Genomic DNA, 56674 nt, shown 5'->3' with positions numbered 1-56674 from the left:
CCTGCGCGATCATGGTCTTGCCCAGCCCCAGATACGCGCCGATGACCTGCGGATCTTTGTCGAGCGCCGCGTTGTAGCGCTCGATCGCTGCCTCATAGCGGCCCTGCTCGCGCTCGATGTCGCCCTGGCCGATCAGCGCCAGCGTATAGTTGTTGTTGGCGAGTTCGAGCGCGCGCTGCTCGGCCTTTGCCGCCGCGTCGTACTGCTGCTGCGCGAGATAGGCCGTAGCCAGGCCGTGCTGCGCCTCGTGCGAGGTGGGCGCGAGCTGAAGCGCTTTTTTGAAGCTGGCCTCGGCAGCCTCGGCATTTCCGGCCTCCAGCAGCGCCTCGCCAAGCTGGCGGTAGACCTGTGGATCGTCGCTTTCCAGAGCCACGGCGGCGCGAAACTGCTCAACGGCGGCGGCTGGCTGTCCAAGCTGGTGAGCGTAGAGCTTGCCCAGCAGAATGTGCGCGCTGCCGCGCTGCGGCTCCAGCTCCAGCGCCCGCTGTAGCTCGGCCTCCGCGAGCTCCGGCTGATTGCGCGCGATGGCTAGCTCAGCCAGGGCCTCATGCACCTCCGCTGAGGGCGGCGACGCGCCCTGTGCGCGCTGAAGCACAGTCTCCGCCTCGTCGAGCTTGCCGTTGTTACGGTAGAGCGCCGCCAGCACCACCAGCGCGTCGGGATCGTCGGCGTTGGCCTGCGGCAGCAGCACCGCCTCGGCCTCGGCGGTCTTATCCTGGGCACGCAGCACGCGCGCCAGATCGAGGACATGCTCGGTCTTCCACGGTCGCTGCTCGGCCAGCCAGCGATAGTGCTGCTCCGCGTCGGCCCAGTGCTGATCCTGCTCATCCATCTCCGCCAGCCGCTCGCGCGCCGGGAAGAACTGCGGGCTGATCGTCAGCGCCCTATTCAGCTCGTCGCGGGCCTCGACGCGCTTGTTTTCGTCCAGCAGCAGTTGCGCCAGGCCGTAGTGTGCTTCGGGCCGCGCCTTCACCAGGCTCGTCTCCGGCGCGTCCTGGGCCAGCTTCAGCGTCGCCTCCCACTCGGTTCGCGCGCGGCGCGGATTCTGGCTCAGATACGCCGCCCGTCCCTGCTGGTAGTGGTAATCGTACTGGAGGCTGAGACTCGGCTCCTGCCTGAGCGCCGCCGTGCCGGTAGCTATCGCCTCCTGAAGCGGCGTGCGCCGCCGCTGGATCGTATCGACCATCCGGCGAAACAGGCTGCGCTGCTGCCTCGCCAGCACGCGGCCCTGCTCGATCTGGATCAGCATAAGCTGGTAGCGACGATTGAGTAGCTCCTGCTCCAGACGCGCGGCCTGTGCCTCTGAGAGCTGCTGCATCGCCCGGCGACCATCGACGCCGTACGCATTCGCCTGCCGCAGATAGGTATTGCGCAGCGCCACGATCTCGGCGATGCCGGTTTCAGCCTGCCTGCGCAGCTCGGCCAGACGCTCGACGGAGAGGCTGGGCGCTCCTTCTAGCTCCCACTCCAGCGCTCCGGTCGCGGTTAGCTCCGGCGTCAGCGCCAGCATACTTTGCTCCGTAAGCGCCGGGCCGTTGTCTGCATCGCGGACGAGCACAGCGCGCAAGGTTGTGCGCGCCTCGTCGAGCCGCCCGCTGCGGCGGTAGGCCTCGCCCAGGGTGGCGGCGATCGGCGTCGAGTTTGGCAGATCATGGATCGCGCTTCTGAGATCGGGCAGCGCCTCGGCGGGCCTGCCCTCGTCGAGTAGCAGACGGCCCATGTTGGCATGGGCCTGCGCCAGATTGGGCGCTGCGGCGAGCGCCTGAAGCAGAGCCACCCGCGCCGAATCAAGCTGCTGCTGGTCGAGGCGAAGCGCGCCGAGGTTATTCCAGTGCTCTGGCCGACTCGCCGAATCCAGCGCGTCCTGGGCCTCCTTCTCGGCAGCGGGCAGCATCCCTTGCGCCCAGTACGTGATCGCCCGGATCATCGCGGGCAGCTCAGGACGCAGCATATCGCCGTACTTCGAGCGCAGATCGTCAAAGATCGCGGCGGCTTTGTCGGCATCGCCCCGCCCGAAGTGGTTGAGTCCGTCGAGCAGCGGCGGCAGCACCGCCGCTCCGTTCAGATCGCGCAGCGCCAGATCGTAGTCGGTCGGCAGGACAAAATGCCCGTCGTAGCCCTGCCACGTCGCCGGAACGAACGGCTCGGTCGGCTGCCACAGCAGGCGCGGCCTGAGGCTGGCCTGAGTCGCCGTGCCGCCTTCGGCTACCTCGCCCCAGATGATCGCGTCGATATTGCCGGAGCGCGCGACCTGCTGCGCCTGGTCGGTGGAGGTGATCGGCTGGCTGAGCAGCGCCAGGTCCATCTCCGTGGCAACCCGATCGCGCAGCTCGCCGACCAGTTGCTCGGCGACGATCGCGCCCTGGCGCTGGTCCTCGCCCGTCGCTCCGAACGGCGCGACGCGCACGACGAACGTGCCGCCCGACACGTTCGAGCCGCTGCTGAGCAGGCCAAGGTTCGACAGCACCAGCAGCAGGCCAAGCACGCCAACGACGGCCACCAGCGCGGTGCCGCGCCGTCCAGGGGCCGCCGCCGGAATACGCCGCCGAGGACGACCGTTCAGATCTTGGACTCGCGGCATGTTCCCCGTTCGACGGTTCATATGGTCCAGCCGATCAAGCTAAAAACAGCGGTAGCGCGAAGGATCAGCGGAGTCATCTGCGCGGCTCAGACTGGCGTGCCGCTGTCAAGCGGCGGTATTCGCTCGTTGAGCCGCAGCAGTTGGGCGGCACAAGCCCGGTAATATTCCGGTGGAAACGGATCGGCGATGAACGCATACGCGCCGCAGTGCCAGGCGCGCGGCTCGTCCTCTGCGTTGGGCGAGACGATGATCAGCGGCAGCGCGGGCTTCGTCTCACGCAGCGCCACGGCCAGCGCCCAGTTGCGCGGCTCCGCCACGTTCAGCGTCACCAGATCCGGCAGGTGATCCAGAATATCATTCTGCGGCGGCACGTCCATCAGCCAGAGGCAGCGGCACCTGCCGTCTTCCAGCATTGGCTGGAGTGCATCGGCCAGCAGCGGATCGGGGCTGACGACCACGATCAGCAGGGGTTGTCCACGGCGCTCCTCATCCGGCGCGATCGGCACGTCGTGAAAGCGCTCGTTGATCGCGTAGGTGCTGCCGGTCAGCTTCTTGGCGTAGCTTTTCATCTCCGTCGCCACCGAGGATACCTCGTCGAAGGTGCTGAACGAGCGCGACTCGTTGGTGACGACGCCGATCGAGACGCTGACGATCGGGAAGCGACGCGGCATGCCGAAGCGATCGACGCCGCGCAGGTAGCCGCGCTGTGCGTCGGCAGGATCGTAAAAGGCCTGCACATCGCGGTCGAACTTGGCGATCAGCTCGTTGCAGACCTGCTCCACCAGCTCTAGCGTTGTGATCGCGATAAAATCATCGCCGCCGATATGCCCGATAAAGATCTGCTCAACGCCATACTTCGCCTGTAGGTCGCGCAGAATATCCGCCAGCAGCTTGATCACCCGGTCGCCGCGCGCGAAGCCGTAGGCATCGTTGAGCGCTTTGAAGTTATCGAAGTCGATATACATCAGCGCGAACAGCTCTTGCGCCTGGATGCGCCGCTCGACCTCCTCGGCGATCACTTTGTTGCCGGGCAGCGCGGTCAGCGGATTGATCAGCGGAATGCGCGCCTGCCGCCGCAGGTTGGCCTTGATCCGCGCGACCAGCGCGTCGGGGTCGAACGGCTTCGGGATATGGTCGTCGGCACCGCTCTCGAAGCCGATCACCACATCGTTGGAGGTGGTGCGCGCCGTCAGCAGCAGCATCGGCAGGTGGCTGGTGCGGGTATCGTTGCGCAGCTGGCGGATCGCCTCCAGCCCGTCCATCACCGGCATCATCACATCGATCAGCAGCAGATCGGGCTGCTGCGAGGTCGCGGCGCGCACCAGCGCCTCGCCGCTTGGCACCGCGATCACATCGAAGTCGTGCTCTTCAAGAATCGCTTCAAGCAGGCTCCGCAAGCTGGGATCGTCGTCGGCAATGAGGATGCGCTCAGCCATGGTATCGGCGGCTCCACAAACTCATGCACACCTGCGCCGCTCAAACAGTGCCATCAAGTGCCCGACTTCATCGGTAGGATTGAGCCCATCGTTGTTGAGCACATAGGCATCGTGTGGCTGCAAGGTGTTTTGTTTGTCGAGCGTGTCACGGCGTTGCAGATCGCGCAGGACCGTCTCGTAGTCGACGTCACGGCCCCGACGTTGCAGCTCCTCGAACCGACGCCGGGCGCGCTCCTCCGGCGTTGCCAGCAGAAAAACTTTGAAGTCGGCGTCGGGCATGACCACGCTGCCAATGTCGCGCCCGACCATGACCACACGCCCCTGCCGCCCGATCGCGCGCTGCTGCTCGCGGAGCGCGGTGCGCACCTCAGGATACGCCGAGACGACCGAAACATGGCGCTCGACCTGCGCGCCGCGCAGGTGCCAGGTAATATCCTCACTGTCGGCGCGCACGGTGTACTGCCGTCCGTCGTCGACGGTGGGCGCTTCGACCGCCAGCGTAAGGCTATAGGCTAGCTCGGCCAGCGCGCGGGGATCGTCCGTGGAAACGTTGCGCTGGAGTGCGATGTAGGTGAGCGCCCGGTAGAGCACTCCGGTATCAAAATAGGTATAGCCCAACTGCAGCGCAAGCAGCGCTCCAAGCGTGCTCTTGCCCGAAGCAGCCGGGCCATCGATCGTGATGACAGACGGTTTACACATGGTATGCCTACTCAAGGCCGGTCCTCTCTTGGCGAAATATTGTAGCATGGTGCTTAATCCATTCGCAAGCAGAGGGTATCACCCCCTATGCATCTGCGGCTTGTGCTGCTAGCTTTCAGCCCTGTGCCTGAACTCGGTGATTGCGTGCTATCGGCAGCTCCGTCAAGGATGCACGTGCAGTTTTCTGGTACCTAGCAAGCTGTGTGCCGCATGTTTGCGGGCGGAGAACAAGGGGGAGAACCGAGAACCGGGTGCCATGCGGGTGCCAGACCCAAAGGGTACCCCGGCATGGGCACCCGGCCCGGGGTGAGAGCCTGAACGCGAAACCCAGTTGCCCGAATATGCTCCCTGATGCCGAGTGCAACCCACGAATCGATCGCGGCGTCATAGTGCGCGGTGCGGGGTACAACAGTATGGATGTGTGTGCTACACAAACGTCGATGCCCCGCCGATCACTGCTGGTAACAGACGGTAACACTTTTTGCGATCTTTCTAGCGCTGTTTTGGTTGAAACTATAAGATAGTGCCGCAGCGCCGATCAGAACCGACGATGCAGCGCTGCCGGCTAACACAAACAGGCACAATCAGCGCGGCTCATGGCAGACAAGAACTCGCGCCTGCCGCTGTGCTCCGCTACAGTATGCTCATTGGAGTCGCAAGCGTATGATCAAGCAGTTACAACGGATAGCTCCAGTGCTGATGGTGGCACTTGCGTTAAGCGCGTGTGCAGGTGGTCCACCGGCCAATCCTGCCGACTCTGAGACAACGACCGTCCGGCGCGGCGATCTTAAGGTAACGGTCAGCAGCAGCGGCACGGTGCAGCCGTTACAGTCTGCCGATCTGACCTTTGGCGTGACCGGCGTGGGCACGGTCGAGAAGATCTTTGTGACGGAAGGCCAGTCGGTCAAGCAGGGCCAGGAGCTGGCAGCGCTCGATCCGCGCGATCTGGAGCAGCAGGTGTTGCAGGCGGAGGCTAATCTCAAGAGCGCTCAGGCGCGGCTGGAGCAGGCCAGGAGCGGCAATGCCACGGAGCAAGATCTGGCCGCGCAGCAGGCGGCTGTAGCAGCCGCCAACGCGCAGCTCGACAAAGCCCGCACCGGCAATGCGACCAAAGCCGATATTGCCGGCGCCGAGGCCGCCGTCCGCAACGCGCAGGCGGGCCTGACCCGCGCGCGGACGGGCAACATCACACCCGCCGACATCGCGAACGCCGAGGCCGCCGTGCGCGCCGCCGAGGCCGGGCTGCAACGCGCGCGGACGGGCAACATCACGCCCGCCGACATCGCGAACGCCGAAGCCGCCGTGCGCGCCGCCGAGGCACAGCTTGCGGCAGCCCAGCGCGGCCCATCGCCCGATCAGGTCAGCGCGGCCCAGGCGCGGCTCACGCAGGCGCAGCAGAGCTACCAGAAAACGGCGGCGGCGACCTCGGCCAATAAGTCGTCGGCGCAGCAGAGCATGGAGCAGGCGGCGGATGCCGTGCGGCTGGCCCAGAATACCTACAGCAGCGCCTACTGGGACAATCAGCAGGCGCAGAGCGGCATCGATCCCAAGACCGGACAGCCTTTTAGCACCAGCGCCGCCGAGGATCTCGCCAAACAGCAGTACGCCGAGGTGCTGCAAACCGCCGAGCTGCAACTGCGGCAGGCCGAGTCGCGGCTGGAGCAGGCCAGGATCGCCTATGACAACGCCAGGCAGCAAGAGATCAACGATGTTGCCACCGCACAGGCGCAGGTTGACGACGCGCAGACGCAGCTCAACGAGCTGCTGAAAGGTCCCAAGGATACATCGGTCGCGCAGGCGCAGGCGCAGCTCGATCAGGCGCGGGCACAGTTGCAGAAGCTCAGGCAGGGCGGCAGCGCGGCAGATGTGGCATCGGCCCAGGCGCAGCTCGATCAGGCGCGGGCACAGTTGCAGAAGCTCAGGCAGGGCGGGACCGCCGCCGATATTGCCGCCGCACGCGCCCAGGTGGATCAGGCCCAGGCGCAGGCGCAGAAGCTCAGGCAGGGCGGCAGCGCTGCCGACATCGCGGCGGCTCAGGCGCAGGTGGATCAGGCCCAGGCGCAGCTCGATAAGCTGTCGGCGGGCGCGTCGGTTTCGGATGTCAGCATCGCCGAGGCCGGAGTCAGCCAGGCGCAGGCGCAGTTGAACGCCGCCAAGCTGAGCCGCGACAAGGCGGTGCTGCGCGCGCCCTTCGACGGCGTTATCACCACGGTGAATATCTCGATCGGCGATAGCGCCACGACGACCGGAGCGAGCGGCGCGCCGATGACGGTTGTGGACGATAGCAAGCTCTATCTCGATGTCAACGTCAGCGAGCGGGATGTCGCTCAGCTCCGCAAAGGCCAGGCGGCGCAGGTGGTGATCGATGCGCTCGGCACCGGGATCATCACCGGCACGGTCAGCTATATCGCGCCAGCCGCTACGGTGGTCCAGAATGTGACGACCTACCGAGTGCGGGTCGATCTGCCGAAGCAGAATGAGGCGATCCGCGTGGGCATGAACGCCTCGGTCGAGATCGCGACGCTGGAGCAGAAGAGCGTGCTGATCATTCCGGCCAGCGCTATTCGCAGCGTCGGCACTAGGCGCTTCGTGCGGCTCAAGCAGGGCACCGGCTTCGTGGACCGTGAGATTCGCGTCGGGCTGAGCAACGACATCGAGGCGGAAGTGATCGACGGCCTGAGGGAAGGCGACCAGATAGCCGTGCTCGGCTCGGCTCCGACGGCCCAGCAGTAGGGCACAACGTAGCAAAGCGAGCGAGATATGGCACGAACTGAACAATTACGGCGTCTGCCGCGCGTGGGCGGGTTTCTTCCGTCGCTTGGCGTCTGGGAGAGCGTGCGCATCGCGCTGGAAAGTCTGCGCTCGAATAAGCTGCGGACCTTTCTGACGATGCTGGGCATCATCATCGGCGTGTGGTCGGTGGTTTCGCTGATCTCGATCGGCAACGGCGCGCAAAAGGCGATCACCGATCAGGTCGAGGGCATCGGCACCAATCTGCTGTCGGTCAATCCCGGCCAGCCACGGCGCGGCATCGACACAACCTCCAATGAGCTGACGCTCGAAGACGCCGAGGCGATTCGCCGCTCGGTGCCCGAAATCCAGTATGTCACACCGCTCTTCCAGGGCTCGGCCAAGATCGTCGGCGGCGATGTCAGCCGCGACGTTCAGGTGACGGGCGCGACCGAGGAGTACGCGATCGTGCGTAATCTCAAGATCGCGCGCGGCCAGTTTATCACCGAGCAGATGGACGAGGCGGCGCGTAATGTGGTGGTGCTCGGCGCGACGCTGGCGGAGGAGATCTTCGGCACGCTCGATCCGATCGGCGAGACGGTGCGGCTCAAGGGCCAGGCGATGAAGGTGGTGGGCGTGCTGGAGAAGAGCGGCGGCCTGAGCAACGAGGACTCGATGGTCTACGTGCCGCTCAACACCGGCTATCGCATCCTCTTCGGCGGTCGCGCGACGACCTCGGCCAGCTATCAGGTGTCGGGCATTCTGCTCCAGGTGCGAACCGCGGAGGAGGTCGATCTGGCGCAGCGCAAGACCGAGCAGCTTATGCGGCGGCGGCATGCGCTCTCCGACGACGGCGAGGAAGATGATTTTACGGTCTTCAGCCAGGCGTCGCTGCTCTCGACCTTCAACACGGTGACGACGACGCTCACGGTCTTTCTGGGCGCGATTGCAGGCATCTCGCTCTTCGTCGGCGGCATCGGCGTGATGAACATTATGCTCGTCTCGGTGACGGAGCGCACCAAAGAGATCGGCCTGCGCAAGGCGGTCGGAGCTAAGCGGCGCGATATTCTGCGCCAATTTCTGATCGAGGCGCTGGTAATGAGCATCCTCGGCGGCATGATCGGCCTGGGCCTGGGCTATGCCACGGCCAGCCTGATCGGCTACTTCTTCGCCGAGTATATCACGCCGATCGTGACGCCCGGCGCGGTGGTGCTGGCCGTCGGCTTCTCGGCGGCGGTCGGCCTCTTCTTCGGGATCTACCCGGCGCTGCGCGCGGCGCGGCTCAATCCGATCCAGGCGCTGAGGTACGAGTGACGGGGATGAACGAGCAAAGCGGGTGCCCTCTGGGCACACCAAGAACCACACAAAGGAACAAAGCACGGGCGCTATGCGGGTGCCATGCCGGGGTACCCTTTGGGTCCGGCACCCGGCCTGGGGTGAGGGCCTGAACGTGAAACTTGGAACCCGAAACTAAGGAGTGCAGCACGATGGCGCTGATCGACCTCCGCGATCTGACGAAAGTGTACAAAATGGGCGATGTCGAAGTGCATGCGCTCCAGGGGATTTCGCTGACGATCAACGAAGGCGAGCTGGTGGCGATCATGGGGCCGTCCGGCTCCGGCAAATCGACCCTGATGAACATCATCGGTTGCCTCGATCAGCCGAGCGGCGGCACCTACCTGCTGGATGGCGTCGATGTCGGCAAGCTCAACGATAACCAATTGGCCGAGATCCGCAACCAGAAGCTCGGCTTCGTCTTCCAGCAGTACATGCTGTTGCAGCGTCGCTCCGCGCTGCGCAATGTCGAGCTGCCGACGCTTTACGGCGATGGCCGTAATCGGCGCGAGCGAGCCGAGGCGGCGCTGAAGCTGGTGGGCATGGGTGATCGTATGCATCACAAGCCCAACGAGCTATCGGGCGGGCAGCAGCAGCGCGTGGCGATCGCGCGGGCGCTGGTGAGCAATCCGCGAATTATCCTGGCCGACGAGCCGACCGGCGCGCTCGATACCAGGACCGGCGAGGAGATCATGGGTATTTTCACGCGGCTGAACGAGGAGCAGGGCATTACGGTGATCCTGGTGACGCACGAGGCCGACATCGCGGCTTATGCCCGCCGTGTGATTCATGTCCGCGACGGCCTGATCGGCCTGGATGAGACGAATCCGCATCCGATTCATCACCGCAGCGATATGCAGCAGATTGTCGCCACAAGCTAGCCGCAACCAGCAAACCAAGATCTCACGCACCACCGGCTGCGCTCACGGCGTATGCCGGTGGTGCTGGTATGTAGCTTGCTTACAAACGCCGACATTCTGGCTAAGGTTTGGAAGGATGGAGCGATGCAACTGGCGGATAAAGTAGCGCTGATCACCGGAGCGGGCTCCGGGATCGGCAAGGCGGCGGCGCTCCTGCTGGCGCGGCAGGGCGCGAAGATCGCGGCGCTGGGACATACCGAGGACGAGCTGCAAGCGACGGTCGATCAGATCAAGCAGAGCGACGGCGAGGCGATGCCGCTCGTAGCCGACATCTCGCAGCCGGAGCAGATGCAGCGGGCGGTGCAGCAGATCGTCGAGCGCTGGGGCCGCATCGACATCGTGTTTGCCAACGCGGGGATCAACGGCGTGTGGGCACCGCTGGAGGAGCTTGAGCCCGACGAGTGGGATCGGACGATCGACACGAATCTCAAAGGCACGTTTTTGACGGTCAAGTACGCCGTGCCCTACCTGAAAAAGCAGGGCGGCTCGGTGATCGTCACGTCGTCGGTGAACGGCACGCGCATCTTCAGCAATACCGGCGCGACGGCCTACTCGTGTACCAAAGCGGCGCAGGTAGCCTTTACCAAGATGATAGCGGTGGAGCTGGCGCCGCATAAGGTGCGCGTCAACGTGATCTGCCCCGGCGCGATCGAGACGAATATCGATCAAAGCACGGAGCAGCGCGACATCGAATCGATTCGGCCAAAGATCGAGATCGAAGAGGGCGGGCAGCTTTTGACTGGCGGAGAGCCCGGCACGTCGGAGGAGGTGGCCGATCTGGTGCTGTTTCTCGCCTCCGATGCCTCAAAGCATATCACCGGCACCGAGCTATGGATCGACGGCGGCGAGTCGCTGGTTCGCGGCTAGCCGGCACACGATAACACCAGGGGCACGGCACCGCCGTGTCCCCACCAACAATCTTGATTTTAGAACAGATCGCCGGAGTAGAGCTGGCGCTCAAGCCGATCGGCGAACTGCGCCACCTCGCGCAGGATCAGCAACACTTCCTCGGCCTGCGCGGTATGCAGCAGTTGGCAGGCGATCACCGCGAGCATGTTGCCCAGCAGCGCCGCGCGGCAGTAGATCGGCTCGCTATTGGCGCGCAGCAGGCTCCACGGCTCGATGCCCCGCCGCGCCTCGCCGATCGTCGAGACAAACACAATGATAGGCCGTCCGTCGTCGTCGTTGCGGATCGAGGCGCTGACTTCTTGTTGCCGTCCTGCGAGCAGCGGCACGATCAGGCGGTAGATGCCGCGCTCAAAGCTGATCGGCGTGCCCAGGTACGCGGCTAGCTCGCGCATCAGGCGATCGAATGGTAGCTGTGACATAGGCTGAAGAACACAGGCCGTCAGGCCGGAACGAAAGAATAAAGAACAAGAGAACAAGGGGCCGTGAGGCCGGGGGTGAGGGCCTGCCCAAGCACAAAGAACAAAGAACACGGCAGGTGAAAGTGCCTGCTGTTCTTTGTTCTTTGTGAGCCTGTTTGTTTAAATCCCCGACGCTTTGCGCAGCGCGTCTACCTTATCGATTCGCTCCCAGGGCGCGTCGATGTCGTCGCGGCCAAAGTGACCGTAGGCAGCCGTGCTGCGGTAGATCGGGCGGCGCAGGTCCAGGTCGCGGATGATCGCGCCGGGACGCAGATCGAAGTGCTCGTTGATCAGGCGTTGGAGCACCTCGTCGGCGACCTTGCCCGTGCCGAAGGTTTCGACGCTGATCGAGAGCGGCCTGGCAACGCCGATCGCGTACGAAAGCTGCACCTCGAAGCGGTCGGCCAGGCCCGCCGCGACGATGTTCTTGGCAACGTAGCGCGCCGCGTAGGCCGCCGAGCGGTCGACCTTCGTCGGATCTTTGCCGGAGAACGCGCCGCCGCCGTGCCGCGCGATGCCGCCGTAGCTATCGACGATAATCTTGCGTCCGGTCAGGCCCGCGTCGCCCATCGGCCCGCCCACTACGAAGCGCCCGGTCGGGTTGACGAAGTACTTGGTCTTCTCGTCGAGCAGATCCTCAGGAATAACCGCCTTGATGATATGCTCGATCACGTCGTGGCGGATCTGCTCCTGCGACACGCCCGCGTCGTGCTGCGTGGACACCAGCACCGTATCGACGCGCTTGGGCACGCCATAGGCATACTCGATCGTCACCTGCGCCTTGCCGTCGGGCCGCAGGTAGCCGATCTGGCCCGACTTGCGCGCCTCCGACAGGCGGCGGGTCAGCCGATGCGCCAGCGCGATCGTCAGCGGCATCAGCTCCGGCGACTCGTTGCAGGCGAAGCCGAACATCATGCCCTGGTCGCCCGCGCCGACCGCCTCGACCTCGGCCTCGGTCATCTCGCCCGACTTGGCCTCAAGCGCCTTGTCGACGCCGAGCGCGATGTCGGCGGACTGTCCGTGCAGCGCGACCATCACGCCGCAGGTATGAGCGTCGAAGCCGTAGTCGCTGTGGGTATAGCCGATCTCGGTGATCACCCGCCGCACGACATCCTGCACCTCGACATAGCCCTCGGTCGTCACCTCGCCGAGCACCACCACCAGGCCGGTCGTCGTCGCCGTCTCGCATGCGACCCGCGAGCGCGGATCTTGGGCCAGCAGCGCGTCCAGAATCGCGTCAGAAATCTGATCGCAGATTTTATCGGGATGCCCCTCAGTGACCGACTCGGAGGTCAGAAAAAGCTGTGGAGCATCAGTAAACGTAGTTCCCATCACTCATTTCCTTAGTATCTTTTAAAACTCTTGGTTGGCTGCTTCCTGAAACGCGGCGATAATGATCGCGCCATAGAAGACCGCGATTGCGATAAAGAACAACAGGATCAGCGCGCCGCTGATGATCGCCACCCAGGAATAGGTGCGCGTACGGTTCGGATCGACGGCCTGATCGGCACCGCGCAGCCCGATAATGCCTCCCACCAGCGCAAAGATCGGCAGGATACAGCTAAAGCCGGGAATGCAGCTTGTCGCCAACAGTCCCGCTCCGGCGACCATCGCGATAAAGGCCATCATATCTTTTTGATTGCCGACGTAGCGGGCGGGCAGGTTCGATGATGCCGGCGGGACAGTGTATGAGGGCGGCTCGTTGTAGGGCTGCATGCAGGTACTCCTTGGGTCGGTAGATGGGCACCAGGAGCCGAAATCGGCTGATTCCGCGCCTGGCACCCACGCGCTCGACGATGCTTAGGTGCCTTCTTCCCACGAGTTCAGGTAGTGCTCCTGCTCAGCGGTCAGCGTATCGATCTGAACACCCATCGCGGCCAGCTTCAGCGCGGCGATCTCGCGATCGACCTCTTCGGGCAGCGCGTAGACCCTGGGCTCAAGCTTGCCCCTGTTGCGCAGCAGGAACTCCGAGGCGAGCGCCTGATTGGCGAAGCTCATATCCATCACCGCCGAAGGATGGCCCTCAGCCGATGCCAGGTTGATCAGGCGGCCCTCGCCCAGCAGGTTGATGCGGCGGCCATCGGGCATGATGTACTGATCGATGTAGGCGCGCGGCTGGCGCTTCTCGACCGCAGTTTTCTCCAGATCGGGAATGTTGATCTCGACGTTGAAGTGGCCGGAGTTGGCGATGATCGCGCCGTCTTTCATCACGGCGAAGTCTTCGCCGTCCAGCACGTGGATGTCGCCTGTGGCGGTGATAAAGATGTCGCCGACCCGTGCGGCCTCGATCATCGGCATCACGCGGTAGCCGTCCATCGCCGCCTCAAGCGCCTTGACCGGATCGATCTCGGTGACGACTACGTCGGCGCCAAGGCCCTTGGCGCGCATCGCAATGCCCTTGGAGCACCAGCCGTAGCCGCCGACGACCACGGTCTTACCGGCGATCAGAACGTTGGTCGCGCGGATCACGCCGTCGAGCGTGCTCTGGCCGGTGCCGTAGCGGTTGTCGAAAAGATGCTTGGTCAGCGAGTCGTTCACGGCGACGACCGGGAAGCTCAGCACGCCGTCTTTCGCCATCGCCTTCAAGCGAATCACACCGGTCGTCGTCTCCTCGGTCGAGCCGACCAGATTGCTCAGCAGGTCGCGGCGCTCCTTGAGCATGCCTGTCACCAGATCCGCGCCGTCGTCCATCGTGATCTGCGGATTGTGATCGAGCGCGGCCTTGATATGCTGGTAGTAGGTCGCGTTGTCCTCGCCCTTGATCGCATAGACCGGGATCTCATCGTAGCTCACCAGCGCCGCCGCCACGTCGTCCTGCGTCGAGAGCGGGTTGGACGCCACCAGCACCAGATCGGCACCGCCCGCCGCCAGCGTGCGCGCCAGGTTGGCCGTCTCCGAGGTAACATGCAGACAGGCGGATATTTTCAGCCCTTCCAGCGGGCGCTCCTTCTCGAACCGATCGCGGATCAGCTTCAGCACCGGCATCTCCTGCGCCGCCCACTCGATCCGCTGCCGTCCAATCTCGGCCAGGCCAAGATCTTTTACGTCATAATTCGCCATCTTGTGTCATCTCTCCTTATGGATATACCACACTGTGTACATTGAGTATCCAGAATCACGCGATCCTGGGCATTGGACTTAAGCCGTGACCGGAGTCTCATCGAGCAGCGACTCGACCTCCTCAGAGCTGCCGAAGTTCTCGCGGTAGCGCTCGACGAACTCGGCGATGGTGTAGCTGTGCTGCTGCGTTCCGGCGTGCTCGATCGCATAGACCGCGCTCAGCGCCGCCATGCGCCCGACGACGGGCCACGAGAATCCTCGAACCATACCTTTGACAAAGCCCGCGCGGAAGGCATCGCCCGCGCCGGTCGGATCGACGACCTGCCGCGCCCTGGCCGCCGGGATCTCGAACTCTTCGCCCTCGACGGTCAGCAGCGCCCCGGCCTCGCCTCTGGTCATGATCGTGATCGGCACGCAGCGGCGCAACTGCTCCTCGGTGATGCGCAGCTTCTCGGCCATCATGCCGAACTCGTAGTCATTGCCGGTCAGGATCTTCGCCCCTCGGAAGCCCGCCTCCAGCTCCTCGGCGGTCATGCGCGGTGCCTGCATCGATGGATCGTACAGGTAGGGAATGCCAAGCGCGGTACATTCCGTCGCGTAGCGGTTCATCGCCGCCGGGTCGTTGGGCGCGATAATCACCAGATCGGCCTCGGCGTGCTCGCTGTCGTGGAACGAGATCGACGCGGCATGCGCCATCGCACCGGCGTAGAACGCCGTGATCTGGTTATCCTGAAGATCGGTGTTGATGAAGCACGACGCCGTAAACTCGCCCGCGATCTCGCGGATGCCGCTGGTGTCGATGCCGCGCGAATCCAGCCAGGCACGATACTCGGCGAAATCCTCGCCGACGGTGCCCACCACGGTCGGGCGCTCGCGCAGCAGCGCCAGGTTATAGGCGATGTTGGGCGCGGTGCCGCCACGTAGCCGCTTGAGCGAGTCGACCAGGAACGACACGCTCAAGATGTGCATCTTATCGGGCAAGATATGATCTTTGAACTGCCCCGGAAAGACCATGATATAGTCGTAGGCGATCGACCCGGTGACGATGATCTGCACGGTTACTCCCTCTTCAAGCACCAAACGCCGCAGCCTGAGAAGATGCGCGCCCCTGGTACTTGCTAATCTACTCCGTATGACTGTCGAATCAGCGACGATAGCTCTGCGGTCAGCGCCAGCGCACGCTCGGCGTCGGCGGTTTCAAGATAGGCCAGTGTGTCCTCAGGCATAATCACCGATGCGCCCACCACATCGGCGGTTGATACTCCCACGCTTTGCAGCGCGCGCAGCCACGCTTCAAAGCGCGCGGCCAGCCGCCCCACCGTCGCGCTGCGCAGCCCCTCAGCCGTGGCCGGTACGATGCCCCAGGCAAGCGCCGTTTTCTTCGCGAGAAGCTGGGCGATACACGGCCCGATCGTCTCGATCTGCTCCGGCTGCGGCAAGGGCAGGCCCAGGATATCGATCTGCCAGTGCTCAGGCAGCAGCAGAGTCGCCTCGGCCTGGCCGATCCAGAGCGCTCGCGGCATCTGGTAGCCGAGCGCCTGATCGAGCGCCTCCAGCAGCACGTCGGATGGCTGCGCGCAAAACGTCGACTCGCCCACGTTCAGGTACGGCTCGTAGAGCCAGACGATCGCAGCTTTGTCGGTGCGCTCAAGCGCGCTCTGGAGCCATAAGCGCCGTAAGAACAGATGCTTCGCCAGTCCGTCGAGCAGCTCAGCCTCATTGATGATCGGCTCGGCTTGATCGTCGACGATGATCTGTGCCAGGCTGACCGGGCCGTGTACCAGCCCAAACAGCGCCTGCGCCCGCCGCAGCGCGGCCTCAATATGCATCATGCGCGGCAGCGCCGCAAGCTCTAGTGCCTGAGCGCCCGTGGTGCCACGCAGATAGGCGGCGTAGAGCTTATCCAGCCCGGCCCGCGCCTGCTCCCGGTCGAGCCTGATGTCGGCATGGTTGATCGTAATGCCCGCAAAGCCCTCGGCAGCCAGCGCTATTGGCGACTCTCCTTCACCGACCAGCAGCGGCAGCGCCGGTAGCTCTGGCATGTGCTGGGTGACGGCGTTCCACGCTTTTGTCTCGTCAGCGTATGGCAGCGGTCCTAGATGAAGTGGCTGACATTTTGGCCGAAATGGCAGGGGCATAGCGAACCCAAGCACCTAGCTGTCGGCAGCCCCGGCTGACTCGATCGGCTGCCGGTCGCCTTCCGCCGCTGGCTGCTCCATCACCCATCGTAGGTTGTGCTCGAACGGCGGCTCGACAATCCCGCGCTCCGTAATAATCGCGGTGATCAGATCGTGCGGCGTCACATCGAAGGCGGGATGCGCCGCCTGGACGCCTACCGGCGCGAGTAGCTGGCCCGCCAGATGGATTACCTCGCTCGGATCGCGCTGCTCGATCGGGATGTCGTCGCCGCTGGCGAGGCTCATGTCGATCGTCGAGGTGGGCGCGGCGACGTAAAACGGAATGCCATGCGCTTTCGCCAGCACCGCCACGCTATACGTGCCGATCTTGTTGGCGACATCGCCGTTGGCGACGATCCGGTCAGCGCCGACGATGATGCAGGTGATCGCGCCCTGGCGCATGAAGTAGCCAGCCATGTTGTCGGTGATCAACGTCTGGGGAATGCCAGCCTCTTGCAGCTCCCAGGTCGTCAGCCGCGCGCCTTGCAGAAACGGTCGCGTCTCGTCGACGAAGACATGGACGCGCTTGCCCTGGCTGTGGGCGGTCTTAATCGGCGCGAGCGCGGTGCCGTAGCCCGCCGTCGCCAGACCGCCCGCGTTGCAGTGCGTGAGCACCTGCGCGCCGTCGGGCAGCAGATGCGCGCCCCAGTCGCCGATGGCGTAGCACATCGCCTCGTCTTCGTCGCGGATCGCGTGGGCCTCGGCAAGCAGGCGCTCACCGATCGAGGCGATTGGAGTATTCGGGCGCAGCGCGTGCGCCAGCGCCAGCATCCGGTCGGTTGCCCAGCGCAGGTTCACGGCGGTTGGCCGCGCGGCGTCGAGCGTGGCTTTGGCTGCGGTCAGCGCGGCCAGCAGCTCGGCGGGATCGTCGGTAGCACATGACTGGGCGGCCAGGACCATGCCATAGGCTGCGGTGATGCCGATCGCGGGAGCGCCCCGCACGATCATCCCGCGAATCGCCTCCGCGACAGCCTCGACTGTCGTGCAACGTACCGTCTCGCGCGTGTGTGGCAGCCTGGTCTGATCGATCAGGCAGACCGCGCCGGGTTCCCACCATACCGTTCGCATTGCGTTACCCACAAAAAAAGCCGCTCGTCACGAGAGGCTAGATCAACAATCCCTCTCATCTTTCGGCACAGCTCAGCCATGCCGCAGGATTTGGCACCTTCTGCGTGATGGAGCGCTACCTGCCAGCGTTCGACAGGCGACGCGCCTTCCGTTCAGGGTTGCCGGGCTTCATCGGGCCAGTCCCTCCGCCCCTCGCGATGAGTCGCGTTATGTATTTATCGAACGGCGATTATAGCATAAGCCTCAGGGTGCCGCAACCACCGATGACGATTGTGCCCATGCGCGAGTAGCTGCGGGTGGAGCGGCAGACCCGGCCTTCGGCGCTGATGGACATGAAGTATACTAACCGTAGTGAACCTCTGATGTATGACGGAGATCGCGCGATGAACTTTACGATCGAGATTGAACAGGAAGAGGATGGGCGGATCATTGCCGAGGTGCCGGATCTGCCTGGTGTTCTGGCATATGGGCAATCACGGGATGAGGCGATTGCTTGTGCTTAAGCGCTCGCGCTCCGCGTCCTGGCAGATCGTCTCGAACACGGCGAAGTAGTGCTACCCTCGATGTCAACCACGGTCATACATCGCTTAACTCTACCATCCTCATCCTCATCAATGCATGAGCGACCCTGATCATCTCACGGCGCTCAGCCTACGCGCAGCCCCTCAAGCATCCGCCGCAGCGTCGGCACCGGATCGCCGCCGGTCGTCGCGTCAACTCTGACCCACAGCTCATAGATCCGGCTGCCGACCGGGATCAGCGCGTGCTGCGCGTACCAGACCGTCTCGCCTGCCAGGGGCTTGAAGCGGTCGCGGCGCAGCGTATAGACCCGCCCCGCGCCGAGCGGCGTCTCGATGGGCCGCATATCGACGATCGCGCTTTGGTTGGGCAGCACCGCGAGGTACGGGTCTGGCTCCGACGCGATGAGGCCCAGAATCTCGACGCCGCCCGCGAAATACTCAGGCTCGCCCGTTCCGAGATCGGCGAGATCCGAGCGTTCCTGATCGAAGAATTGGACGGACGCCGCTGGCTCGCCTGAGACGCCCCACTCCGTCGGGATGCTCAGCGAGTAGCCGCCCGCCTCGTTGGTGTAGGTCTGCCACGCGCCGCCGGTATCCGCCGAGGCCATCGCCGTGGCAACGGTCGCGGTTGGCTGTGGGGCGGGCGTGAGCGTGGGGCTGACGCCGGATGTTGGCGAGATCGTCGGTGATTGGCTGGTTGCTGCGGGCGTCCTGGTGTTCGTCACTGTTTGACGGGCCGAGCCGCAGCCGACGAGCAGCAGGCAGACGATGAGCAGGCTGAGTAGACGTTGTGGCATGGCGGGCTCCTCATGCTAGCAGCGACACGATTCACGTAATGACCATTCATCAAGCGCTGTTGCCCTGAAATATACACAAAATGATCTGCCTGTCCAATCCTACGCCTGGCCCTCCTGTGAGATCGAGGAGTCTGATCTCAGACCAACGTAGAACAATCGGCGGTTGACAAGCCGGCGCTGGCTCTGTACAATCGTGGCTATAACAGCGAAGAACAGGAAGAGTAGGCATTGCGCACGCTGATAGAGAAGGTGGGCCACCGGCTGGAAGCCCGCCGCAGCAGCAGACACCGAACGTCGCCTGGGAGCTGAACGAGCGAAGCCAGTAGCTCGTTTCGGGTGCGCCCGTTACCGCGCCAATGAGTGAGCGAGCTATTGCGCCTGTCCGCGATGCCTCGCTAATCAAGGTGGTACCGCGTGAGCTTCGCCTCTCGTCCTTGGCTGGACGAGGGGTTTTTTGTGATGCGGAAACGGAGGTGGTCGTCGTGGACGACGATGGCGTTGTCGTCGCCGGACGAGTATGTAGCGCCTAGCGCAGAATCACGCTTCTGCTCTGTGCGCTGCATACTCGGTGGTTCGCCCGAAATGGAATGACGATCAACTGATTGGGAGTAGAGCAATGTCAACGACAAACGATACACGCGCCTGGCTTAAGCAGGCCGATCTCTCGAAAGCCTACGAGGCGCAGCAGATCGAGCGCGACATCTACCGCTGGTGGGAAAGTTCCGGCTACTTCAAGCCGCGCGCGACCGACGAGAATCGCGGACGGCCTCCGTTCGTGATCTCGCTGCCGCCGCCCAACGTGACCGGCGTCCTGCACACCGGCCACGCGATGATGGCGACACTTGAGGACATTATGATCCGCTGGCACCGCATGCTGGGCGACGAGACGCTCTGGGTGCCCGGCACCGACCATGCCGGAATCGCGACACAGGCCGTGGTGGAGAAGCACCTGGCAAGCCAGGGCATCTCGCGCCACGATCTGGGCCGCGAGCGCTTTGTGGATGAGGTCTGGTCCTGGGCCAACAGCAAGCACGATCGGATTGCGGACCAGATGCGCGGTATGGGATCGAGCTGCGATTGGGAGCGCGAGCGCTTCACGCTCGACGAGGGCCTGTCGCGGGCGGTGCGCGTGGCCTTCAAGCGGCTCTACGACGACGGCCTGATCTACCGGGCCGAGCGGCTGGTGAACTGGTGCCCTAAAGACCACACGGTGATCTCCGATCTTGAGGTGGAGCACGAGGAGCGCCAGAGCCACCTGTGGCATATCCGCTACAAGCTGGCCCAGGAGGACGATAGCGACTGGCGGATCGGCGCTGCGGCGGACGGCGGCGCGCGCTGGATCACCGTGGCGACGACGCGGCCCGAAACGCTGCTCGGCGATACCGCCGTGGCCGTGCATCCCGAAGACGAGCGCTACGCCGGGCTGATCGGCGGCGAGGCGCTGCTGCCCGCGCTGGGACGGCGCATCCCGATCATCGCCGATGCGAGCGTGGATCGCTCGTTCGGCACGGGCGCGGTGAAGATCACGCCCGCCCACGATCCGAACGATTACGAGATGGGTAAGCGCCACAATCTGTCGTTCATCAACATCATGAACCGCGACGTGACGATCAACGAGCAGGGCGGGCCGTACGCCGGGATGGATCGCTACGCCGCGCGCAAGCAGCTAGTAGCCGATCTTGAGGCGGCGGGCAACCTCGAAAAGATCGAGCCGCACACGCTGAACATGGGTACCTGCTCGCGCTGCGACACCGTGATCGAGCCGCTGCTCAGCCTGCAATGGTGGGTGAAGATGGAGCCGCTGGCGCAGCCCGCGCTGGCTGCCGTGCGCGAGGGTCGGATCAAGATCGTGCCGGAGTTCTACGAGCGTGTGTACTTCCACTGGCTGGAAAACATCCGCGACTGGGCGATCTCGCGGCAGCTCTGGTGGGGGCATCGCATCCCGGTGTGGTACTGCGAGAGCTGCCAGGGTCTTACGGTGGAGGTGGACGATCCAAGCGCGTGCGCGCAGTGCGGCAGCGCGTCGATCCGCCAGGATGAGGACGTGCTTGACACGTGGTTCTCCTCGGCGCTGTGGCCCTTCTCGACGCTGGGCTGGCCGGAGCAGACCGACGATTTCAAGCGCTACTATCCGACGAGCGTGCTGGAAACCGGCTACGATATTCTCTTCTTCTGGGTGGCGCGCATGATCTTCATGGGCCTGTACCTGACCGAGCAGGAGCCGTTCCATACGGTGTATCTGCACGGCCTGGTGCGCGACGAGCTCAACCGTAAGATCTCGAAGTCGCTGGGGAACGCGCCCGACCCGCTGAAGATTATCGAGCAGTACGGCACCGACGCGCTGCGCTTCACCCTGGCGACATCGAGCGCGCCCGGCCAGGACTTCTCGCTCCAGCCGACGCGGCTTGAGTCGGCGCGCAACTTCGCCAACAAGCTTTGGAACATCACGCGCTTCACGGTGAGCAAGCTGGGCGAGTTTCATGCCACGCGCCAGGGCGGGATCGATCTCGCCGCCGCCTGCGATCTGTCGCTGGCCGATCGCTGGATCATCTCGCGCTACAACCGGCTCTGCGCCGATGCAAACCGGCTGATGCAGGCGTACAACTTCGGCGAGGCCGGGCGGCAGATCGAAACGTTTCTGTGGGACGATTTCGCCGACTGGTATATCGAGAGCGCCAAGGTGCAGCTTGAGGGCGACGAGCGGCGACAGGCATCGACGCGCGAGGTGCTCTACACGGTGCTGGAAGGCGCGCTACGGCTGCTGCATCCGTTCATGCCCTACGTGACCGAGGCCGCCTGGCAGCATCTCACCGATGGCGCTGCCAACCGGCCCGAAGCGCTGATCATCGCGCCGTATCCACAGGCCGAGACGGCGGCAATCGACGAGGGCGCCGCGCGCGACTGGGAGCAGGTGCAGGAGATTGTGCGCGGCATTCGCAACATCCGCAACGAGACGGGCGTGGAGCCGGGCCGCTGGATCGAGGCGATCATCGTGGACGGCCAGCGCACTGCGGCGCTCGATGCGCAGCGTCCGATCATCAGTCGGCTGGCGCGCGTGGCACCCGATAAGCTTCAGGTGACGGCGAGCCTGGCCGAGCAGCCGCAGAACGCGGCGACCCTGGTGGCGGGCAGCGCGGAGGTGTATCTGCCGCTGGCCGGGATGGTCGATCTGGCCGAGGAGCGCGCCCGGCTGGGCAAAGAGCTTGAGCGCGTGGAGGCCGACATCCAGCGGCGGGCCGCGAAGCTCTCCAACGAAAGCTTCGTCAGCCGCGCGCCTGCCGCCGTGGTGCAGCGCGAGCGCGACGGGCTGGCCGAGGCGCAGGCGACCGCCGCGAAGCTCCGCGAGCGCATCGCCGGGCTGGGGTAACGCCTAGGAAACAAGGGAACAAGGGAACAAGGAGGTTAAGCCTTTGTTCTCTTGTTCCTTTGCTCTTCCCCGGTTTGTCCTACCTCACCTGCCTCAGCGCATCGCGCAGCCGTGGCAGCCCGCTGGCGATCTCCTGGCGCGAGACAGCGCCCACCGAGATGCGGAACCAGCCGTTTTGCTCCTTGAAGCCGAACGCGCCGAAGGGCACCACGCCAAAGCCCGCACTGTCAAGCACGAAGCGGCGGATGTCGTCGTTGGTGGTGAACGTCTCGCCGTCGACCGAGCGCCCGATCAGATCGAGCTGCGCCGAAAGGTAGATCGCGCCTTCGGGAGCCATACAATCGACCGGCAGGCCCTCGGCCCGCATGGTCTGAAAGCCCTCGTAGAGCGCGTTGAGCCGCGCCTGAACCTCGGTCTTCATCTGCCCGTGGTACTCGTGGATCGCCTCGACATCGTTGAGCAGCTCCGCAGTGGCAAGCTGGACCGGCTTGGGTGCCCACGCGCCGATGTGCGCGATAATATCCTTGAGCGGCGCGGCGACGACCGGCGGCGCGATCGTCCAGCCAACCCGCAGGCCGGTCGCGGCAAAGCCTTTCGAGATCCCGTCGACCAGGATCGTGTAGTTGATCATCTCCGGCGCGACCTCAGGTGGCGTGTAGTGGTGCGCATCGCCGAAGGTCAGCATCCAGTAGATCTGATCGAAAAGCAGATAGAGCGCTGGACGCTCCTGCTCGACGCGGCGAGCGTTCTCCTCAAGCACCAGCTCGCAGATAGCGCGCAGCCGCTCCGGCTCGATCACGGTGCCGGTGGGATTGAGCGGGCTGTTGAGGCAGATCAGCCGCGCCGCGCCGATATGCGGAGCGAGCGCCTCTGCCGTCGGCAGGAAACCTTCCTCGCGCCGCGTCTCGATCTCGATGGGAGTCGCGCCGACCAGATGGCTGTAGTGGTTGTTGTTCCACGACGGCATCGGGTAGATCACTGTATCGCCGGGGTTGAGCAGCGCGCGATAGGTGGCATAGATCCCTGGACGCCCGCCGCTCTGCACCACGATCGACGAGAGCGGATAGGACAGACCCAGCTCGCGGGCGTAGAGATGCTGGATCGCTTGCCGCAGCTCAAGCACGCCATCCGACGGCGGGTAGTTGGTCTGCCCGGCCTGGAGCGCGCTAATCGAGGCTTCGGTGAGCGCCTGGGGCACCGGAAACTCTTTCGGGCTGAAATCGCCAACGGTCAGATTGAGCACGGGCTTTCCGGCAGCCTGCATCGCCCGAATATCGGCGGAAATTTTTAGAATCTCCGAGCCGACGAGTCCCGCCGCGACTTCGGAAAGATCACGCGGTGATGCATGCTGATTGTTCTCGAAGTAGCTTGCTGCATCGACCATTGGACGGTTGATTGTTGCCATAGCCTCATCCTTTGAATGTGTGAAGTGACCGCATGAACAGTCCACACACGTTGTGGAACCATCGGCGATGACGGAATAGCGCTAAGGGTATAGCAGCCAGCGCCATCCGTCAATGTTCGCAGATTCAAGGATGGTCCCAGGTGTAAGAGACACATGTAGTATGCCGCAGAACCGGACGTTTTGTTACGATCAAGTGTCGTTTATGTGCCGCGCGCGATAAGTTTAAAATGATGAATATGCTACAATAGGCACTATGCATCATGGTGAATCGCCCGCGCTCCCTGTGGCTGGACATCCACCACTTGGTGACTCAACGTTCATGCCTGTGCATGCGCGCCTGTTTCGCTGGTTGGTTGGTGCTGTCGGCCTGCTGTCGATGGTATTCCTCATTCCCTGGATCGATCTATCTGCCCTGCCTTATCTGATCTTTCTGGCTACAATTGGCGTGGCCGCCGAGCTACTGCTGACGATTCGCTTTAGCCCACAGCGCGCGCTCTCGTTGGGCGCGACGTTTACCTTCGCCGTTTTCCTGATCTTTGGTGCGGCTCCGGCGGCGCTGGTTCAGGTCGTAAGCTGGATCTTGAGCCAATTATCCCAGATTTTCTATCCACGGATGCGCACGCCAAGCCGTATTTTCATCATCTTCAACGCCGGTCAGATCGCGCTCTGCGGCGTGAGCGCCGGTCTGATCATTTGGCTGCTCCTGGGCAGGCCGCTGAATCAGCCGCCAAGCGATCCTGTGACGGCGCTGCTGATCTATGCGCTGACCTACCTGCTGATCAACGTCCTGCTCACGACGGTCGCTACCTGGCTCCGCTTCGGCTGGACTGAAGTGTACCAGCAGCTCTGGCCGAATGTCAGCCTGTGGACGATGCTGAGCTTCATCATCTGTATTCCCCTCGCCATGGTCGTCGCCAGCTTCCGCAGCGGCGCCGTCGGCTTTGTGCTGGATGTGCTGCTGATGTTCGGCGTGCTGGCCGTTGTCAGCTACATTGTGCGCATCACGCTGCGGCTTCAGGCGGCCAACCGCGAGCTGAAGGTGCTCAACGAGATCAGCCATAACCTGGCGGGCTCCCTGGTGCTGGACGACCTGTTTCCCTCGATCTATCGCAGCGTGCAGCAAGTCATGCCCGCCGATGTCTTTCTGATCGGTCTGGTCAACGACGAGTATACCGAGATCGAGGTGCCGTTTCTGATCGAGCAGGACGAGCTGCTGGCTCCGCGCACGTTCCCGCTGGAGGCGACGATCGCCGACCAGGTATTGCGGAGCGGGCACTCGGTCTTTATGTCCGACCTCAAAGTCACCGACCAGCACGTGCGCTTCGGGCGCGTCGATAAGCATTCGGCGGCGGTGATCTTCGTGCCGCTGTACGTCGGCGATCAGGTGATCGGCGTGATGTCGGCGCAGAGCTACCTGCCGAACGCGTACACGGCGCGTCAGCTTGAGCTGCTAACCTCGATTAGCCAGATCGCCGCTGTGGCGATCAATAACGCCCGGCTCTTCGCCCGCGAGAAAGAAGTGCTGCGCAGCCGCGAGGAGTTTGTATCGCTGGTGGCGCATGAGCTGAAGAATCCGCTGGCGGCGCTGCTGGGCCACTCGCAGCTTTTAGAGCGGCGCGTGCGTCAGGCGGACGAGAAGCTGCGCCGTCCCGTGGGCGTGATTCAGGAACAGGGCGAGCGCATGAACCGGCTGGTCGAGGACCTGCTGGATCTTTCGAGGGCCGACTCGGGCAGGCTCACGCTGCACATGCAGCGGATTGATCTGGCGTCGCTGGTTCGTAACGTCGTCGATCAGCAGAGCGTTTTGACCACGCGCCACGGCCTGGTGGTCGAGTGCCAGGAGCCGCTGTCGCTGATCGACGGCGATGTGCTGCGGCTGACGCAGGTGTTGCAAAATTTGCTGAGCAACGCGATCAAATACTCGCCGCACGGCGGCACGATCACCGTCAGGCTCTCGGTTCGCACCAGCGACGATGCGCGATGGCCGCGCCGCATCCGCAGGCAGATCAAAACAGCGCGCTCCTGGGTGCTCGTGCAGGTTGTCGACCAAGGCATCGGCATTCCTCCCGATCAAATTGGCCGCATCTTCGACCGCTTCTATCGCGCGCGGAATACCGTACAGGCCGATGTGACAGGCACGGGCCTGGGGTTGAGCGTGTGTGATGGCATGATCAAAGCGCATGGCGGCGTGATCTGGGCCGAGTCCAAGTGGGAGAACGGATCGACATTTTCGTTTGCCCTGCCCGTGCCGTCGGCGGAGTAGCATCGATCGAACACCGGCTATGAGCGTCGATCCGGCTTCCAGGGCCTGGCATGTAACCTGCTTCCGAGCCTGCTGTGATGGCTGTATATCGCCAATCGATCGTGCTATTGCAGGAGGAGAAGACATGAGACGAAGGCTTATCTCGCTGGTACTGGCGCTGATGCTTGGGCTTGGCCTGCTTACAGGCTGCGGCGCTGAGGCAGGCGAAGGAATCGAAGGTGGCGATGGAATCAATCCGGGTCTGGCACAGCCAGGCGAGGGCGGCGAAGGATTTGAAGGCGGCGAGGGCGGCGAGGGCGGCGATTAGCGCCGAGCTATCGAGCCAGCTAGACATAAACGAGGGGTCGACGCGATTGCGTCGACCCCTGCTGCGCGCTGATCTCAGGTATCCCGCCGGGTTATCTAGGCGGTGATCAGGCTTTCGTCCTTGTGCTTCTCGCCCTCCTCGATCAGCATGATCGGAATGCCGTCTTCGATCGGGTAGCGATAGCCGTTGCGCCGATTGACGAGCCACTCTTTGCCGTCGGCATCCGTCATGAGCTCAACCGGCCCTTTGTCGACGGGACAGGCCAGGATCTCCAATAGCTCCTTGCTGATCGTGCGTTTCGCGCCGGGAGCCGTGCCGTTGCCGCTCAAGTTGCCCACGGGCGCAAGATCAAAGGCGCTATCTTCCTGGTACTGGCGGTACAGGCGTACGATCGCGTAGCCTAGCCCGGCCAATAGACCAAGTCCAAGTAATCGCCGAAAGGTTTTCATCATTCCTCCTGCATCGAATGCGAATCTCTGGTAGCGCTGCGAGCGTCCTGGGCGGTGTCGGCGAGATCGGCGAGGCTCGCGCGCTTGGCTGCATAGATAAAGACTTGAATTTTTGCGACATCCTTCACGCCGCCGCTTTCGACGCCGCTGCTCACGTCAACCACGTTGGGCTGGACGCGCCGAACGGCAGCCGCGACGTTTTCAGGCGTTAGACCGCCTGCCAGCCAGGTTGGGCGCTGGCGGGCAATTGCCGCCGCCTGCTCCCAGTCGCCGGTAACGCCCGCGCCGCCGAACGATCCCGCTACATGGGCGTCGATCAGCAGCGGCGCTACCTGCCCGGAGTCGCCTGTCTGAGCCAGCCAACCGGCCTCGCTGGGATGCCGATCGAAGCGGATCGCTTTGATCACCGGCCTGCTGATCGCAGCGGCAAGCGCCACCTCTTCATGGCCGCTAAGCTGCGCCCAATCCAGGCCAACCTCGTCGGCGATACGGTTGATCGTCTCGGGCTGCTCGTTGACGAACACGCCGACAAGACCGACGACCTTGCCTGTCTCGTCTGCCGCCGCGCGAACGGCAGCGACGATCTTACGCGCTTGCAGGAGGCTGATGCGCCGCTTGCTTGGCGCAAAGACCAGCCCAACGAAATCGGCACCAGCGGCTACTGCGGCCCGACCATGCTCAGGCGTCATGATGCCGCATATTTTCACGTCGACAGTCATCGGATACTAAACGTTCCCCGCAGCGCTGGCGCTACTCGTTAGCGCTCTCGGCCTCGCCAGCGGTCGCCTCGTCTCCGGTCGCGGTCGTCTTTTTGCGACGGCTGCGACGCTTTTTGGTGCCGTTGGTCGCCTTGCGCGCATCGTCGGTATCGGCTGCGCCATCCGGCTGATCGGCACTGGCCGTCACAGGCTCGGCTGGCGCTTCGCTCGAAGGTGCCGCCGGTTGAGCCGCTTCTGCCGCCGCGCTCGCCGGTTTCTTGCGGCGATTGCGGCGCGGCTTGGCCGCAGGCTCTTCGGTCTTCTGCTGCGCGGGCTGCTCGCTCTCGTCTTCGGCGGGCTGGGGCGCGCGGCTCTCGGCGGCCAGCGGCTCGATCGTCTCCGGCGCGGGAGCAGCGGTGGTTTCGGCGGCTGGCTCCGCTGATGCCTCGGCTGCCTGCGCTTGCTTGCTATAAGTCCGCGCCCGGCGTCGGCGTGGCGCGGCGGCGGCAGCCCCGGCCTCCTGAACCAGGCCCGCTGCGCTTTCAACGACGGGCGCTTCCGCCGCCGTCTGACCGGCTGCTTCGGCGCGCGGCTGTGTTTCGGCTGTCTCGGTTTGCGGCTGCTCGCTGTAGAAATTGTCGCGGGCAATACGGTACTGCGAGCTTAGCCGGTAGTAGGCTTTCGCGCCGCGCCCGGTGCGCTGGAGCATGCCCCGGTTGATCGCCTGCTTGACCAGCTCTTTCAGCTCGTTGTTGGTGAGATCGATGATCTCCTGGTTACGCAGGCCGCGCAGCGCGCTGAAGATCTCGGCAAAGCGAACCGGATCGGTGAACTGCGACATCGAGCCCCGGAAGATCTGCCACTCGCGCTCGCCGAAGCTTGGCCGCGTGGTCTGCTCCTGGGCCGGAGCCTCGGCTACCGGTACTTCTTCCTCGATCGGCGCGACAACGGGCTGCGGCTCGGCCTCGACTGGCTCGACGACGCCGGGAATCTCCACGACCTCCGGCACGATATACGGATGCTCAACGACATCGAGCATCTCCGGAGCCTCAGGCGCGAGCAGCGCTTCCTCTAGCTCCAGCTCGCTCTCCAGCTCGCGCTCGGCCTGCTGCGAGGCAAGATCCTCGGCGAACTGGCTGACGCGCATCGGATCTTCGCCCGGCAGGAAGACCTCTGTCACCGTGCCGTTGGTGAAGATCTGCACCTTGCCCTGCCGCTCCGCCTCCTTGACGAAGTCCTTGAACTTCGAGAACGGACGACCGCTGGAGTCCTTGACTTTCGACTCGTTGAAGCCGCTGTCAAGCTCACGCATCAGCACCTTGAGCGATCCCAGGTTGCTGACGAAGCCACGCTGACGCGCCAGCTGGATCGCATCGACGAGCGTGTCGTAGACGGAGCGCTGTGGCGCTGGTGCCTCGACCTCAGGCGCGGGCGCGGGGCGCTCGGTCTTTTCGCGCTCGCGCCTGGCCTCGACCTTGCCGTTGCCGTCGCCGCGCTCCCGCTCGCGCTCGGCACGCTCGGTCTTTTCGCGCTCGCGGCGCTCGGCCTTGGCCTGCTGCTGCTCCTGACGCTGCTGCTCCTGGCGCTGCTGGGGCGACTTGAGATCGGCGATCTGCTCGTAGAAGAGAAATTCGTCGGCGCTCTGAGCCAGGTGCGCGCTAGCAGCGCCGCCAATACCGATGATCACGACCTCTTTGCCGTGCTGCCGGATCGCATTGACCAGCGGGATAAAATCCCGATCGCCGGTGACAAGCACGAATTTGTCAAGGTGAGTCTGCGTGTAGAGCGTGCGCATCACGTCGATGCAGAGGTGAATATCGACGCTGTTCTTAATCGGGCGGCCCGTGCGGCCTACCTCGCGATCGTAGTAGTAGGTGGGGACGTACATCGGCTCGACGCCGTTGGCAAATAGGGCCGAGGTGACACGTGGGTAGCGGTACCAGTCGGCGTAGGCGCGGGCGATAACGATGCGACCGTAGTCTTCGCAGCGGTCCATGATCATCTCAAAGTTCGGCGTCGCGTCGAACTTCTCGCGCACGGAGACATAGACGTTTTCAAAATCCACAAAAACGGCTACGTCTGAGCGGGTTTTTGGTCTCTCCATAAATCAATTCTTCTCCAACGGATTGTACGATACAGGACTCTGGAAAAGCATCTTATCGAGAGCAGCAAGATGCTTTGCTGATGAAGCCACATACGGCAGATACGGGCACGTTCTACGTGTTCAAGAACAATCCTGTATCGTACAATCTGCCACATGTGCAAAACTTAGGGCGCGACAGGCGCGCCGATCGCGTACAACAGCAGCACAAGCGCGGGCGCAGTTGCGATTGCTGGGATGAGGTTGGCAACCCGGATGCGCTTGAGCTCCAGGAGCAATAACCCGATTCCCAGCATCAGAATTCCGCCTGCTGCCGTCATTTCGTCCAACATGACGCTCCCCAGCGGTAGCGTTGTTCCTCCAGCAAGAATCGTTCGCTCGCTCACCAGCCCTGTCGCGCTCTCTCCCAAGACCCGTGCCAGGAGCGTGATGCCGCCCTGAACGACAAAAATGGTGAGCGTTGATAAGCCGACGCCCCAGCCAAGCGCCGAGGCTAATGTCAGCGATGCGATCATGTCGAGCAGCGATTTGATCGCGATAAGCTGGTAATCGCCCCGCAGCCCATCCTGGATCGATCCCAGGATCGTGATCGGCCCAACACAGAAGATCAGGCTGGCAGTGACAAAGGCCGTTGCCACGCTTGTCTGGCGCTTAAGCCGTGACTCCGGATCGCGCGGATCGCCGTTGTCCTGCGCGAACGTGTCGAGCTGCTGCGTTGGTCGCGTGCGACGTGCCACAAGCGCCTCGACGCGGCGGCCAACGTGGTCAAGCGCGGCATCGATCTGCCACCATTCGCCGAGCATTCCGCCGATCAGCACGCCGCCGAGCGTCAGCAAGATGTTGTGCGTGCTCGCCGTCATGTGCAGGCCCAGCACCAGCGTCACGATTCCGGTCACTGCCATAGCCGTCTCGCGAAAGCGCTCCGGCAGCCGATTGCCGATGAGGACACCAAGCAGCGTTCCAAGAGCGACTGTAGCAACATTGATCAACGTTCCGACAGGCAGGATCACGCTGTAGTAGGCTCCTCCGGCGCTTCTCCGGTCAGTTCGCGAATTTTAGCGGCAATATTCGGTGCCGTCACAATCGCTTCGCCTACAAGTATAGCATCCGCACCCCAGGCCCGCAAACGCGCGCAATCTTCGCTGCCCCGGATTCCGCTTTCGCTGACCAGGATCGGGCGGCTGGTGGACGGTAGCGCGGCCAGGAGTCGCTCGGTGGTGGTGAGGCTGACCTCGAAGGTGTGCAGGTTGCGATTGTTCACGCCGACGATCGACGCGCCCAGCGCCAGCGCTCGCTCCAGCTCGTGCTCGTCATGCACTTCGACCAGCGCCTCCATCCCCAGCGCCTCGGTGAGATCCAGCAGCGCGCGCAGCCGCCCGTCGTCCAGCGCCGCCACGATCAGCAGGAGCGCGTCGGCTCCGTAGGCTCGCGCCTCGTATACCTGATACGGCTCCAAAATGAAATCTTTTCGTAATAGTGGGACGTACACCGCCCCGGCTTCGGCATCCGACCCAGGCCGCCCATCTTCCGGGGGGTCGGGCTGCATGGCCCGGATCGTCTTGAGATACTGGAGGCTGCCGCCGAAGAAGCGGACATCGGTGAGCACCGACAGCGCATCCGCGCCGCTCGCGATGTACGTCTGCGCCAGCTTGATCGGGTCGAAGTTCGGGGCGAGCACGCCTTTCGATGGGCTTTTCTGCTTGACCTCGGCGATCAAGCTCAGCCGGTGGCGGCGCAGAACTGCGCCAAACGATCGTGGTGGGAGCGCCGCCTGAGCACGCTCCTGGATCTCGGCCAGCGGCACCTTCAGATGTTGTCGGGCGACCTCTTCGCGCTTATGGGCAAGAATCCGGTCAAGATACGTTGCTTCGCTCATGCGTTATCCTGATACAGTCAAGCTAATCCTGGCTACGCGACTCGGAGAATGTCGGTCGCATTATAGCGGGTCGCGCGCCGATCCGCTCAGCGTATAGACCATAATGTATCATATTGACAGGGCCGTAGCTTGGCCCTAGACTCGGCACGTTGACAACAGGAGCATCATCTATGGCAAATGTCAAGCTGGAAGAGCTGATCCGCAACGTGCCGGATTTTCCCATTCCCGGCGTGCAGTTCAAGGATATTACGACGCTGCTGCGCGAGGGCGCTGCTTTTCAGACCGTGATCGAGCAGATCGTCGAGCGGTTCCAGAATGAGCGCGTCGATATTGTGGCGGGCGTTGAGTCGCGCGGCTTTATCTTCTCCGCGCCGGTCGCCTACAAGCTCGGCGCGGGGCTGGTGCCGATCCGCAAGCCGGGCAAGCTCCCCGCCCAGACGGTCGAAGTGGCCTACTCGCTTGAGTACGGCACCAACGTTTTGCAGATGCACGCCGACGCATTCGAGCCGGGCGCGCGCGTGCTGATCGTCGATGACCTCCTGGCAACGGGCGGCACCGTCGCGGCGGCAGTGGAGCTGGTGCGTCATCTGGGCGGCGAGATCGTCGGGCTGGCCTTTGTGATCGAGCTGCTCTTTCTGGAAGGTCGCAGGCAGCTTGGCGACTATCCAATCCACTCGCTGGTCCAGTATTAGCGGCTGGGCTGGCCTACCACGGACACGACGATACCCGGCGGAGCGGGCGAAGATTGACATAGCGCTCAAGCACAGCGAGTTTCTAGTGGTCTGGTACTTGCACTGGCCGGATCGACACGGTATTATGTAGAGAGCGCGGTATTCCCACGCTCCTGTTATGAGGAGGTATCGTACATGGCAACGATTCCGCTCGTTGACACCAATACTCTGGTAACACTCACGCCGACAGCCGCAGAAAAACTGCAGGGCCTGATGAAAGAAAAGCAGCTCGAAAATCATGCGCTGCGCGTCTTCGTCGCTGGCGGTGGCTGCTCTGGCCTTCAATATGGCATGACGTTCGACGATGAGACGCATCCCGGCGATGCCGAGTTTGAGGTCAGCGGCCTGAAAGTTCGCGTCGACCCGATGAGCGCGCGCTATATTCAGGGCGCGAACATCGATTATCAGGATTCGCTGATGGGCGGCGGGTTTAAGATCGATAATCCCAACGCTGTCGCGTCCTGCGGCTGTGGCTCGTCGTTCCGCCCGCGCGACGAGGAAGGCTACGAGGATGCCTCGGCTGGCGGTGGCTGCGGCAGCGGCGGGTGTGGCTGCGGCCACTAGGCGTCGTCGAGCGTGCGCTACAACTAAACGGAATAAAACGGTCATCTGAACGAAACGGAGATGACCGTTTTGTTTTGGTGGAAAACAGCTATCCCCAGCATGATCGAAAGGGTAGTCGCTGCCGGGACCAATAGCCAGGTTCGCCGAAGCGGCACCTGGCATAGCATACTAGCTGTAGCGCTTCGACGATCGGAGCCGGGCAGTGGCGGCGGCTGATGTGCTTGGAGCGGCCTTAGCACAGCATTGCGATGAAAGGTTTTGATGATGGCTGCGGCAGATAGACGAATACACATTGTTGGGATCGGCGGCACGTTGCAGGAGCGTTCAACCAGCCGGTGGGCGCTGGAGCGTGCGCTGCAAGCCGCTGCGGCGGCGGGCGCGACGACAGAGCTGCTGGCGCTCTACGAGCTGGACCTGCCGATGTTCGTGCCCGGCAGGCCGCTGGAATCCTACGTGCCATCGGTTGCGCGTATGCTCGAAGCCGTGCGCAGTGCCGACGCGCTGATCCTCAGCACGGTAGGCTATCACGGCACGCTGGCGGGCGCGACTAAAAATGCGCTTGATTTTTTTGAGTTTTTATCGAAAGATGAGCGTCCGTACATTCATGAAAAAGTGGTCGGCCTGATCGCCACCGCAGCCGGCGAGCTGGCGGCAGTGAACGCGATCAACCCGCTGGTGCATGCGGTTCACGCGCTGCGCGGCACGGTAGCGCCGCTCTTCGTGCCGATCCCGCGTCCTGGCGAGGTCTTCGATGCCCAGGGCAACGTGGTCGATCCCAAGTGGGCCGGGCGGCTGGATCAGTTGGGGCGCTTAGTGGCCGAGACGGCCAGCAAGTTTCAGCCCACGCCGATCGATACGGCGTCGCTGTAGGTCGAACCTGTGCTATCATGAGGCACACTTGTGCCCTCCGATCTGGATAGAAGATTCGGGAGCATGCCCGAATCTTTCTCGTGTTTGAGCGAAGGAGCTGTCGATGAATCGTCGTCTGCCGTTCAAAGAAGCGACGCCCCGTGAGATCAAGCAGCGCCTGGACGCTGGCGAGGATCTGATGTTGATCGACGTGCGCGAGCCGGAAGAGGTGCGCATCGCGTCGGTTGCGCAGGCCGAGGTCTATCCGCTCAGCCAGGCGGCGGGCTGGATCGACTCGCTGCCGAAAGATCGCGCTCTGGTGATCCTGTGCCACCACGGTTCCCGCAGCGCGCAGGTGGCGATGGCGCTGATGCAGCGCGGCCATTCCAGCGTGACCAACGTGTCTGGCGGCATCGATGCCTGGTCCCAGCAGGTCGATCCCAGCGTGCCGAGGTATTAGGTTAGGGGGAGTACGTGAACAAGGAAACAAAGAAACAGGGGAATAAAGGAGCTAAGCGGTGGTTCCCTTGTTCAGCCTCCGTTCTTAGCTCCTGGTTTGCTGTTTGCTCTTTGTCTTCTCTTGTTCTTTTGTTTGGTTCTGAGTTCCTGGTTCTTCGGCGGGCCAGGGGGAAGAAAGATGATGAGGGACCACCCCCATACCTCCGACCTAACGGCCTCTTGTTCTCTTGTTCTTTCGCGTGGTTCTTATGAGCTATCCATCCGAGTATCTCGCTGGTATCGAGCTGTTCAACAGCGGTCGTTTCTGGCACGCCCACGAGGAGTGGGAGGCGGCCTGGAAAGCGACGACCGATCCGCAGCTTCGGCTCTTCTACCAGGGCATCATCCAGACAGCGGCGGCGCTGGTCCACTGGCAGAAGGGCAATCCCAAGGGGCTGCACCTGAACTGGGCCAAGGCCCGCGCCAAGCTGGTCCAACTGCCGTCGGTGGTGATGGGCCTGGATGTCGGGCAGGTGATCGCCGCGATGGACCGCTTCGAGCAGGCCGAGGGCATCGGCCTGACAGCGCCTCTGTTGCTCATTCAGCCCTGAATCTACCCGTATTTTGCTCCCCATTGAGCTACAACCTTTGACTATTGCCGAATACAATAGTCTGTTTTACACTGCCTGCCACTCGATTCGATACACGATCAAGCGACCATGTTGTCCGTCATGTGCTGCCATGCAGGAACGCGGGATGTTTCGGGGTGGCTCCCCGGGCCAGGGTACCCTTTGGGTCTGGCACCCGCCCCGGCCTGACGGCGCACGAGAGGAGGCTCCTATGCCGCCAATTGTCGAGGTTGCGCACCTGGGAAAAACGTTCAAGCGGCGTGTGCGGGCGGGTGGTGTCATGGGGCTGCTGCGGTCGTATGTGCGGCCCCGGTACGAGACGATCGAGGCCGTGCATGATCTGCATCTTCAGATGAGCGAGGGCGATTCGCTCGCGCTGATCGGGCCGAACGGCGCCGGCAAGAGCACCACGATCAAGATGCTGACCGGCATCATGCATCCGACGACAGGCCGGGCGACGGTGCTGGGTATGGTGCCGTGGCAGCAGCGCACGCAGGTCGCGATGAACATCGCGACGGTCTTTGGGCAGCGCTCGCAGCTCTGGTATCACCTGCCCGCTGGTGAAACCTTCGATCTGCTGGCGCGAATCTACGAAATTCCGGAGGCAGAATACCGCGCGCGACGGGCTGATCTGATCCGGCGCTTCGAGCTGGAGCCGCTGCTGGGCAGCGCGGTGCGCAAGCTGAGCCTGGGCCAGCGCATGCGCTGCGAGATCGCCGCGTCGCTGCTGCATCGTCCGCGCGTGCTCCTGCTCGACGAGCCGACGATCGGGCTGGATGTGATCGCCAAGCAGCAGATTCGAGCCTTGATCCGCGAGCTGAACCAGGACGAAGGCGTCTCGGTGCTGCTGACCTCGCACGACGCGGGCGACATCGAGCATCTGTGCAAGCGCGTGATCGTGATCAACCACGGCACCGTTATGTTCGACGACCGGGTCAGCACGCTGCGGCGGCGCTACCTGCGGCGCAAGGTGATCGATCTGCGGCTGAAGGAAGAGCTCATCTCGCTGCCGGAGTTGCCGGGCGTGGCGGTGGTCAAGGCGCGCGGCTTTGGCGTCAAGCTGGAGGTCGATACCGAGCAGCAGCCGATCGAGCAGGTTGTAGCGATCCTTATGGGCACGCTGTCGATCGCCGACATCACGATCGAAGATCCGCCGATGGAAGAGATCATCGCGGCGATGTACCAGGATCAGGCCCGCGAGCGCGCCGCAGCCAAAAGCGCTCCCGTCGAGGTGACGTGATGGACGAGAATCTACGCATGGATGCGGTGCCAGCAGCCTGGAATCTGCGCAGGCCGGGCGGATTGGGCGCGCTGCTCGGCAAGACCTGGGCGGTGCTGCGGATCACCGTTGCGACCCGGCTGGCCTATCTGGGCGAGCTGCTGGTCCGCTCGATCTTCATGGTGCTGATCCTGTTTATCTTCACCCAGCTCTGGAACGCAACCAACGCCTCGCAGGATGTCGGCGCGCTGACCGGCTTTGCGATCCCGCAGCTGATCTGGTATCTGGCCTTCACCGAGGCGCTGATGATGTCGGTCAACAGCATGGGCGATACCGAGGTCGATCGCGAGGTCCGATCGGGCGACATCGCCTACCGCCTGGCGCGTCCGCTGCCGTATCCGCTCTACCACCTGGGCGCGATGCTCGGCGAGCGCCTGCTGCGCTTCGGCATGAATCTCGCGGTCGGCTGCCTGGTGTCGCTGGTCGTCGTCGGCCCGATCTCGATCGCGCCGCTGTCGCTGGTGGCGGCCTTCTCGACGGCGATCTTCGGCTTCGTGGTCGACTGGATCTGGATGTTCGCCATCGCGCTGCTATCGTTCTGGATCGAAGACACCATGGGCCTGCACCTGCTGTACCGCCGCGCGCAGATGCTCCTGGGCGGCATGCTGATCCCGCTGGAGGCGTACCCGGCCTGGCTGGGCAACATCGCGCAGGCGCTGCCGTTCCAGTATCTCGTCTACCAACCGGCGCGGCTCTTCGTGCAGGCCGATGTGAGCGGCTGGCTGCATGTGCTGGGCGTGCAAGCGCTGATCGGCATCGTCGGGCTGCTGCCGCTGCTGGTGATCTACCGGCTGGGCTTACGGCGCGTCAGCGCGCAAGGAGGCTAAGATGCGGCGCATAGCGGCATTTGGGCGCTTTGTGTGGGGCTACGTCGCTGCCAATTTCCAGGGCGCGCTCGAATATCGGCTTTCGTTCGCCAGCCAGGTCTTCGCGATGCTGCTCAACGACATCATGTGGCTGGTCTTCTGGATCGCCTACTTCGGTAAATTTCAGCTCGTCGCCGGGTGGGGCCGCGATGACATCGTGATGCTGTGGGCGGTCGTCGCGGCGGGCTTTGGCCTGGGCACGACACTGTGCGGCAACGTCTTTCGGCTGGCAGGCATGATCATGCGCGGCGAGCTGGATTTTTACCTGGCGCTGCCCAAGCCGGTGCTGTCGCACGCGCTGATCAGCCGCATGAGCCTGACCGCTCCCGGCGATATTGCGTTTGGGCTGATTGCGTTTGGGCTGATCGTGCGGCCCTCTGCGGTGCAATGGCTGCTCTTTCTGGTCTTTATGCTCACCACGGCGCTAATCCTGGTTTCGTTCGGCGTGATCACGCAGAGTCTCGCCTTCTGGCTGGGGAACGCCGAGGGCCTCGCGCAGCAGTTGACCAACGCGATGATCAGCTTCTCGACCTATCCGACAGTAATCTTCAACAGCGCCGTCAAGTGGGCGCTCTTCACGGTGATCCCGGCGGGCTTTATCGCGTATGTCCCGGTACAACTCTTGCGAGAGTTCTCCTGGCCGCTGTTCGGAGGCTTGCTCGCGTTTGCGGTCGGCGCGGTTGCGCTGGCCGGAGCGGTCTTCCGCGCGGGCCTGCGACGGTATGAGTCGGGGAATCTGGTGCTGATGCGCGAGTAGCGTGGAGGAAGGACAACCATGGAACGCGAACCACAGACGCTTGAGGATCGCCTGGCGCGGCTGGAAGGCCAGTACCATGCGCTGAGCAAAGAGCTGATGGACGGCTTCAAGGATCTGCGCGATCGGCTCGATAAGGCGCAGCAGCAGCTTGACGAGGTGCATACGGTCAAGGGCGGCCTGGTCAAAAGCGAGACGCTCGCGGATGTCATCACGCGGATCGATCGGCAGGTCGACGAGATGCATAAACAGGTTATCGCAATTAGTAATACAATGCAGACGGGCAAATAATCGCCGCCTCTGTGTCCGTTGCTCGGCAGCCGCGCAGAGGTGGCCTGTCTGAGAGGAACTGACACATGTTTTTTACACGACGTGGCGATGACGGATTTACCGATCTGCTCGGCGGGCAGCGCTTAGCCAAAGAAAGTATGCGCATCACCGCGCTGGGCGACATCGACGAGGCGACATCGGCGATCGGGCTGGGGCGGGCGCTGGCTCAGCGGGACGATACCAGGGCGGCGCTGCTGCACGTGCAGAAAGATCTGTATCTGCTGATGGCGGATCTTGCGACGGTCGAGGGTAAGATGGCCGGGCAGCAGCGCCTCGCCGACGAGGCGGTGCAGCAGCTAGAGGAGATTATCGCGGGCTTCGATACGCGCGTGTCGATCCCCAGGGAGTTTGTCGCACCTGGTGATAGCGTAGCGGGAGCGGCGCTGGATGTTGCTCGCACGGTCGTGCGGCGCGCCGAGCGCACGATCACGCATCTGTGCCACGATGGCGACGGCGCGAACCGCACGATGATGACCTATCTAAACCGGCTGTCGTCGCTGCTGTTTGGCCTGGCGCGCTACGAGGACACGGCGCAGGGCGCGACGCCGACGATCAGCAAGACGATCCAGGGGTAGCGGCAGGCCGACGGCCAGCGCAGCGTCAGGAGTGGCACGATACGCGGGTACACTCCGGCGATCCGCGTATCTTTGGGATCATGGGAGATGCAGATGGAGCAGGCAGCGAACGGAACGACCGACCTCAAGGCCAAAGCCCGGACGATGTACGAGCTGCTGCTCGCGGCCTACGGCCACCAGCCGAATATTCCCCGCCGCGAGCCGATGCACGAATTGATCTCCACGATCCTATCGCATCGCACCACGGGCTACAACGAAGATCTGGCGTACAGGCGCATGATCGAGCGCTGGGGCTCCTGGGAGGCGATCCGCGATGCGCCCGTCGACGAGCTGGCCGAGGCGATTGCGCCGTCGAACTATGCCGAGCAGAAAGCGCCCCGCATCAAGGAGGTGCTGCGCCGCATCATCGACGAGCGCGGCGCGGCCAACCTCGACTTTTTGCGCGAGATGCCGCTGGATGAGGCGCTGGCGTGGCTGACGGCGCTGCCGGGTGTCGGGCCGAAGACGGCATCGCTGGTGCTGCTGTTCTGCTTCGCGCGTCCGGTGCTGCCGGTCGATACGCATGTGCATCGCGTCTCGCAGCGCGTCGGGCTGATCGGCCCGAAGGTCGACGCCACGGCGGCGCATGCGCTGCTGCTGCCGTTGTTCCCCGCCGATCCGCAGATTTTGTACAACTTCCACATCGACACGCTGCGCCACGGCCAGAAGATTTGTGTGTGGGGCACGCCCCGCTGTAGCGCCTGCCCGCTCACCGACATCTGCGACTACTACCACGCGAAGCGGCCCAGGCGCTAGAACTCGATCTGCGCATCGCCTGGTCGAAATCCTTCGATCGCCGCACGGTCAGGGAAACCCGCCTCAGTGGGAACTTGACATTTTGAGGCCGAATCGGCGCGCTATCCTCGCTCCGTGCACGGTTTTTTGTGGTAGTATGTCGCCGATTTAGGGACTTTCAGCCCGTTGCTTTTCTACCCTTGACACGCTATGATACATAGTTGTTGCAGCCGAGCGCGGGCCGGTGCAACATGCTTCGCACTGTCCAAGTCGTCGATTTCGAAGAGGAGACGGCCCGTATGCGCCTCACCCACCCAATGACACGAGTTCTTGTATCGATCTGCTTCATGCTTGGATTGGGAGCATTAATGGTAGTCCCTAAAGCTGGCATGCCGGTTTTGGCGCGGCCTTACCAGCAGGGGGCTCCAGTTACGCTTAGCGTAGATGCTAACAATAAGTACGGAGACGCCGGAACACGTGTTACCTACACCTTTACCGTTTCGGCAGCAACAACCAATACGTGTGCTTCACAGACATATACCATATCGGTCACGGGGTCAGGCTATCAGTTTGCGGCTCCTGGCTCGGTTTCTGTTGGCCCTGGATCTTCTACACAGTTCCAGATCGAGTTCCTTATCCCTTCAACCGAGCAGCCCGGCGATGTAGATAATGCGACGGTGCGGGTTTCGTGTACCACCGATTCAAGTATTTCAGCGTCTCAAATCGTCACGACGACGGTCACGGTCAACGGCAATACGCCAACAGCAACGCCGCGTGCAACAAGCACACCGACGCCTACCGGCACGACTGGCCCGACGCCGACGCCCGGCCCGGTCTGCCTCGATCGGTTCGAGCCCGACAACCTGATCTCCCAGGCGCGCGAGATCCTGCCCGATGTGCCGCAGAACCACGTGATCTGTCCCACCGGCGACGAAGACTTCCTGCACTTCGGCGGCATCGCGGGCAAGGTCTATACGATCGATATTTCGGCGATGGACAACGGCATCGATCTGACGCTGAGCCTGTACGACTCTGCCGGGAACTTGCTGGCCTTCAACAACGACTTCCCCCGCAACAACGATCCCAGCGACATCAAGCCGCGCATTCAATCCTGGCGCGCGCCTGCCAACGGCACCTACTACATCAAGGTGCGCGACGACGCTGGCCGTGGCGGCAGGGATCTCAAATACACGGTCGAGCTTCAGAGCGAGAGCTACGGCCCGACGCCGACGCTTGTCGCCGAGCTATGCACCGACCTGTTCGAGCCCGACGGCGTGCCGGAGCAGGCGCGATTGGTCGTTGTGCGCGAGGTGCAGCCGAACCACAAGTTCTGCCCCGCTGGCGATGCCGACTGGGTGCGCTTCTTCGCCAAGACCGGCCAGCGCTATACGCTGCGCGTGGATAGCAAATCGCGCCCAGGTGCCGACCCGGTGCTGATCCTGGTCGATCGCGACGGCGCGACGATCCTTGACTTCAGTGACGACACCGGCGGCACGCTCGATCCAAGCATCGCGTTCCAGCCGCCCGTCGACGGCTTCTACTTCGCGCAGATCAAGAACGTCGGCGACATCGGCAGCCAGTTCATCGCCTACGATTTCTACTTCGATCCTGCGGGCGTGGCCGTACAGCCAACCACGCCGCCGGCTGTCAGCCCCACCGCGACAACGCCGACCAGCACGACGCCAACGACGACGGGCACGCCCGCCACGGCGACGCCGACGACGACGGGCACGCCCGCCACGGCGACGCCGACGACGAGCGCTACGGCATATAGCACCAGCCTGGGCGGCGTCAAGGGAGCGCCCAGCTTCGTCAACGGTCCCGCCAAGGACTTTGTCGATCCATCGCTCAGGAACGTGTGGACGCGCACTGATCAGGTGGTGGCCGCGCGGCAGGTCGATCGCTCGTGGATGTGGGGGCCGTCAGGCCTCGTAGCTCGCGCCGAAGTCTATACCCAGTCGAATGGCGGCGCGCGTCAGGTGCAGTACTTCGACAAGGCGCGCATGGAGATTACCGACTGGAATCGTGAGCGCAGCAATCCCTGGTTTGTCACGAACGGCCTGCTGGTCAAGGAGTTGATCGAAGGGCAGTTGCAGATCGGGGATGCCGAGTTCATCAAGCGCGCTCCCGCCGAGATTGCGGTAGCGGGCGACGCCGACGACGCGAAAGCGCCGACCTACGCCAGCTTTGCCCGTCATACCGCGCGGGTTGCCGACCGCACCGGCCAGGTCGCGGTGGCGACGCTCCGCCGCGATGGCAGCACGGCAGCGCTCCCCGAAAGCAGCGTGTCGAAGGATGCGGCGCGGCTGGCGCACTACGTCTCCGAGACGGGCCACAACATTCCGCAGGTCTTCTGGGACTTCCTCAACGCGCGCGGCCCCGTGGGCAACGGTCAGCAGCACGACGTGCTGGTCGATTGGGTCTTTGCGATGGGCTATCCCGTCAGCGAGCCATACTGGACGAAGGTCAAGGTCGGTGGTGTGGAGCGCGATGTGCTGGTGCAGGCGTTCCAGCGGCGCGTGCTGACCTACACGCCGACCAATCCCGAAGGCTGGAAGGTGGAGATGGGCAACGTCGGGCGGCACTACTACACCTGGCGCTACGGCAAGCAGCCCTAGCGCGTCGTCAGGCCGGGGGCCGCGCGGCCCCCACACAACCTGTTACGTGTCTTGATGATATACTCAGGCTACAACGCGCGGCATGATCCTTGCCGCGCTCGGCTTTAAAGATCTCGGCAACCATCAGCGGGCATGGCGTCCGCAGGCGGTTGCCATATTTGACTGATCGACACAATGTTTCTGCCACCGCCGAAACCGCCGACGCCACCAGCGCCACCGTCGCTGTCGAGCGTGGTTCGCCGCTCGCTCCGCGATCGAATTATCGAGACGCTGAGCTATCTCAGCGACGAGATCGACTCGCGGCGCGTTGGCGGTCTGGGCGAGGCGCAGGCGGCGGGCTACGTTGCCGGGCGGCTGCGACGTGCCGAGTATGCCGCAGCCGTCCAGTCGTTTCGGGCCAGCGCCGGAGAGCGGCTGCCGCTACTGGCGCTGACGACGATCGGCGCTGCTGGCGGCGCTCTCGCCGCGCTGCGTCCTGAGACGCTCTGGCTCGCGGCGGCTGGCCTGCTGGTGCTGCTCACGATCGTTCTGCTGCTGGCCGAGATCGAAGGGCCAGCGCCGCTGCGCCGCATGCTGAAGGGCACGATTAGCCAGAGCGTGGTAGCGGTACGGGCCGCGGGTGCCAGACATGCGCGCTGGCGCATGATCGTGCTGGCGCCGCTCGATGGATCGCCCACGCCTACGCTCAGTCGGCAAGGGCTGCTGCTCCTGCTGGCGGCGCTCGTCGTAGAGAGCATCGGCGTTGGAGCGCTCTTCTTTGTCACGACCTACGGCTGGCGGCTCCTGGCTGCGGCCTGTGCGGGTCTGGTAGCCGCTATCGGCCTGTGGCTGCTCCGCCGTCTGGTAGTGCCTGCGCTGCTCCCGGCGATCCACGGCGCGGGCGAGCTGACGACGCTGCTGATGGTAGCCGAGGAGCTTGAGCCGCTGCAAGCGATCGAGGTCTGGACAGTGGCCCTGGGCGGTGGCTCGGTGGGCCATGAGAGCATCGCCGCCTTAATCGAGCACTACCCGTTCTCCCCCGCCGACACCTGCATCATCAATCTTCACAACATCAGCGCCGGGCAGCCGGTCTTTGTCACCCGTGAGGGCTTGCTGCGCGAACGGCGCTCCGACCGGATGCTGCTGGCGCTGGCCGCGGACGCCGATGCGCTCGACATGACGATCGATGCCGAGCCGCGCCCGCTGCGGCAGCAAACCCTGGCGCAGGCATTCCACCGCCAGGGCTTGCCCGCGATCTCGATCACCAGCCATAGCGATGCCAGCGTCTTCGCCAACCTCGACGCGGACACGATCGAGCGCTGCGTGCGGCTGGTCGTCGGTATGGTTCGCGGGCTAGACGCGGCTGAGGCACGCAAGGAGCGCTGATCGCGGTTTGATGTGCCGGTTGAGCGGATTCAGTGGTCGTCCAGGCGAACGGGCGATCTTCGGAGAACACCACCATGCAGATTGAGCTGATCCGCGCGCTGCAAAACCTGCGAACGCCGCCGCTCACGGCCTTCTTCGAGATTATTACCACGATCGGCGCGACGCAGTTCTACGTGTTTGTACTGCCGCTGCTTTTCTGGTGGGTGAGCACGACGATCGGCTATCGTTTCATCGTCGTTGTGCTGATCTCGGCCTACCTGAACAGCATGCTCAAAGACCTCGGCCCGCTCTTTATCTCGAATCAATACCTGTTCTATACCACTCGTCCGTTCGCGGCCTATCCGGAGCAGGTCTGGACCTGTCGGCGCGATCCGCTCTTTGATCCGCAGGCCGTGCTGGCACGACTGTGCCGCGAAGAGGAAAGTTTTTCGTTTCCCAGCGGTCACGCGCAGACCAGCCTGGTGGCCTGGGGCTATCTACTGCTGACGGTGCGCCGCCGCTGGTTTTCCGCGCTCGCCGTGGCGCTGATCGTCTTGATCGGCCTGTCGCGGATGTACCTGGGGCAGCACTGGCCGACCGATGTGCTGGGCGGCTGGCTGATCGGCGGCGCGCTCCTGGGCGGCGCGTTCTACCTGTTTTCGCTGTGGCGGCTCCACCCCCGTGCGCTGAACCTTGTGCTGCTGACGCTGCTGCTGGCGCTGGTGCCGCTGCTGCTGGCGCTCGACGACGATCCAACCTTCAACCGGACGCGCGCGCTTGGCCTGCTGGTCGGCAGCAGCAGCGGCTATCTGGCGCACATCCGCTACGCCAAGTTTGTCGTGCGGGCGGCATGGTCGGTCCAGATCCTCAAGCTGGCAATCGGCGCGCTTGGTCTTGGTGCGCTGCAATTCGGCCTGGGAGCGCTGCTGCCGAATATGCATCTTGCCGAGCTGCTGCTGACGCTGCTGATCGGGCTGTGGGTGACGCTGGTCGCGCCGCTGATCTTTGGCCGGATCTGGGGCGTGCCGTCACCGCCCGCGACGGTCCGAAGCGCCGACGAGCGCGCACCAACGCATTGAATTGCAGCACGGGCTATGGTATAGTTAGCACCGCGCCGAAGTGGCGGAATGGCAGACGCGGGGGACTTAAAATCCCTTGCCCGCAAGGGCGTGCGGGTTCGACTCCCGCCTTCGGCACCAATATGCCGCATTGCTGTTGAGCAGTGCGGCGTATTTTTTTGCGCTGCCCTCGCGCATCATCAAAGCAAAAGGATTCTGTGAGGACGCCCCTACACCCCGGCCTGTCGGCGCTGCCTAGCGCGGGCGGTGGCGCGCGAAGATGGCCGGAATGCGGCTGCGCAGATCGGTCTTGTCGGCCATGCGGCGCGTCTCCGATGCGCTGGCACGCGCCTGCATCGCCTGCTCGGTCTTATCGAGCAGCGTGTTGAGCCGCTGGAACATGCCCTCAAGGGCGCGCTGCTCCTCGTGATTCTCCGGCACTTCCATGTGCAGGCGCGCCAGCCGCGCCCGGAGATCCTGGATCTGCGTCGATTGCATGGCCTGTGTCGCGGCTGCGGTGCGTGGTGCGGTGTTGACCTGGACGAGCTGGCTCAGGATACTTTGTACCGTGGCCGCCAGCGGTAGCGCCACGATCATGCCGACCACGCCTGCGGCCTCGCCCATGATCATCAGCGCCACCACCGATACGATCGGGTGGACGATGCCCTGCACGCCCATCCACGGCTCGACGACGCGATCCATGAGGAAGCCGACGAGGATGATCAGCGCCGTCGCGCTCAGGGCCACCGCCAGCGGATCGGTCCAGAACATCGGGATCGCCGGGAGCAGCGTCAGCGGAATCCCGACCCACGGGATGAGCTGCACGAGCGCGCCGAAGACCGCCCAGGTAGCGGAATAACGCACTCCGAGCACCTGGAGTCCGATCCAGAGCAGCAGCAGCGTGAGGATGAATTGCAGCGCCTCCGAGCGCACAAACGTGCCAACTCGTCGCTCGATGTCCTGCCAGGTGTGCCGCGCGACAGTTCGCTGCTGAACTTGCAGCAGCATCAGCCACAGGCGCACGAAACGATCCTCGTCGATCAGCCAGTAAAAGGCGAGCGTCAGGATTGCCAGCAGCGAGATCACCACGTTGGCGATCCCATAGGATAATCCGACAACCTGATAGGCGATCTGCTGCGAGCCGCGCTGGCCGATGCTGTTGATCACCACGCTGGTATGCGGCAGCATCCCGGCGATGGCCTGCTGCCACTCCTGGTCGCTGTTCTGCCAGCTTGTCAGCAGCGCATCGTAGCGCAGCGGGAAGCGCTCTCCCGCGATGCGGAGCTCCTCGACGAGCGGCTGCCCCACGATCACGATCGCGCCGCTCAAGATCGCCAGCATCAGCAGGTAGAGCAGCAAAATCGCGATGCTGCGCGGAATACGCCGCTGCTGAAGCCACAGCATCGGCGCTCGCAGCGCAGCGGCCACGATGATTGACAGCACGAACAGCAGCACGACTTCGCTCAACTGATACGTTAGATAGGCGACCGCTACTGTCGCCAGTACCAGCGCCGTGTAGCCCGCGATGCGCTTATAGGATATTCTTTCGACTGTTTGCATAGGTATCGCTTTGCGTTCCGAGTTCCGAGTTCAAAGTTTGTTTCGAGTTCCGAGTTCAAAGTTTCCGGCTCTTGGTTCTCCGTTTGTTCTTTGTTCTTCCTTATGCCGGTTGACCGGTAGCCTCAGGCGCTTCTGGCTGTCTGATCGTTTGCAGCAGTTGATCGACCTCGCCGACGACCGCTTCCAGATCTTCTTCAAGGATGTAATCGTCCTCGGTATCGTCATGTTCGCGTATCCGCTCGCGCAAATCGTTGGCGAGATCCTGGGCCTGGTAGCGCAGCAGGGCGATCTGATCGCGTCCGATGATCTCTGCGGCGGGCGGCGCTGGCGCGTCGAAGAGGAGGCGCTCGACCAACACCTGGATGATCACCGCCAGCGGGATCGCCATGATCGCGCCGCTCACGCCCAGCAGCGTCCCAAAGGCTGCAATCGCCAGCAGCGTCACTACCGCATTGACGCCGACGGTGCGATCCATGATCCGTGGCACAAGGACCGCATTTTCGACCTGCTGAATCAGGATGCACGCGCCGATCACCCACCAGATCTTTTCCGGCGATTGCGCCAGCGTAATGCTGATCGCCAGTACTGCCGTCGCGATCGGCCCGATGTAGGGTACCGCCTCTAAGACTCCGGCCAGCACCGCGAGCAAGACCGCGTTGGGCACGCCGATGCCGATAAAGGCAATCGCCGACAGAATGCCGATCGACACGCAGAGCAGCGCCTGGCCGCGCACGAACGCGCCTACTTTTTCTTCCAGCACATCCCAGATCTCATGCGCCGTGTCTCGCTGGTCGAGGGGCACGACCAGCAGCGCGGCCCGCACGATCTGCTCGCGGTCGACGATCCAGAAGTAGCTGATCAAGCCAATCGCCACCAGGCCGAACATACTCCAGCCCACGCCGCGAACGATCGCCACCGCCTGAGCGACGGCGGCGACTTTGTCGCTATCCTGCGGCGCTGGTCCCAGGCTCAGGCTTAGCTCAGGTGGAAGCTGCGCCGCCAGTCTGCGTATCAGAAAGACCGGGGCGCTGCCAAGCCATTCGCGAAAATTGGCGTAGTACGTCGGTAAGTCCGTGGAGAGCGTCGTCGCCTGCGTGATCAGCAGCGGCGTGAGCAGGCGCAGCACGCCCGCTGTCACCAGGCCCACCAGCGCGTACATCAGCAGAATACCAAGCGGCTGCGGAATATGATGGCGCTCCATCCACAGGACGTTGGGGCGGATCGCGGTGGCAAACACGGCGGCGACAAAGAGCACGAACAGGACGTTCGAGAAGCGATAGAGCAGGTAAAACCCGACAGCGACCAGCAACACGATGAGCGTTGCGACGATCACACGTCGGGCATACCAGCGACGCGGCGCGGCTGGAAGGGTTGTCGGCGATGCGGCTTGCATAGGCGTGTCCAGGGCAACATGATCGGTTACAGAGCGCACTGCTCCGATCGACCTGATTGCAATTCACGGGCCAGGACAACGCAAACGCCTGCTCCGGCTGGAGCAGGCGCTCCTGCGGGTGAGCCACCGCTTAGACGATCGCCTCTCCCTCAGGCTCGCCTAAAATCTTGTTGGTGAGATATACGGCAAGCCGCGTGGCAATGGCGGTGAGAATCAGGCTGAGCAGGCCATAGACAATCTGCCGCTTGGTATCCTGTTCCATGCATACTCCTTTGATGCTATTCTGCCACAGCCGCTTGTAGCAAGTAGCATGCAACGATTTGCGCGATACTCCATGCTGGCGTGCGCGGCGATAGCTCCATCGTACTACCCAACCCGTCAAGCTGGCAAATCGCGGGCACAAAAACAGGCCGCCCGCAGGCGACCCGTTTTCTGGCTGTCCGATCGTAGATTACTCGCGCCGACCGCCGAACAGGATCATGGCGAAGTACAGCAGTTGCGATACGGCCTGCGCGGCGGCTGCGACGTACGTCAGCGCGGCGGCGTTCAGCATCTTCGACACGCCCTCGGCCTCCTGCGTTGAGATCAGGCCGTTGCGCATCAGCATTTGGCGCGCGCGGCTGGAGGCGTTCAGCTCGACCGGCAGCGTGACCAGCGTGAAGGCGACCGCTCCGGCGAAGAGCAAGGTGCCCAGCACGGCGATGCTAAAGCCAAGCTCGCCGCCACGCGCCGCGCCAAGCAGCAGGCCGATGAAGAAGAGCATCACGCCCAGGTTCGAGCCAATGTTGGCGATGCCGACGATGCTTGATCGGGCGCGCATCCACAGGTAGCCCTCGCGGTCCTGCACGGCATGGCCCAGCTCGTGCGCGACGATCGCCAGAGCGGCTACCGATGGCTTCTGCGTCGAGCCCTGCGACAGGTTGATCGATTTATTGCGCGGATCGTAGAAGTCCGTTAGATCGCCGGGAACGCGATGGACCTGCAAATAGTCCAGCCCCTCATTGCGCATCAAGACCTGCGCGACCTCCAGCCCGCTGATGTTGCGCATATTGGGCACTTCCGAGTATTTGCTGAAGGTTGACTTTACTTTGTACTGTGCCCACATCGCGAAGAACATCGCGGGTAGCGCGAATACAAAATACATCGGGTCTAAGAAAAACATTTTTGTTCCTCCGCACGTCTGCAAACGGCTACGCTGGCCTCATTGTATGCGTGCATTGAATCTTACGCAAATCTGCCGCGCCTGGATGCAGGCCGCTGCTCCGGCTGTCCCACCGTGCCGCGCAGGGCGATCCCCAGCACCAGCCCCGCCACGAAGCCGCCAGCGTGCGCCGCGTAGGCCACGCCGCCATCGGTCTGATCGGTGGCGGCGATCGAGCCGTAGGTGGCGATGAACTGCTGGGCAGCCCACAGGCCAATCATGATCCAGGCGGGTACCACCGTGATAAAGTAGCCGATCAGCACCCGAATGGGATTGCCGCCGAAGAAGACGATGTACGCGCCGAGCACGCCTGAGATCGCGCCGCTGGCTCCTACGCTGGGAATACCCGATCCTGTGTTGAGAAAGATATGCGCGGCGCTGGCAGCCAGGCCCGTCACCAGATAGAAGACCAGGTAGCCCAGGTGCCCGAAGGCATCCTCTACGTTATCGCCGAAGACCCAGAGAAACATCATATTGCCGATGATATGCGCCCAGCCTCCGTGGACGAACATCGAGGTCAGCAGCGTGAAGAGATCTTGCCCGCCCATGACCTCGGCGGGAATCACGCCATACTGACAGACAAACCCCTGCACCGTCGCCGCCGCAGCCTCGGCGCATGAGCGCGCCGTCTGCGGGTCCGGCAGCGTGATCTGGTACAAAAAGACCGCGATATTCAGCGCGATCAAGATGTAGTTGATGACGGGCGTGATATGTCCATGCCGATTCTGATCGCCGATGGGAAACATCGCTCTACCTATCCTTAATCGTGGCGCTTTGTCGATCACTATAGCAAACGATATGCCGGGACGGCCAGAGCAGCATATCAGCCGCGAAGTTAACGGGAAGATTAAGAGTTAGCACTGGTGTTCGTTTTAAGGCGATTCGGGGCTTGACTAGAACAAACGTTCATACTATACTGGCGTCACGATCAAACATCTGTTCGCACATCACAACCCTAGGAAGGAGCCTGGTCATGGCCGTTACGAGTCGCGATCTTCACACCACAGGTACGTTTCGACGACAGGTTACGCAGCCGATCACGATGACGCGCAGCTATCACTCATTGTCGCGTGCGCCGTACGGCCTGACCGTGCTCCTCTGCATCGTCGCGGTCGTGCTGGTTGGCAACAGCGTGATCACCTGGGGCCGTATCAAGCTCGACGACTTCCGCTACGGTCGGCCCCGGACGATGCAACTCTCCGGCTTCGTCGGCCACAACGAGAGCGCGGGCGTGCCCACGCAGTTCGTCGCGATGAACCTCAACCGTCGCGTGGTCGTCTTTGAAATCCCCGGCGGCGACGCTACCCAGACGCGCACGCTCACGGGGCCGTACCTCTTTGGCGCCAACGAAGATCTCACGCCGGTCCGCCTCAACCTCCAAAGCGTCAACACCGACGCCGACCTCGATCTGGTGATCAGCGTCAAGAACGAAGAGATTATCTACATCAACGAGGGCGGCAGCTTCCGGCTGATCCAGCCTGAGGAGCGCGCGGCATACGAGAAGAATCGCCGGTAAGCTTCTCGGCTTCTTGCAGCTTTGCGTGTAGCGAACGAGTTTGTAGTGATCGATGGAGCAGGGAGCGAGATCAGGAGTCTGCCGCTGTTGCCAACGGCTCGCGCGATTGCGCTGAGCGTTGGCTTTTTCTTTGGGCTGCGCGCCAGCTCACGAGCCAGACGATCAGCGGCAGCAGGTAGATTAACCACAGGTAGTACACCTGTGCTTGCAGCGATTGTCCGCTGAGGCGCAGGTTTGGCAGGATGATGTATTGCAGCAGATAGCTGGCCTGCGCCATCATCATCCACGCCGTCAGCCAGCCGAACGCCGCACGGTTGGGCCGGAGCGCGAAGATCGCCAGCGGCCAGAGAATATACCAGGGCTGGAACCACTGGCTGGCGCAGAGCACGTACCACAGCAGCAGGCCAAAGAAGGCCGGCTGCATCTCGCGCTGTCGATACCAGACATGCCAGCACTGCCAGATCAGGCCGATGCCGAGGAGAGCGCTGCCAAGCGAGCTGACCGCAGCGCGCACGTCGTCGGCGGTGGCTTGCGGCAGGCTTAGCCACCTCAGGATCGCGTTGATCGCGGCCAGGCTGCGGGCCTCGCGCAGCAGGTAGCTCATCACCGCCAGCGGCGAGGCGTTCAAAAAGCCTTCTCGAACGATCAAGTTGCGCAGCGTTTTGACCCGGCCTTGCCAGATCGCGCCGAGCTTGCCGCCGAGATCGAGCTGGGCAAATGTCGCTGGCAGATCCCAGTAGGGCGCGTACAGCAGCGCCAGCGGGATGAAAAACAAGAGTAGCGCAGCCCCAAAAACCACCCCCCGTCTGCGCCACGTCGGCTGGCGCTGCATCCAGTGCAGCACAACCAGCGGCAGAAAGATCGCCGGTAAAAACTTGAGCAGCGCGCCGCCGGTCAGCGCCAGCACCGCCGTCCAATGTCGGTTATGCTGCACGGCCCAGAGCGCCAGCAGCAGCGCCAGCACCAGCAGGCCGTCGTTGTGCCCGACCGCCGCAAACTCCCACAGCGCGAGCGGGCTCCACAGCCAGATGAACGCGCCCAGCACCTTCCAGCGCGAGTCGCGCACGATCGCGCAGAGCACAGCGCCGCTCAGAAGATGCGCCGCGACCGCCAGGAGCTTGTAGAGCAGGATGTTGCGCAGCAGCGAGCTGCCGCCGAGCCAGACCAGCAGCCAGCTTAGATCTTCCCAGAGCGGTCCGTACGCCGATGGCGCGTTGGGCCATCCTAAGTAGCGAAAAAACGGATCATTTTTAAACTGATTTGGCAGCGCGAGATACGGATTCGCTCCGTAGACCACGGCCATGCGCGAGCGAAACTGATAGTCGAAGAGATCGGTTGACGTAACGGGATAGGCCCAGATCAGCAGCGCGGATGCCAGGATCGCGCCGCTCCAGATCAGCCGCATCGCCTGGCGCGGCGGGCTGCGCCAGAGGAGTAAGAATCCGCTGATATACAGCGCGTAGAGTGCGATTCCGGTGATCGCCAGCAGGGTCGCGCCCGCCGCCGAACGGTTGGTCACGGTGCCGATCGTGACGCGCGCCCTGGGGAGGAATGTGGGCAGCGCGAATAGCGAAGTCAGCGCCGCGTACAGTGCCAGCATACTGACGAGGATCATCGCGAAGCGCAGGAGATTTTGCCAATCCGCCTGCTCGGCTCGATCCGTATCTGGTAGCGGCGTGGTCATGCCGGTTTGCGGCAGACGAAAACGAGCGCGGGTGGAATGTTGCGGAGGACGTAGCGGGTGATGCGCGCTGTCGGGAAGTACGAGCGCAGCAGGCCGCGCAGCACGGGCGTGTACTGGTAGGTGACGAAGACGCCGCCGGGCCGGAGCGCGGCAGCGGTCGCCTGTAAAATCGCGTGTGTCACCGGGCGCGGCAGCGACGTGAAGGGCAGGCCCGAAACGATACAATCGATCTGTTGCAGGCCCAGCCGCTGAAGATGCTGCCCGACTTCGGCAGCCGATTCGGCGATCAGCTCAACCCGTGGATCGCGGATGCGCTCGCGGAGGCTGGCGAAAAACGGACGATGGACCTCGAAGACCAGCAGGCGCGCATCGGGCTGCATGCGCCGGATGATCTCGTCGGTGAACACACCCGTGCCCGGCCCAAACTCCGCGATCACCTGCGCTGTATCAACGCCTGCCTCGTCCAGCATAGCGCCGACCAGCCAGCGCGACGACGGCGCGATCGAGCCGACCGTGCGTGGTTCGCGTAAAAAGCCTTTGAGAAAGGCCCACGCTGGAAGTTGAAAACGCGAATTCCTCATGGTCGTCCATTCTACCATCGGAAGACGAAACGCACGAATAGCACGATCAGCCCAGAGTTGTGACCGTAGCTGTCACAAATCTCTGCTATTGTCAAGTTGAACCGAGTACGTACAACGGATGTGGAGGGGTTAGCATGGCAACAATCGCACTACGTGTTCCAACGGTATTACCTGGTCAGGCGGTTCTACCCAGCGGCCAGTGCTATATTTTGTTCACTCGCGGCCCGATCACGGCGCGTGCATTAATCGCCGAGAAGGTTCGGGCCGAGTTGCGCAAGGCGCGTGCCGGCGGCATGTGTACGACATCCCTGGCGCTGCTGCTGCCCAACGGCGCTGAGATCGGCTTCGGGCCGCTGGATGAGCAGCTCGCCATCGCGCAAGCGTGCCGCTCGTTTAGCGCCGGGCAATACCTGCTGCTCTACGACGGCAGGCCGCTGGTTGATCTGGATGAGGCAGTGGAGCTTACCCGCCAGACGACGCTGCTGTTTGTGTACGTGCCCAGCGTCGTGACGATCGACGAGGAGCGCTCCCTCAAAGACGCCGCCTGATCCTCGCGATCGTGCTTCGAGCAAAGGCTATGGTCACTCGACCATAGCTTTTTGCTTTGTCGAACAATCCGGCGTTCGATGCCAGGACTGGTGTCGTCAAGGAGCTACAGGCTTGATACAAGCCTGCGGCAGCAAGGTACGACCTAGGATGAAGGTGTGTCGGTGCGCCCTGTAAGCGCGCACCGACACACGAAAAAAGATTAAGAACCGCTCTACCGAAGGATGGTTAATGCGGAATCACTGCGCCTGGTCGGGAAACAGGAGTTCCAGGTTGCGCGTTTCGAGCTGGAAGCGGCGGCCACCATGTCCTCACAGCGCGTTGAGCGCGGCGCAGGCCTGATGGGTCCTGGGAATCGGAGCAGCACTATTTGCAGGCTTATGGTACCCTTTGTACAATGGCGATTGTAGAGCTTAAACAGGAGCGTCATGTGAGCATCGATCAGGCAGACTTTCGCCGTGTCATGGGACATTTCGCCTCAGGCGTCACCGTTGTCACCACGTGCCACGAAGGGTTTTGTCACGGAATAACCGTCAGCTCCTTTTGTTCGTTGTCGTTAGAGCCGCCGCTGGTCTTGATCTGTATCGATCGGCGAGTCAACAGCCATGAGCTGATCGAGCGCTCTGGGATGTTTGCCATCAATATCCTGGCGGAAGACGGCGAGTGGCTTTCACGCCATTTTGCCAGCCGCGAGCTTGATAAATTCTCAAAGGTTGCCTACCATAGCGGGCACAAAGGTCTGCCGCTGCTCGACGGCGCGCTGGCGACGATCGAGTGTCGCCTGGCCGAGAAGTTTCCGGGCGGCGATCATACGATCTTTGTCGGCGAGGTGCTGCGGACAGAGGTTCCTCGCGAGGGCCGTCCGCTGCTCTACTTCCGCAGCGGCTACCATCAGCTTGCTTAGCCATACACAACGAAACAGCGCTACGAGTCGATTCGTAGCGCTATTTCATACAGATTGCTCCCGGCTGGATCACGAGCAGGCGGCGCTCAGCGCTAAGTGCAGTGGACCTGTCGCTTTCGGACCAAGAAGACGCTTTAAACAATACTACATGCCCTAACAGCATGCCATAGGAAGGCAGGTCAAACTAACGCTAGTACTCAGACCTACGCCCCGACAAGGCTTATGGTTGCAGCCGTGCCAGCTTCTCGGCCAGGCCGGTGTACTCCTCAGGCGTGAGCGCTGCCAGTTCTGCCTTGACCGTCGGCGCTACGTCGAGAGTCTCGATGAACTGCCGAATATTGTCCAGCGTCGGCGTGCGTCCACGGGTCAGGCGCTTGAGCACCTCGTAGGGTTCGGGGTAGCCTTCGCGGCGCAGAATCGTCTGGATTGCCTCGGCCAGCACTTCGGGATGCGACGCCAGCTCTTGGCGGATCGTTGCCTCGCTGGGCTGGACCCGCTCAAGGCCGCGCAGCGCGCGGCGATACCCGACCAGGCTATGCCCGAAGGCCGTGCCGAGCGTTCGCAGCACCGTGCTGTCCGAGAGATCGCGCTGCAACCGCGAGACGGGCAGCTTGCGGCTCAGCAGCTCAAGCAGCGCATTGGCGACCTGAAGGTTGCCCTCGCTGTTCTCGAAGTTGATCGGATTGACCTTGTGCGGCATCGTGGACGAGCCGACTTCGTTGGCAGCCAGGCGCTGCACAAAGTAGCCGTCGCTGATGTAGCGCCACATATCCATATCGAGATCCAGCAAGATCGTGTTGACGCGACGTAGCGCATCGCAGAGCTCGGCCAGCGAATCGTGCGGCTCGATCTGCGTGGTCAGCAGCGTCGGCGATAGCTCAAGGAAGCGGATAAACGCCTGGCTAAAGCGAATCCAGTCGACCTCCGGCAGCGCGGACACCTGGGCGGCGTAGGTGCCGGTCGCGCCATTCAGCTTGGCGGTCAGCACCACGCGGGCTACGGTATCGTTGGCGCGGCCCAGGCGATGGGCAAAGACGTTCAGCTCCTTGCCGAGCGTCGTCGGCGTGGCGGGCTGGCCGTGGGTGCGCGAGAGCATCGGCAGGTCGGCATAGGCGAGCGCGAAGTCGCGCAGCATGACATAAATCTCGGCGACTGCGGGCACCAGCACCTTGTCGCGCGCTTCTCGCACCAGCAGCGCATAGGCCAGGTTGTTCACGTCTTCCGAGGTCAGCGCCCAGTGAAGCGCCTCGTTCCACTGAGCCATGCCCAGCGCGGTCAGCCGCTCGCGGAGCCAGTACTCGACCGCCTTCACGTCGTGATTGACGCGCTGGTCCCACGCGGCAATCGCCGCCGCATCGTCCGGCGAGAAGTGGCGATACAGCGCGCGGAGCGACGCCTGCTGGGCGGCGTCGAGCGGGGGGACGAAGTGGACCTGCGGCGAGCGGGAAAGAAAAATCAGGTACTCGATCTCGACCTGAACGCGGGCGCGATACAGCGCCGCCTCGGTCAGGTACGCGCGGAGCGGTGCGACATCTGCCGCATAACGACCATCGAGCGGCGATAATGTATCTAATGCTGTTTGCATGATGGCAACTCCTTCGCAGAGGTTGTCAAGATATGGTAGCATACTCAGCGATAAACGTTTGCGAGACGGTCTGCGCTTAGCGTATAATGCCGCTGCTTTCCTGCCAGCATTGCTTAAAAATTTGTTGTACCAATGTACATCCGTTGTTTCGAGGAATCATGCTCGTCAATCTGAACTTATCACCATCTTCTTATGTTGTTTGCCTCCATGGTTGGCTGTTACAGGATGCGCGGAGGAAGGGAGGGTTGCGGTGAGCAAATCAGGCGTCGTTCTTGTGCATGCCCATCCGCTATTTCGTCAGGGCTTGCGTTATCATTTATCCGGGCATCCCGAATTTCGGATCACCGGTGAGGCTGGTAATGGACAGCAAGCCATTCAGCTTGTCGATTACACCGATCCTGACATTGTGTTGATCGAGATCGATCTGCCGGGCGTGAACGGTCTGGAGGTCGCGCGGGCGATCAAACGGAGTCATCCGAACATCGGCATCGTGCTGCTCAGCGCCGATCAGGACGAGCGGCTGATGATCAAAGCGCTGCGCGCGGGCGTTGCCGCGTTTATTCCGCGCAACGTGCCCTGGGAAGATCTGCTGAAGGTGCTGCAAAACGTGCGCCGGGGCGACTATCCGATCAACGATCTGGTGCTGTCGGTGCCCCAGATGGCCGCGTCGGTGCTGGAGGAGTTTCGCGCGCTGAGCGCCGAAGAGCAGGGCGATAACATCTACTCGCCGCTGTCTCCGCGCGAGATCGAGGTGCTGGAGCTGGTCGCTGCCGGGCGGACCAACAAAGAGATCGCGGTGCGGCTCAACATCAGCAACCAGACCGTCAAAAATCACATCTCGTCGATCTTGCGCAAGCTGGCCGTCAACGACCGCACGCAGGCGGTGGTGTTTGCGATGCGGCGCGGCTGGATCAAGGTCAATCAAAGCGAGCGGGCATAGCGCGCATGAAACATCGCTGGCTGCTGCCGATATGCCTGTTGTTGCTGGCGGCCTGCGCCGTGGATGCGACGCCTCCGGCCCCCATCAACCGCCAGACGGCGAACGCGCCCACTCCTCAGCCGACAGCCGCTCCGCCGACCGCGACGGTCGAGCCGACGGCGACGGCGACAGCGGTACCGGTTGAGACTGTCGCGCCAAGCGAAGAGACGACGACCGCCGTGGCCGATCCGGGCCAGGCGCTGGTCGATGTTTCCTACTGCCGCCGCACGTTCGGGTCAGGCGCTGGCGCGCAGTTTAGCGCGCGGCTGAGCGAAATCCGCGCCGCCGATCTGCCTCAGTTCGAGCAGCTCACTTTCGTTTTTACCGACACCGATGGCCTGCTGCATGGCACGGCAGCCTGCATGTTCGGCGCGGCGTGGCCGACAGCGGTCAGCTATGGCTCGACCGACGCGCCGGGCCAGGCAATGATCGCGCTGCACCTCGACGATTGGCTGCACGACGATCTCTTCGCCGCATCGCCGCTCACACAGACGATGGAGATCACGCCCAGCGGTATCCTCGAACGAGTGGCCTTCGCCGCCGATCCGCTGGAGAGCCGGGGCGCGATCCTGGGGATCGGTCTTGGCGAGCCGCATCCATTCAGGGTGCGCGTTGAGGACAACGAGCTGATCGTCGAGGTGGCGCGTAGCGCGGTCTATCCGCCCGCCAACGATCCGCTCGGCGAGGAGGCCGGAGCCGCGCCGGAGAGCGACAGGCCAGTCTTCTTCCTCAAAGATGGTGATGTGTATCGTCTCGAAG

At 63.2% G+C, this 56674-nt stretch carries 52 protein-coding genes, 1 tRNA gene, 1 riboswitch and 1 other annotated feature (2 of these 55 only partly in view); of the genes, 28 read left to right on the top strand and 25 right to left on the bottom strand.

Annotation, left to right across the window (positions count from 1 at the left end; all coding sequences use genetic code 11):
• From VFZ66_08800 to cmk, 3 genes are all read right to left on the bottom strand, one after another.
• Positions 1–2581, bottom strand: partial view of a tetratricopeptide repeat protein gene (locus VFZ66_08800; protein ID HEX6289275.1) — the 5' portion only. It extends 719 nt beyond the left edge of the window; only the first 2581 of its 3300 coding nucleotides appear in the window; the start codon lies at positions 2579–2581; its stop codon lies beyond the left edge, outside the window.
• A gap of 86 nt (positions 2582–2667) precedes the next feature.
• Positions 2668–4017 carry a response regulator gene (locus VFZ66_08795; protein HEX6289274.1) on the bottom strand — a complete coding sequence of 450 codons (1350 nt, stop codon included), beginning with the start codon at positions 4015–4017 and terminating at the stop codon, positions 2668–2670.
• Between the two features lie 21 nt (positions 4018–4038).
• The gene (gene cmk / locus VFZ66_08790) at positions 4039–4716 is read right to left on the bottom strand and encodes a (d)CMP kinase (GenBank protein ID HEX6289273.1); all 678 of its coding nucleotides are present in this window, start codon (positions 4714–4716) and stop codon (positions 4039–4041) included.
• Positions 4717–5379: 663 nt separating this feature from the next.
• Here cmk and VFZ66_08785 point away from each other — a divergent pair.
• From VFZ66_08785 to VFZ66_08770, 4 genes are all read left to right on the top strand, one after another.
• The gene (locus tag VFZ66_08785) at positions 5380–7449 is read left to right on the top strand and encodes an efflux RND transporter periplasmic adaptor subunit (GenBank protein ID HEX6289272.1); all 2070 of its coding nucleotides are present in this window, start codon (positions 5380–5382) and stop codon (positions 7447–7449) included.
• A gap of 27 nt (positions 7450–7476) precedes the next feature.
• Complete coding sequence (locus VFZ66_08780; GenBank protein ID HEX6289271.1) at positions 7477–8760, top strand: ABC transporter permease; 1284 nt, start codon at positions 7477–7479, stop codon at positions 8758–8760.
• A 173-nt stretch (positions 8761–8933) separates the two neighbouring features.
• Positions 8934–9662, top strand: coding sequence for an ABC transporter ATP-binding protein (locus VFZ66_08775; GenBank protein HEX6289270.1), 729 nt, complete (start codon positions 8934–8936; stop codon positions 9660–9662).
• A gap of 123 nt (positions 9663–9785) precedes the next feature.
• Complete coding sequence (locus tag VFZ66_08770) at positions 9786–10568, top strand: SDR family NAD(P)-dependent oxidoreductase (protein HEX6289269.1); 783 nt, start codon at positions 9786–9788, stop codon at positions 10566–10568.
• Between the two features lie 59 nt (positions 10569–10627).
• On the opposite strand, the gene VFZ66_08765 is transcribed toward VFZ66_08770, so the two are convergent.
• The 7 genes from VFZ66_08765 to mtnA all read right to left on the bottom strand — a co-directional run bounded on the left by VFZ66_08765 (position 10628) and on the right by mtnA (position 17373).
• Entirely contained in the window at positions 10628–11029 is a 402-nt protein-coding gene (locus tag VFZ66_08765) for a hypothetical protein (protein HEX6289268.1), read from the bottom strand.
• 159 nt (positions 11030–11188) lie between these two features.
• The gene (gene metK, locus VFZ66_08760; GenBank protein HEX6289267.1) at positions 11189–12400 is read right to left on the bottom strand and encodes a methionine adenosyltransferase; all 1212 of its coding nucleotides are present in this window, start codon (positions 12398–12400) and stop codon (positions 11189–11191) included.
• 21 nt (positions 12401–12421) lie between these two features.
• Complete coding sequence (locus tag VFZ66_08755; protein ID HEX6289266.1) at positions 12422–12784, bottom strand: hypothetical protein; 363 nt, start codon at positions 12782–12784, stop codon at positions 12422–12424.
• Between the two features lie 84 nt (positions 12785–12868).
• Positions 12869–14128, bottom strand: coding sequence for an adenosylhomocysteinase (gene ahcY / locus VFZ66_08750; protein HEX6289265.1), 1260 nt, complete (start codon positions 14126–14128; stop codon positions 12869–12871).
• A gap of 78 nt (positions 14129–14206) precedes the next feature.
• Positions 14207–15184, bottom strand: coding sequence for a carbohydrate kinase family protein (locus VFZ66_08745; GenBank protein HEX6289264.1), 978 nt, complete (start codon positions 15182–15184; stop codon positions 14207–14209).
• Between the two features lie 62 nt (positions 15185–15246).
• On the bottom strand, positions 15247–16170 hold the full coding sequence (locus VFZ66_08740; GenBank protein HEX6289263.1) for a hypothetical protein: 924 nt from the start codon (positions 16168–16170) through the stop codon (positions 15247–15249).
• A 111-nt stretch (positions 16171–16281) separates the two neighbouring features.
• Entirely contained in the window at positions 16282–17373 is a 1092-nt protein-coding gene (mtnA, locus tag VFZ66_08735; protein HEX6289262.1) for an S-methyl-5-thioribose-1-phosphate isomerase, read from the bottom strand.
• Positions 17374–17425: 52 nt separating this feature from the next.
• Positions 17426–17577, bottom strand: a riboswitch (SAM riboswitch).
• 179 nt (positions 17578–17756) lie between these two features.
• Here mtnA and VFZ66_08730 point away from each other — a divergent pair.
• Complete coding sequence (locus VFZ66_08730; GenBank protein HEX6289261.1) at positions 17757–17876, top strand: type II toxin-antitoxin system HicB family antitoxin; 120 nt, start codon at positions 17757–17759, stop codon at positions 17874–17876.
• A gap of 143 nt (positions 17877–18019) precedes the next feature.
• Here the strand turns inward: VFZ66_08730 and VFZ66_08725 are convergent, their stop codons facing one another.
• Positions 18020–18691 (bottom strand): hypothetical protein, encoded by a 672-nt coding sequence (locus tag VFZ66_08725; GenBank protein ID HEX6289260.1) that lies wholly within the window; start codon positions 18689–18691, stop codon positions 18020–18022.
• Between the two features lie 199 nt (positions 18692–18890).
• Positions 18891–19130 (top strand) — a binding site (T-box leader).
• Positions 19131–19307: 177 nt separating this feature from the next.
• Here VFZ66_08725 and VFZ66_08720 point away from each other — a divergent pair.
• Positions 19308–22058, top strand: a complete 2751-nt coding sequence (locus VFZ66_08720; protein ID HEX6289259.1) for a valine--tRNA ligase — start codon at positions 19308–19310, stop codon at positions 22056–22058.
• A 79-nt stretch (positions 22059–22137) separates the two neighbouring features.
• On the opposite strand, the gene VFZ66_08715 is transcribed toward VFZ66_08720, so the two are convergent.
• The gene (locus VFZ66_08715) at positions 22138–23463 is read right to left on the bottom strand and encodes an aminotransferase class I/II-fold pyridoxal phosphate-dependent enzyme (protein HEX6289258.1); all 1326 of its coding nucleotides are present in this window, start codon (positions 23461–23463) and stop codon (positions 22138–22140) included.
• Positions 23464–23782: 319 nt separating this feature from the next.
• Between VFZ66_08715 and VFZ66_08710 the strand changes: the two genes are divergently transcribed.
• Both VFZ66_08710 and VFZ66_08705 read left to right on the top strand, forming a co-directional pair.
• On the top strand, positions 23783–25726 hold the full coding sequence (locus tag VFZ66_08710) for an ATP-binding protein (GenBank protein ID HEX6289257.1): 1944 nt from the start codon (positions 23783–23785) through the stop codon (positions 25724–25726).
• 124 nt (positions 25727–25850) lie between these two features.
• Positions 25851–26033 carry a hypothetical protein gene (locus VFZ66_08705; protein HEX6289256.1) on the top strand — a complete coding sequence of 61 codons (183 nt, stop codon included), beginning with the start codon at positions 25851–25853 and terminating at the stop codon, positions 26031–26033.
• A gap of 95 nt (positions 26034–26128) precedes the next feature.
• On the opposite strand, the gene VFZ66_08700 is transcribed toward VFZ66_08705, so the two are convergent.
• The 5 genes from VFZ66_08700 to trpC form a co-directional block, all read right to left on the bottom strand.
• The gene (locus tag VFZ66_08700; GenBank protein HEX6289255.1) at positions 26129–26482 is read right to left on the bottom strand and encodes a Trm112 family protein; all 354 of its coding nucleotides are present in this window, start codon (positions 26480–26482) and stop codon (positions 26129–26131) included.
• Positions 26482–27201 (bottom strand): phosphoribosylanthranilate isomerase, encoded by a 720-nt coding sequence (locus VFZ66_08695; protein HEX6289254.1) that lies wholly within the window; start codon positions 27199–27201, stop codon positions 26482–26484. The genes VFZ66_08700 and VFZ66_08695 overlap by 1 nt, the downstream gene beginning before the upstream one ends.
• Positions 27202–27232: 31 nt before the next feature.
• Complete coding sequence (locus tag VFZ66_08690; GenBank protein ID HEX6289253.1) at positions 27233–29284, bottom strand: NYN domain-containing protein; 2052 nt, start codon at positions 29282–29284, stop codon at positions 27233–27235.
• 164 nt (positions 29285–29448) lie between these two features.
• Entirely contained in the window at positions 29449–30291 is an 843-nt protein-coding gene (locus tag VFZ66_08685; protein ID HEX6289252.1) for a DUF554 domain-containing protein, read from the bottom strand.
• Positions 30288–31157 (bottom strand): indole-3-glycerol phosphate synthase TrpC, encoded by an 870-nt coding sequence (trpC, locus tag VFZ66_08680; GenBank protein ID HEX6289251.1) that lies wholly within the window; start codon positions 31155–31157, stop codon positions 30288–30290. Before trpC ends, VFZ66_08685 begins: the two co-directional genes overlap by 4 nt.
• A gap of 170 nt (positions 31158–31327) precedes the next feature.
• On the opposite strand from trpC, the gene VFZ66_08675 reads away from it, so the two are divergent.
• From VFZ66_08675 to VFZ66_08605, 15 genes are all read left to right on the top strand, one after another.
• Complete coding sequence (locus VFZ66_08675; protein ID HEX6289250.1) at positions 31328–31849, top strand: adenine phosphoribosyltransferase; 522 nt, start codon at positions 31328–31330, stop codon at positions 31847–31849.
• 174 nt (positions 31850–32023) lie between these two features.
• On the top strand, positions 32024–32452 hold the full coding sequence (gene erpA / locus VFZ66_08670; GenBank protein HEX6289249.1) for an iron-sulfur cluster insertion protein ErpA: 429 nt from the start codon (positions 32024–32026) through the stop codon (positions 32450–32452).
• Positions 32453–32716: 264 nt separating this feature from the next.
• Positions 32717–33322 (top strand): NADPH-dependent FMN reductase, encoded by a 606-nt coding sequence (locus VFZ66_08665; GenBank protein ID HEX6289248.1) that lies wholly within the window; start codon positions 32717–32719, stop codon positions 33320–33322.
• A 103-nt stretch (positions 33323–33425) separates the two neighbouring features.
• Positions 33426–33761 (top strand): rhodanese-like domain-containing protein, encoded by a 336-nt coding sequence (locus VFZ66_08660; protein ID HEX6289247.1) that lies wholly within the window; start codon positions 33426–33428, stop codon positions 33759–33761.
• A gap of 247 nt (positions 33762–34008) precedes the next feature.
• Positions 34009–34350: a DUF309 domain-containing protein gene (locus VFZ66_08655; protein HEX6289246.1), complete on the top strand. Its 342-nt coding sequence runs from the start codon at positions 34009–34011 to the stop codon at positions 34348–34350.
• A gap of 229 nt (positions 34351–34579) precedes the next feature.
• On the top strand, positions 34580–35608 hold the full coding sequence (locus VFZ66_08650) for an ATP-binding cassette domain-containing protein (GenBank protein HEX6289245.1): 1029 nt from the start codon (positions 34580–34582) through the stop codon (positions 35606–35608).
• Positions 35608–36474 (top strand): ABC-2 family transporter protein, encoded by an 867-nt coding sequence (locus tag VFZ66_08645; GenBank protein ID HEX6289244.1) that lies wholly within the window; start codon positions 35608–35610, stop codon positions 36472–36474. Before VFZ66_08650 ends, VFZ66_08645 begins: the two co-directional genes overlap by 1 nt.
• Position 36475: 1 nt before the next feature.
• Positions 36476–37270, top strand: a complete 795-nt coding sequence (locus VFZ66_08640; protein ID HEX6289243.1) for an ABC-2 family transporter protein — start codon at positions 36476–36478, stop codon at positions 37268–37270.
• Between the two features lie 18 nt (positions 37271–37288).
• The gene (locus tag VFZ66_08635; GenBank protein ID HEX6289242.1) at positions 37289–37558 is read left to right on the top strand and encodes a hypothetical protein; all 270 of its coding nucleotides are present in this window, start codon (positions 37289–37291) and stop codon (positions 37556–37558) included.
• Between the two features lie 65 nt (positions 37559–37623).
• A complete protein-coding gene (locus VFZ66_08630) occupies positions 37624–38172 on the top strand; it encodes a cob(I)yrinic acid a,c-diamide adenosyltransferase (GenBank protein ID HEX6289241.1) in 549 nt (182 codons plus the stop codon).
• Positions 38173–38265: 93 nt separating this feature from the next.
• Complete coding sequence (gene nth, locus VFZ66_08625) at positions 38266–38967, top strand: endonuclease III (protein ID HEX6289240.1); 702 nt, start codon at positions 38266–38268, stop codon at positions 38965–38967.
• A gap of 656 nt (positions 38968–39623) precedes the next feature.
• Complete coding sequence (locus VFZ66_08620) at positions 39624–41564, top strand: PPC domain-containing protein (protein ID HEX6289239.1); 1941 nt, start codon at positions 39624–39626, stop codon at positions 41562–41564.
• 174 nt (positions 41565–41738) lie between these two features.
• Positions 41739–42929, top strand: coding sequence for a hypothetical protein (locus tag VFZ66_08615; GenBank protein ID HEX6289238.1), 1191 nt, complete (start codon positions 41739–41741; stop codon positions 42927–42929).
• 74 nt (positions 42930–43003) lie between these two features.
• Complete coding sequence (locus VFZ66_08610; protein ID HEX6289237.1) at positions 43004–43987, top strand: phosphatase PAP2 family protein; 984 nt, start codon at positions 43004–43006, stop codon at positions 43985–43987.
• Positions 43988–44021: 34 nt separating this feature from the next.
• Positions 44022–44107: transfer RNA gene (locus VFZ66_08605), tRNA-Leu, on the top strand.
• A gap of 114 nt (positions 44108–44221) precedes the next feature.
• On the opposite strand, the gene VFZ66_08600 is transcribed toward VFZ66_08605, so the two are convergent.
• The 5 genes from VFZ66_08600 to VFZ66_08580 all read right to left on the bottom strand — a co-directional run bounded on the left by VFZ66_08600 (position 44222) and on the right by VFZ66_08580 (position 48866).
• On the bottom strand, positions 44222–45526 hold the full coding sequence (locus VFZ66_08600) for an AI-2E family transporter (protein HEX6289236.1): 1305 nt from the start codon (positions 45524–45526) through the stop codon (positions 44222–44224).
• 100 nt (positions 45527–45626) lie between these two features.
• Positions 45627–46919, bottom strand: coding sequence for an AI-2E family transporter (locus VFZ66_08595; GenBank protein ID HEX6289235.1), 1293 nt, complete (start codon positions 46917–46919; stop codon positions 45627–45629).
• 130 nt (positions 46920–47049) lie between these two features.
• Positions 47050–47181, bottom strand: a complete 132-nt coding sequence (locus VFZ66_08590; protein HEX6289234.1) for a hypothetical protein — start codon at positions 47179–47181, stop codon at positions 47050–47052.
• A 189-nt stretch (positions 47182–47370) separates the two neighbouring features.
• Positions 47371–48081 carry a zinc metallopeptidase gene (locus VFZ66_08585; GenBank protein ID HEX6289233.1) on the bottom strand — a complete coding sequence of 237 codons (711 nt, stop codon included), beginning with the start codon at positions 48079–48081 and terminating at the stop codon, positions 47371–47373.
• A gap of 62 nt (positions 48082–48143) precedes the next feature.
• Positions 48144–48866, bottom strand: a complete 723-nt coding sequence (locus VFZ66_08580) for a rhomboid family intramembrane serine protease (GenBank protein HEX6289232.1) — start codon at positions 48864–48866, stop codon at positions 48144–48146.
• Positions 48867–49093: 227 nt separating this feature from the next.
• On the opposite strand from VFZ66_08580, the gene VFZ66_08575 reads away from it, so the two are divergent.
• Positions 49094–49636 carry a hypothetical protein gene (locus tag VFZ66_08575; protein HEX6289231.1) on the top strand — a complete coding sequence of 181 codons (543 nt, stop codon included), beginning with the start codon at positions 49094–49096 and terminating at the stop codon, positions 49634–49636.
• 70 nt (positions 49637–49706) lie between these two features.
• Here the strand turns inward: VFZ66_08575 and VFZ66_08570 are convergent, their stop codons facing one another.
• Positions 49707–51320, bottom strand: a complete 1614-nt coding sequence (locus tag VFZ66_08570; protein HEX6289230.1) for a hypothetical protein — start codon at positions 51318–51320, stop codon at positions 49707–49709.
• Positions 51317–51901: a methyltransferase domain-containing protein gene (locus VFZ66_08565; GenBank protein HEX6289229.1), complete on the bottom strand. Its 585-nt coding sequence runs from the start codon at positions 51899–51901 to the stop codon at positions 51317–51319. The genes VFZ66_08570 and VFZ66_08565 overlap by 4 nt, the downstream gene beginning before the upstream one ends.
• A 134-nt stretch (positions 51902–52035) precedes the next feature.
• Here VFZ66_08565 and VFZ66_08560 point away from each other — a divergent pair, with 134 nt between their 5' ends.
• Together VFZ66_08560 and VFZ66_08555 are read left to right on the top strand one after the other, a co-directional pair.
• On the top strand, positions 52036–52449 hold the full coding sequence (locus VFZ66_08560; protein HEX6289228.1) for a hypothetical protein: 414 nt from the start codon (positions 52036–52038) through the stop codon (positions 52447–52449).
• A gap of 428 nt (positions 52450–52877) precedes the next feature.
• Positions 52878–53351: a flavin reductase family protein gene (locus VFZ66_08555; protein HEX6289227.1), complete on the top strand. Its 474-nt coding sequence runs from the start codon at positions 52878–52880 to the stop codon at positions 53349–53351.
• 220 nt (positions 53352–53571) lie between these two features.
• Here VFZ66_08555 and purB read toward each other — a convergent pair whose 3' ends face one another.
• Positions 53572–54936 carry an adenylosuccinate lyase gene (gene purB / locus VFZ66_08550; GenBank protein ID HEX6289226.1) on the bottom strand — a complete coding sequence of 455 codons (1365 nt, stop codon included), beginning with the start codon at positions 54934–54936 and terminating at the stop codon, positions 53572–53574.
• A gap of 250 nt (positions 54937–55186) precedes the next feature.
• Between purB and VFZ66_08545 the strand changes: the two genes are divergently transcribed.
• Both VFZ66_08545 and VFZ66_08540 read left to right on the top strand, forming a co-directional pair.
• Positions 55187–55876, top strand: a complete 690-nt coding sequence (locus VFZ66_08545) for a response regulator transcription factor (protein ID HEX6289225.1) — start codon at positions 55187–55189, stop codon at positions 55874–55876.
• Positions 55877–55881: 5 nt separating this feature from the next.
• Positions 55882–56674: the 5' end (the start) of a hypothetical protein gene (locus VFZ66_08540; GenBank protein ID HEX6289224.1), read on the top strand. The gene runs 974 nt beyond the window's last position; the window shows 793 of its 1767 coding nt (coding positions 1–793); it begins with the start codon at positions 55882–55884; the stop codon falls past the right edge of the window.

Source organism: Herpetosiphonaceae bacterium (assembly GCA_036374795.1).
Classification (GTDB): Bacteria; Chloroflexota; Chloroflexia; order Chloroflexales; family Kallotenuaceae; genus LB3-1.
Note: the sequence above shows the minus strand (reverse complement) of the source record. Positions and strands in the feature narration are given on the sequence as shown.

Bases quoted from the DNA above. Each gene is read 5' to 3' on its own strand.
- VFZ66_08795 (HEX6289274.1), bottom strand. From the start codon at position 4,017: ATGGCTGAGCGCATCCTCATTGCCGACGACGATCCCAGCTTGCGGAGC.
- cmk (HEX6289273.1), bottom strand. From the start codon at position 4,716: ATGTGTAAACCGTCTGTCATCACGATCGATGGCCCGGCTGCTTCGGGC.
- VFZ66_08785 (HEX6289272.1), top strand. From the start codon at position 5,380: ATGATCAAGCAGTTACAACGGATAGCTCCAGTGCTGATGGTGGCACTT.
- VFZ66_08780 (HEX6289271.1), top strand. From the start codon at position 7,477: ATGGCACGAACTGAACAATTACGGCGTCTGCCGCGCGTGGGCGGGTTT.
- VFZ66_08775 (HEX6289270.1), top strand. From the start codon at position 8,934: ATGGCGCTGATCGACCTCCGCGATCTGACGAAAGTGTACAAAATGGGC.
- VFZ66_08770 (HEX6289269.1), top strand. From the start codon at position 9,786: ATGCAACTGGCGGATAAAGTAGCGCTGATCACCGGAGCGGGCTCCGGG.
- VFZ66_08765 (HEX6289268.1), bottom strand. From the start codon at position 11,029: ATGTCACAGCTACCATTCGATCGCCTGATGCGCGAGCTAGCCGCGTAC.
- metK (HEX6289267.1), bottom strand. From the start codon at position 12,400: ATGGGAACTACGTTTACTGATGCTCCACAGCTTTTTCTGACCTCCGAG.
- VFZ66_08755 (HEX6289266.1), bottom strand. From the start codon at position 12,784: ATGCAGCCCTACAACGAGCCGCCCTCATACACTGTCCCGCCGGCATCA.
- ahcY (HEX6289265.1), bottom strand. From the start codon at position 14,128: ATGGCGAATTATGACGTAAAAGATCTTGGCCTGGCCGAGATTGGACGG.
- VFZ66_08740 (HEX6289263.1), bottom strand. From the start codon at position 16,170: ATGCCAGAGCTACCGGCGCTGCCGCTGCTGGTCGGTGAAGGAGAGTCG.
- mtnA (HEX6289262.1), bottom strand. From the start codon at position 17,373: ATGCGAACGGTATGGTGGGAACCCGGCGCGGTCTGCCTGATCGATCAG.
- VFZ66_08730 (HEX6289261.1), top strand. From the start codon at position 17,757: ATGAACTTTACGATCGAGATTGAACAGGAAGAGGATGGGCGGATCATT.
- VFZ66_08725 (HEX6289260.1), bottom strand. From the start codon at position 18,691: ATGCCACAACGTCTACTCAGCCTGCTCATCGTCTGCCTGCTGCTCGTC.
- VFZ66_08720 (HEX6289259.1), top strand. From the start codon at position 19,308: ATGTCAACGACAAACGATACACGCGCCTGGCTTAAGCAGGCCGATCTC.
- VFZ66_08715 (HEX6289258.1), bottom strand. From the start codon at position 23,463: ATGGCAACAATCAACCGTCCAATGGTCGATGCAGCAAGCTACTTCGAG.
- VFZ66_08710 (HEX6289257.1), top strand. From the start codon at position 23,783: ATGCCTGTGCATGCGCGCCTGTTTCGCTGGTTGGTTGGTGCTGTCGGC.
- VFZ66_08705 (HEX6289256.1), top strand. From the start codon at position 25,851: ATGAGACGAAGGCTTATCTCGCTGGTACTGGCGCTGATGCTTGGGCTT.
- VFZ66_08700 (HEX6289255.1), bottom strand. From the start codon at position 26,482: ATGAAAACCTTTCGGCGATTACTTGGACTTGGTCTATTGGCCGGGCTA.
- VFZ66_08695 (HEX6289254.1), bottom strand. From the start codon at position 27,201: ATGACTGTCGACGTGAAAATATGCGGCATCATGACGCCTGAGCATGGT.
- VFZ66_08690 (HEX6289253.1), bottom strand. From the start codon at position 29,284: ATGGAGAGACCAAAAACCCGCTCAGACGTAGCCGTTTTTGTGGATTTT.
- trpC (HEX6289251.1), bottom strand. From the start codon at position 31,157: ATGAGCGAAGCAACGTATCTTGACCGGATTCTTGCCCATAAGCGCGAA.
- VFZ66_08675 (HEX6289250.1), top strand. From the start codon at position 31,328: ATGGCAAATGTCAAGCTGGAAGAGCTGATCCGCAACGTGCCGGATTTT.
- erpA (HEX6289249.1), top strand. From the start codon at position 32,024: ATGGCAACGATTCCGCTCGTTGACACCAATACTCTGGTAACACTCACG.
- VFZ66_08665 (HEX6289248.1), top strand. From the start codon at position 32,717: ATGGCTGCGGCAGATAGACGAATACACATTGTTGGGATCGGCGGCACG.
- VFZ66_08660 (HEX6289247.1), top strand. From the start codon at position 33,426: ATGAATCGTCGTCTGCCGTTCAAAGAAGCGACGCCCCGTGAGATCAAG.
- VFZ66_08655 (HEX6289246.1), top strand. From the start codon at position 34,009: ATGAGCTATCCATCCGAGTATCTCGCTGGTATCGAGCTGTTCAACAGC.
- VFZ66_08650 (HEX6289245.1), top strand. From the start codon at position 34,580: ATGCCGCCAATTGTCGAGGTTGCGCACCTGGGAAAAACGTTCAAGCGG.
- VFZ66_08645 (HEX6289244.1), top strand. From the start codon at position 35,608: ATGGACGAGAATCTACGCATGGATGCGGTGCCAGCAGCCTGGAATCTG.
- VFZ66_08640 (HEX6289243.1), top strand. From the start codon at position 36,476: ATGCGGCGCATAGCGGCATTTGGGCGCTTTGTGTGGGGCTACGTCGCT.
- VFZ66_08635 (HEX6289242.1), top strand. From the start codon at position 37,289: ATGGAACGCGAACCACAGACGCTTGAGGATCGCCTGGCGCGGCTGGAA.
- VFZ66_08630 (HEX6289241.1), top strand. From the start codon at position 37,624: ATGTTTTTTACACGACGTGGCGATGACGGATTTACCGATCTGCTCGGC.
- nth (HEX6289240.1), top strand. From the start codon at position 38,266: ATGGAGCAGGCAGCGAACGGAACGACCGACCTCAAGGCCAAAGCCCGG.
- VFZ66_08615 (HEX6289238.1), top strand. From the start codon at position 41,739: ATGTTTCTGCCACCGCCGAAACCGCCGACGCCACCAGCGCCACCGTCG.
- VFZ66_08610 (HEX6289237.1), top strand. From the start codon at position 43,004: ATGCAGATTGAGCTGATCCGCGCGCTGCAAAACCTGCGAACGCCGCCG.
- VFZ66_08600 (HEX6289236.1), bottom strand. From the start codon at position 45,526: ATGCAAACAGTCGAAAGAATATCCTATAAGCGCATCGCGGGCTACACG.
- VFZ66_08595 (HEX6289235.1), bottom strand. From the start codon at position 46,919: ATGCAAGCCGCATCGCCGACAACCCTTCCAGCCGCGCCGCGTCGCTGG.
- VFZ66_08590 (HEX6289234.1), bottom strand. From the start codon at position 47,181: ATGGAACAGGATACCAAGCGGCAGATTGTCTATGGCCTGCTCAGCCTG.
- VFZ66_08585 (HEX6289233.1), bottom strand. From the start codon at position 48,081: ATGTTTTTCTTAGACCCGATGTATTTTGTATTCGCGCTACCCGCGATG.
- VFZ66_08580 (HEX6289232.1), bottom strand. From the start codon at position 48,866: ATGTTTCCCATCGGCGATCAGAATCGGCATGGACATATCACGCCCGTC.
- VFZ66_08575 (HEX6289231.1), top strand. From the start codon at position 49,094: ATGGCCGTTACGAGTCGCGATCTTCACACCACAGGTACGTTTCGACGA.
- VFZ66_08570 (HEX6289230.1), bottom strand. From the start codon at position 51,320: ATGACCACGCCGCTACCAGATACGGATCGAGCCGAGCAGGCGGATTGG.
- VFZ66_08565 (HEX6289229.1), bottom strand. From the start codon at position 51,901: ATGAGGAATTCGCGTTTTCAACTTCCAGCGTGGGCCTTTCTCAAAGGC.
- VFZ66_08560 (HEX6289228.1), top strand. From the start codon at position 52,036: ATGGCAACAATCGCACTACGTGTTCCAACGGTATTACCTGGTCAGGCG.
- purB (HEX6289226.1), bottom strand. From the start codon at position 54,936: ATGCAAACAGCATTAGATACATTATCGCCGCTCGATGGTCGTTATGCG.